Annotated in this window: 54 protein-coding genes, 1 tRNA gene and 2 pseudogenes (1 of these 57 running past the window's edge); 22 read left to right on the top strand and 35 right to left on the bottom strand. The window is 35.2% G+C overall.

Translation table 11 applies throughout. The annotated features are described in order from the left end of the window. The 3 genes in view from A9G25_RS08045 to A9G25_RS08035 are tightly spaced (at most 53 nt apart) and all read left to right on the top strand, a layout consistent with a single transcriptional unit that may run on beyond the window. Positions 1–20, top strand: partial view of an APC family permease gene (locus tag A9G25_RS08045; RefSeq protein WP_065626494.1) — the 3' portion only. 1,387 nt of this gene lie to the left of the window's left edge; only the last 20 of its 1,407 coding nucleotides appear in the window; its start codon lies off the left edge, out of view; its stop codon occupies positions 18–20. A gap of 25 nt (positions 21–45) precedes the next feature. Then, positions 46–1,152: an alanine/ornithine racemase family PLP-dependent enzyme gene (locus A9G25_RS08040; protein ID WP_065626493.1), complete on the top strand. Its 1,107-nt coding sequence runs from the start codon at positions 46–48 to the stop codon at positions 1,150–1,152. Positions 1,153–1,205: 53 nt separating this feature from the next. Continuing rightward, complete coding sequence (locus tag A9G25_RS08035) at positions 1,206–2,612, top strand: amino acid permease (RefSeq protein ID WP_065626492.1); 1,407 nt, start codon at positions 1,206–1,208, stop codon at positions 2,610–2,612. Between the two features lie 177 nt (positions 2,613–2,789). On the opposite strand, the gene A9G25_RS08030 is transcribed toward A9G25_RS08035, so the two are convergent. From A9G25_RS08030 to aas, 13 genes and pseudogenes are all read right to left on the bottom strand, one after another. Then, entirely contained in the window at positions 2,790–3,392 is a 603-nt protein-coding gene (locus A9G25_RS08030; protein WP_065626491.1) for a MarC family protein, read from the bottom strand. Between the two features lie 146 nt (positions 3,393–3,538). Continuing rightward, positions 3,539–3,889 carry a 50S ribosomal protein L19 gene (gene rplS / locus A9G25_RS08025; RefSeq protein WP_065626490.1) on the bottom strand — a complete coding sequence of 117 codons (351 nt, stop codon included), beginning with the start codon at positions 3,887–3,889 and terminating at the stop codon, positions 3,539–3,541. Positions 3,890–3,920: 31 nt separating this feature from the next. Beyond that, positions 3,921–4,673 (bottom strand): tRNA (guanosine(37)-N1)-methyltransferase TrmD, encoded by a 753-nt coding sequence (gene trmD, locus A9G25_RS08020; RefSeq protein ID WP_065626489.1) that lies wholly within the window; start codon positions 4,671–4,673, stop codon positions 3,921–3,923. A gap of 16 nt (positions 4,674–4,689) precedes the next feature. Further along, positions 4,690–5,217, bottom strand: coding sequence for a ribosome maturation factor RimM (rimM, locus tag A9G25_RS08015; protein WP_065626488.1), 528 nt, complete (start codon positions 5,215–5,217; stop codon positions 4,690–4,692). A 27-nt stretch (positions 5,218–5,244) separates the two neighbouring features. After that, positions 5,245–5,493: a 30S ribosomal protein S16 gene (rpsP, locus tag A9G25_RS08010; protein ID WP_065626487.1), complete on the bottom strand. Its 249-nt coding sequence runs from the start codon at positions 5,491–5,493 to the stop codon at positions 5,245–5,247. Positions 5,494–5,738: 245 nt separating this feature from the next. Beyond that, positions 5,739–6,113: a DUF956 family protein gene (locus tag A9G25_RS08005; protein WP_065626486.1), complete on the bottom strand. Its 375-nt coding sequence runs from the start codon at positions 6,111–6,113 to the stop codon at positions 5,739–5,741. Between the two features lie 171 nt (positions 6,114–6,284). Beyond that, positions 6,285–7,196: a PTS system mannose/fructose/sorbose family transporter subunit IID gene (locus A9G25_RS08000; RefSeq protein ID WP_065626485.1), complete on the bottom strand. Its 912-nt coding sequence runs from the start codon at positions 7,194–7,196 to the stop codon at positions 6,285–6,287. A gap of 16 nt (positions 7,197–7,212) precedes the next feature. Continuing rightward, the gene (locus tag A9G25_RS07995) at positions 7,213–8,013 is read right to left on the bottom strand and encodes a PTS mannose/fructose/sorbose transporter subunit IIC (protein ID WP_065626484.1); all 801 of its coding nucleotides are present in this window, start codon (positions 8,011–8,013) and stop codon (positions 7,213–7,215) included. A gap of 11 nt (positions 8,014–8,024) precedes the next feature. Continuing rightward, positions 8,025–8,576, bottom strand: a pseudogene (locus tag A9G25_RS13400) (PTS system mannose/fructose/N-acetylgalactosamine-transporter subunit IIB); the annotation flags it as partial. Positions 8,577–8,632: 56 nt separating this feature from the next. Next, positions 8,633–9,008: pseudogene (locus A9G25_RS13395) on the bottom strand (PTS sugar transporter subunit IIA); the annotation flags it as partial. A gap of 131 nt (positions 9,009–9,139) precedes the next feature. Further along, positions 9,140–10,042: an N-acetylmuramic acid 6-phosphate etherase gene (gene murQ / locus A9G25_RS07985; RefSeq protein ID WP_065626482.1), complete on the bottom strand. Its 903-nt coding sequence runs from the start codon at positions 10,040–10,042 to the stop codon at positions 9,140–9,142. Then, positions 10,029–11,216 (bottom strand): lysophospholipid transporter LplT, encoded by a 1,188-nt coding sequence (gene lplT / locus A9G25_RS07980; RefSeq protein WP_065626481.1) that lies wholly within the window; start codon positions 11,214–11,216, stop codon positions 10,029–10,031. Before lplT ends, murQ begins: the two co-directional genes overlap by 14 nt. A 15-nt stretch (positions 11,217–11,231) precedes the next feature. Then, the gene (gene aas, locus A9G25_RS07975) at positions 11,232–13,373 is read right to left on the bottom strand and encodes a bifunctional acyl-ACP--phospholipid O-acyltransferase/long-chain-fatty-acid--ACP ligase (RefSeq protein ID WP_065626480.1); all 2,142 of its coding nucleotides are present in this window, start codon (positions 13,371–13,373) and stop codon (positions 11,232–11,234) included. A 181-nt stretch (positions 13,374–13,554) separates the two neighbouring features. On the opposite strand from aas, the gene A9G25_RS07970 reads away from it, so the two are divergent. Next, positions 13,555–14,529: an ornithine cyclodeaminase family protein gene (locus A9G25_RS07970; RefSeq protein ID WP_065626479.1), complete on the top strand. Its 975-nt coding sequence runs from the start codon at positions 13,555–13,557 to the stop codon at positions 14,527–14,529. A 70-nt stretch (positions 14,530–14,599) separates the two neighbouring features. Here A9G25_RS07970 and gpsA read toward each other — a convergent pair whose 3' ends face one another. Genes gpsA through A9G25_RS07955 form a run of 3 tightly spaced genes read right to left on the bottom strand, consistent with a single transcriptional unit; the run spans position 14,600 to position 16,598 of the window. Further along, positions 14,600–15,616, bottom strand: coding sequence for an NAD(P)H-dependent glycerol-3-phosphate dehydrogenase (gpsA, locus tag A9G25_RS07965; RefSeq protein ID WP_141675059.1), 1,017 nt, complete (start codon positions 15,614–15,616; stop codon positions 14,600–14,602). A gap of 40 nt (positions 15,617–15,656) precedes the next feature. Then, on the bottom strand, positions 15,657–16,133 hold the full coding sequence (gene secB / locus A9G25_RS07960) for a protein-export chaperone SecB (protein WP_065626478.1): 477 nt from the start codon (positions 16,131–16,133) through the stop codon (positions 15,657–15,659). 24 nt (positions 16,134–16,157) lie between these two features. Continuing rightward, positions 16,158–16,598 carry a rhodanese-like domain-containing protein gene (locus tag A9G25_RS07955; protein WP_065626477.1) on the bottom strand — a complete coding sequence of 147 codons (441 nt, stop codon included), beginning with the start codon at positions 16,596–16,598 and terminating at the stop codon, positions 16,158–16,160. A 130-nt stretch (positions 16,599–16,728) separates the two neighbouring features. Between A9G25_RS07955 and A9G25_RS07950 the strand changes: the two genes are divergently transcribed. The 12 genes from A9G25_RS07950 to A9G25_RS07895 all read left to right on the top strand — a co-directional run bounded on the left by A9G25_RS07950 (position 16,729) and on the right by A9G25_RS07895 (position 30,484). Next, positions 16,729–16,974 carry a hypothetical protein gene (locus tag A9G25_RS07950; protein WP_065626476.1) on the top strand — a complete coding sequence of 82 codons (246 nt, stop codon included), beginning with the start codon at positions 16,729–16,731 and terminating at the stop codon, positions 16,972–16,974. A 417-nt stretch (positions 16,975–17,391) separates the two neighbouring features. Next, positions 17,392–18,801 carry a glutamate--ammonia ligase gene (glnA, locus tag A9G25_RS07945; RefSeq protein ID WP_065626475.1) on the top strand — a complete coding sequence of 470 codons (1,410 nt, stop codon included), beginning with the start codon at positions 17,392–17,394 and terminating at the stop codon, positions 18,799–18,801. A gap of 72 nt (positions 18,802–18,873) precedes the next feature. Then, positions 18,874–19,923: a nitrogen regulation protein NR(II) gene (glnL, locus tag A9G25_RS07940; RefSeq protein WP_065626474.1), complete on the top strand. Its 1,050-nt coding sequence runs from the start codon at positions 18,874–18,876 to the stop codon at positions 19,921–19,923. Between the two features lie 5 nt (positions 19,924–19,928). After that, positions 19,929–21,389 carry a nitrogen regulation protein NR(I) gene (glnG, locus tag A9G25_RS07935; protein ID WP_065626473.1) on the top strand — a complete coding sequence of 487 codons (1,461 nt, stop codon included), beginning with the start codon at positions 19,929–19,931 and terminating at the stop codon, positions 21,387–21,389. A gap of 212 nt (positions 21,390–21,601) precedes the next feature. Beyond that, positions 21,602–22,555, top strand: a complete 954-nt coding sequence (locus A9G25_RS07930; protein ID WP_141675056.1) for a siderophore ABC transporter substrate-binding protein — start codon at positions 21,602–21,604, stop codon at positions 22,553–22,555. Between the two features lie 11 nt (positions 22,556–22,566). Beyond that, entirely contained in the window at positions 22,567–23,523 is a 957-nt protein-coding gene (locus tag A9G25_RS07925) for an ABC transporter permease (protein ID WP_065626533.1), read from the top strand. Further along, entirely contained in the window at positions 23,513–24,484 is a 972-nt protein-coding gene (locus A9G25_RS07920; protein WP_065626472.1) for an iron chelate uptake ABC transporter family permease subunit, read from the top strand. The genes A9G25_RS07925 and A9G25_RS07920 overlap by 11 nt, the downstream gene beginning before the upstream one ends. After that, the gene (locus A9G25_RS07915; protein WP_065561465.1) at positions 24,481–25,236 is read left to right on the top strand and encodes an iron ABC transporter ATP-binding protein; all 756 of its coding nucleotides are present in this window, start codon (positions 24,481–24,483) and stop codon (positions 25,234–25,236) included. Before A9G25_RS07920 ends, A9G25_RS07915 begins: the two co-directional genes overlap by 4 nt. Positions 25,237–25,370: 134 nt before the next feature. After that, a complete protein-coding gene (gene cra, locus A9G25_RS07910) occupies positions 25,371–26,375 on the top strand; it encodes a catabolite repressor/activator (RefSeq protein WP_065626471.1) in 1,005 nt (334 codons plus the stop codon). 211 nt (positions 26,376–26,586) lie between these two features. After that, positions 26,587–27,792: a fused PTS fructose transporter subunit IIA/HPr protein gene (fruB, locus tag A9G25_RS07905; RefSeq protein ID WP_065626470.1), complete on the top strand. Its 1,206-nt coding sequence runs from the start codon at positions 26,587–26,589 to the stop codon at positions 27,790–27,792. Next, positions 27,792–28,727 (top strand): 1-phosphofructokinase, encoded by a 936-nt coding sequence (fruK, locus tag A9G25_RS07900; protein ID WP_065626469.1) that lies wholly within the window; start codon positions 27,792–27,794, stop codon positions 28,725–28,727. The genes fruB and fruK overlap by 1 nt, the downstream gene beginning before the upstream one ends. A gap of 8 nt (positions 28,728–28,735) precedes the next feature. Continuing rightward, positions 28,736–30,484 carry a fructose-specific PTS transporter subunit EIIC gene (locus A9G25_RS07895; protein WP_065626468.1) on the top strand — a complete coding sequence of 583 codons (1,749 nt, stop codon included), beginning with the start codon at positions 28,736–28,738 and terminating at the stop codon, positions 30,482–30,484. 67 nt (positions 30,485–30,551) lie between these two features. Here the strand turns inward: A9G25_RS07895 and A9G25_RS07890 are convergent, their stop codons facing one another. Continuing rightward, positions 30,552–31,127 carry a TIGR00730 family Rossman fold protein gene (locus tag A9G25_RS07890; protein WP_065626467.1) on the bottom strand — a complete coding sequence of 192 codons (576 nt, stop codon included), beginning with the start codon at positions 31,125–31,127 and terminating at the stop codon, positions 30,552–30,554. Positions 31,128–31,275: 148 nt separating this feature from the next. On the opposite strand from A9G25_RS07890, the gene A9G25_RS07885 reads away from it, so the two are divergent. Both A9G25_RS07885 and A9G25_RS07880 read left to right on the top strand, forming a co-directional pair. Then, positions 31,276–31,351, top strand: a tRNA-Asn gene (locus tag A9G25_RS07885). Between the two features lie 905 nt (positions 31,352–32,256). After that, positions 32,257–33,660, top strand: coding sequence for a hypothetical protein (locus tag A9G25_RS07880; RefSeq protein ID WP_141675055.1), 1,404 nt, complete (start codon positions 32,257–32,259; stop codon positions 33,658–33,660). 498 nt (positions 33,661–34,158) lie between these two features. Here the strand turns inward: A9G25_RS07880 and mutT are convergent, their stop codons facing one another. The 6 genes from mutT to A9G25_RS07860 all read right to left on the bottom strand — a co-directional run bounded on the left by mutT (position 34,159) and on the right by A9G25_RS07860 (position 39,558). Continuing rightward, a complete protein-coding gene (gene mutT / locus A9G25_RS07875) occupies positions 34,159–34,563 on the bottom strand; it encodes an 8-oxo-dGTP diphosphatase MutT (protein ID WP_065626465.1) in 405 nt (134 codons plus the stop codon). A 117-nt stretch (positions 34,564–34,680) separates the two neighbouring features. Further along, positions 34,681–37,413: a preprotein translocase subunit SecA gene (secA, locus tag A9G25_RS07870; RefSeq protein WP_065626464.1), complete on the bottom strand. Its 2,733-nt coding sequence runs from the start codon at positions 37,411–37,413 to the stop codon at positions 34,681–34,683. 77 nt (positions 37,414–37,490) lie between these two features. Next, on the bottom strand, positions 37,491–37,835 hold the full coding sequence (locus A9G25_RS07865; protein ID WP_065626463.1) for a hypothetical protein: 345 nt from the start codon (positions 37,833–37,835) through the stop codon (positions 37,491–37,493). A gap of 203 nt (positions 37,836–38,038) precedes the next feature. Further along, positions 38,039–38,161, bottom strand: coding sequence for a multicopper oxidase domain-containing protein (locus A9G25_RS13390; protein WP_176701101.1), 123 nt, complete (start codon positions 38,159–38,161; stop codon positions 38,039–38,041). A gap of 14 nt (positions 38,162–38,175) precedes the next feature. Then, positions 38,176–38,268, bottom strand: coding sequence for a hypothetical protein (locus A9G25_RS13385; protein ID WP_442903091.1), 93 nt, complete (start codon positions 38,266–38,268; stop codon positions 38,176–38,178). 66 nt (positions 38,269–38,334) lie between these two features. Further along, on the bottom strand, positions 38,335–39,558 hold the full coding sequence (locus A9G25_RS07860; protein ID WP_081297194.1) for a multicopper oxidase family protein: 1,224 nt from the start codon (positions 39,556–39,558) through the stop codon (positions 38,335–38,337). Positions 39,559–40,256: 698 nt separating this feature from the next. Here A9G25_RS07860 and A9G25_RS07855 point away from each other — a divergent pair. Together A9G25_RS07855 and folA are read left to right on the top strand one after the other, a co-directional pair. Continuing rightward, positions 40,257–41,339, top strand: a complete 1,083-nt coding sequence (locus tag A9G25_RS07855; RefSeq protein ID WP_218057572.1) for an MJ1255/VC2487 family glycosyltransferase — start codon at positions 40,257–40,259, stop codon at positions 41,337–41,339. A 10-nt stretch (positions 41,340–41,349) separates the two neighbouring features. Continuing rightward, entirely contained in the window at positions 41,350–41,859 is a 510-nt protein-coding gene (folA, locus tag A9G25_RS07850) for a type 3 dihydrofolate reductase (RefSeq protein ID WP_065626461.1), read from the top strand. A gap of 40 nt (positions 41,860–41,899) precedes the next feature. Here the strand turns inward: folA and relA are convergent, their stop codons facing one another. The 11 genes from relA to trmB form a co-directional block, all read right to left on the bottom strand. Beyond that, complete coding sequence (gene relA, locus A9G25_RS07845; RefSeq protein ID WP_065626460.1) at positions 41,900–44,158, bottom strand: GTP diphosphokinase; 2,259 nt, start codon at positions 44,156–44,158, stop codon at positions 41,900–41,902. Positions 44,159–44,161: 3 nt separating this feature from the next. After that, a complete protein-coding gene (gene rlmD / locus A9G25_RS07840) occupies positions 44,162–45,499 on the bottom strand; it encodes a 23S rRNA (uracil(1939)-C(5))-methyltransferase RlmD (RefSeq protein WP_065626459.1) in 1,338 nt (445 codons plus the stop codon). A 12-nt stretch (positions 45,500–45,511) separates the two neighbouring features. Next, positions 45,512–46,000: a pantetheine-phosphate adenylyltransferase gene (gene coaD, locus A9G25_RS07835; protein WP_065626458.1), complete on the bottom strand. Its 489-nt coding sequence runs from the start codon at positions 45,998–46,000 to the stop codon at positions 45,512–45,514. A 169-nt stretch (positions 46,001–46,169) separates the two neighbouring features. Next, positions 46,170–47,168 (bottom strand): galactose-1-epimerase, encoded by a 999-nt coding sequence (gene galM / locus A9G25_RS07830; protein WP_065626457.1) that lies wholly within the window; start codon positions 47,166–47,168, stop codon positions 46,170–46,172. Further along, a complete protein-coding gene (gene galK, locus A9G25_RS07825; RefSeq protein ID WP_065626456.1) occupies positions 47,159–48,316 on the bottom strand; it encodes a galactokinase in 1,158 nt (385 codons plus the stop codon). The genes galM and galK overlap by 10 nt, the downstream gene beginning before the upstream one ends. 4 nt (positions 48,317–48,320) lie before the next feature. Beyond that, positions 48,321–49,364 (bottom strand): galactose-1-phosphate uridylyltransferase, encoded by a 1,044-nt coding sequence (gene galT / locus A9G25_RS07820; RefSeq protein WP_065626455.1) that lies wholly within the window; start codon positions 49,362–49,364, stop codon positions 48,321–48,323. A 44-nt stretch (positions 49,365–49,408) separates the two neighbouring features. Further along, a complete protein-coding gene (gene galE, locus A9G25_RS07815; protein ID WP_065626454.1) occupies positions 49,409–50,425 on the bottom strand; it encodes a UDP-glucose 4-epimerase GalE in 1,017 nt (338 codons plus the stop codon). Between the two features lie 44 nt (positions 50,426–50,469). Then, a complete protein-coding gene (locus tag A9G25_RS07810) occupies positions 50,470–51,744 on the bottom strand; it encodes an MFS transporter (protein WP_065626453.1) in 1,275 nt (424 codons plus the stop codon). A gap of 546 nt (positions 51,745–52,290) precedes the next feature. Further along, complete coding sequence (locus A9G25_RS07805; RefSeq protein ID WP_176701100.1) at positions 52,291–53,454, bottom strand: histidine-type phosphatase; 1,164 nt, start codon at positions 53,452–53,454, stop codon at positions 52,291–52,293. Beyond that, the gene (gene nfsA, locus A9G25_RS07800; RefSeq protein WP_065626451.1) at positions 53,451–54,176 is read right to left on the bottom strand and encodes an oxygen-insensitive NADPH nitroreductase; all 726 of its coding nucleotides are present in this window, start codon (positions 54,174–54,176) and stop codon (positions 53,451–53,453) included. Before nfsA ends, A9G25_RS07805 begins: the two co-directional genes overlap by 4 nt. 18 nt (positions 54,177–54,194) lie before the next feature. Next, the gene (gene trmB / locus A9G25_RS07795) at positions 54,195–54,899 is read right to left on the bottom strand and encodes a tRNA (guanosine(46)-N7)-methyltransferase TrmB (RefSeq protein WP_065626450.1); all 705 of its coding nucleotides are present in this window, start codon (positions 54,897–54,899) and stop codon (positions 54,195–54,197) included. A 252-nt stretch (positions 54,900–55,151) separates the two neighbouring features. Here trmB and A9G25_RS07790 point away from each other — a divergent pair, with 252 nt between their 5' ends. Continuing rightward, positions 55,152–56,099, top strand: coding sequence for a ribose-phosphate pyrophosphokinase (locus A9G25_RS07790; RefSeq protein ID WP_034915766.1), 948 nt, complete (start codon positions 55,152–55,154; stop codon positions 56,097–56,099). A 72-nt stretch (positions 56,100–56,171) separates the two neighbouring features. Continuing rightward, the gene (pth, locus tag A9G25_RS07785) at positions 56,172–56,756 is read left to right on the top strand and encodes an aminoacyl-tRNA hydrolase (protein WP_065626449.1); all 585 of its coding nucleotides are present in this window, start codon (positions 56,172–56,174) and stop codon (positions 56,754–56,756) included. A gap of 105 nt (positions 56,757–56,861) precedes the next feature. On the opposite strand, the gene A9G25_RS07780 is transcribed toward pth, so the two are convergent. Next, positions 56,862–57,293: a DUF3597 domain-containing protein gene (locus A9G25_RS07780; protein WP_065626448.1), complete on the bottom strand. Its 432-nt coding sequence runs from the start codon at positions 57,291–57,293 to the stop codon at positions 56,862–56,864. Positions 57,294–57,671: the final 378 nt, after the last annotated feature.

The following is a 57,671-nucleotide window of genomic DNA, read 5'->3' as shown; positions in this document are numbered from 1 at the left end:
AACGTAACCGTTTGCATTAGTAATAATATATAGAGGAGTAAAGTTATGTACAAACCTATATTAGAAATTGATTTACGCAAATTAAGAAATAATGCTCGTGTTGAAAAAGATCTATTAGCTAAACACGGCATTGAGGTTATGGCGGTTAATAAAGTTTTTGATGGTTGTGTTGAAACGGCCAAAGCAGTACTTGAAGGCGGTATTGATGTGATTGCTGAATCAAGAACATACAATTTAAAGAAATTAAAAGATGTTTTAGGTTGTAAAACCTGCTTATTACGTAGTCCTTGTTTAAGTGAAATTAGTGATGTTGTTAGATATGCTGATATTAGCTTAAACAGCGAAAAAGCAGTAATTCAGGCACTTTCTGATGAGGCCGTTAAACAACAAAAAGTTCATCAAGTTTTATTAATGGTTGATATGGGGGATTTACGAGAAGGTATTTGGTTTGAACATATTGATGAAATTATTGATACGGTCAAATTAATTCTTTCTTTACCGGGTGTTGAGCTCTATGGGCTTGGCACCAATTTCAACTGCTATGGTACTGTTTTACCAACAGTAAAAAATGGAGTGGACTTTTTACATATTGCGCGTAAAGTAGAAGAGTCTTGTAATATTAAAATTAAATATTTATCGGCAGGTAATTGTACAAGCTACCACCTATTAGATAAAGGTATTTGGCCTGAAGAGTTGAATCACTTAAGAATAGGTGGATTGCATGAGTTTGGTATTGAGTATGTAGATATGAAATATCTGGATGAATTTCATCATTCAAGCAAGCCTGTTGATAAAGCGTGCAGTGATTTGTATAAATTATACGCACAAGTTATTGAGCTCAATAGCAAGCCAACGGTTCCTGTCGGTGAGTTAGGTGTGGATGCATTTTTAAACAGTAAAACGTTTGTTGATAACGGTATACGCAAACGAGCACTTCTTGCCTTTGGACGGCAAGATGTACCAGCAGAAAGCTGCGTGCCTATCAATGATAAGATTACTGTTTTAGGGCAAACAAGTGATCATACTATTGTTGATATTGAAGATGTTACTCAAACACTTCGTGTTGGCGATGTTATTGGTTTTGAACTTGATTACACTGCCTTACTTATGGCTTGCCAAACAAATGGTGTAGAAAAACGGTTTATTTATTAATTGTGTTAGCTGCTGGGAAACCAGCAGTTTTTATTGATTATTAGGCGGTTTATATGACAACATCTGAATCACAAGAAAACCCTTATCCCAGTAGTAATTTAAAGAAAAACCTAAAAAATCGTCATTTATTGATGATTTCATTAGGTGGATCAATTGGTACTGGATTATTTATTGGTATTGCAGCTCCACTTAGCACAGTTGGTCCATTAGGAACAATTATTGCTTATTTAATGGCAGGAAGCATAATGCTTTCAACAATGTTATGTTTAGGTGAACTTTCTTGTGCATTTCCTCATGCAGGTTCATTTCAACACTATGCGTTGATGTTTATACCCAATCCGATTTGGAGTTATACCATCGGTTGGTTGTATTGGCTTAGTTGGGTATTATCCATGGCGGCAGATTTAACCGCTGCTTCAATGATTGCTCACCAAACCTTCCCTTCGATTCCTATTTATCTTTTTAGTCTGTTAATTCTAATTATTCTTACCTCAGTGCATTTAACCTCTGTTCGTGCATTTGGAGAAAGTGAGTATTGGTTTTCAACTATTAAGGTTCTTGCGATTATTGCATTTATTGGGGTGGGAATTTATTTACTTAATCACCAATATAATGAAATGCATATCTTACCAACATTTAAAACTGAAAAAGGGTGGTTTCCTAATGGTTTCTTAGCCATATTGGTTTGTATGACTATCGTGACCTATTCCTTTCAGGGCGTCGAATTAATTGGTAGTGCAGCTGGTGAGGCGCAATCTCCACAGTCTGTGTTACCCAAAATTATTACAGGTGTTGCTTTTCGCATTATTCTATTTTATGTTCTGGCTATTGCTGTTTTAGCCCTTGTTTATCCATATGGAACGGTTCATTCTGAAATTAGCCCATTTGTATGGGTGTTTAATAAAGCAGGAATTTCAATAGCTTCGTATTTAATGCTTTTTGTTATTTTTTGTGCGGCAATATCGGCTGCTAATTCTGCAATTTATGCCAGTTCAAGAATGCTGTGGTCTATGGCTCAAGATCAGCTTGCTCCTCAATATTTTTCAGATGTAAATAGGCGAGGTGTGCCTACAAAAGGTATTTTATTTATTGCAATTATTGCGCTAGTTTCACTATTTTCGAAATATATTGCCGCTGAAAAATTGTATATTTATTTAGTAGCGGGAACAGGGCAAGTGGGATGTTTTGCATGGATTATTATTGCTTGGTGTCAATATCAGTTCCGTAAGGGAGTAAATAGCGGAAAATATCCCCAAGAGATGATAAAGTTTAAATCACCATTATTTCCTTGGCTTGCAGGGGTTTCCATTATTGTTAATATTGTTATTATTATTGGTGTTTGGTTTGGAGAGTCAGGGTATTTTATTTTATTATCAGAAGTTGTTTTAGTAATAATTATTTTAGTTTCTTACTTTTTCTATAAGAAACGAAATTCTTTAATAATAAATACGTTAGATTAATTTTATTGTTTTATTAATTTGTTTGTAATCACCTAATCAATCGGTTTAGGTGATTACATTTAATTTTTTAAATCAGATTATTAATGTTTTTACTATTTGTGATTTATATTTATTTTAAGGCACTAAGTTAAGTGAGTTTGTTTGGTATAATCTTGATGAAATCCTTTCTGATACAAGTCATTTTAGAAAAGCTGATACACCCGTAAAAACGACTTGTGCAGCAATTGCTGATATGAGCAGTCCTGTTAGTTTTGATAAAATTGCAATCCCTGTATTTTTTAATACCTTGGCAATTCTTTTTGCACATAAAAGCATTGCATAAATTCCAGAAGAAGCAATAAATAAAGAGACAGCACCGATCATATTGGCTGCAAATCCTACTGAGCTTGTCCCCATCACAATAATAGTACCAATGGATGCAGGTCCCATACATAGTGGGATTGCAAGGGGCACTACACTGATATCGTCATCACTGTTAATTTTGTTTTTTTCAGGCGAATCATTCATGAGTGAAACAGCAGTAATAAATAGTAAGGCCCCTGAGCCAATTCGAAATGCATCAAGCGTAAAGCCAAAAACACTAAACATGGTATTACCAAAAAAGAATAGTACAATGCCAATGATGAAAACCGCACAAGATGTTTTGAGTGCGGTCTTACGTTTAAGTTCTTCATCATATTGTTTTGTACCACTTAAAAATGCGCTTAAGACAGCAGGTGGTGTCATTAATGCAAATAATTTTACTGTTGTGGATAAAATTGCAAAAATATAGTCAATCATAGCCCACCTTTTATATTCATTATTTTAAAAACTACGTTAATTTACCAACGATAATTGTTAGGTTGAAATTTTTTGTTATATATAAAAACGGTCACCACGAAGGTGACCATCCTAATCTGATATTTTTATTGATAAACAATAAAAAATTAATTAAGTCGCTCTTTAATACGAGCAGCTTTACCACGAAGTTCGCGTAAGTAGTATAGTTTAGCCTGACGTACTTGACCACGACGTTTCACAGTAATTGAATCAACAATTGGTGAGTGAGTTTGGAATACTCGTTCAACACCTTCACCATTCGAAATCTTACGTACTGTAAATGCAGAGTGCAAACCACGATTACGAATACCAATAACAACACCTTCATAAGCTTGAAGACGTTTTTTGTTACCTTCAACAACCCATACTTTTACTTCAACCGTGTCACCAGGGCGAAAAGCCGGGATGTCTTTTTTCATTTGTTCTTGTTCTAATTGCTGAATAATTGCATTTTTCATAATATTATCTCTTACTAGTTATACTGAAATATTAATTGCTTAGTTTGTTACTGTATTCTTGTTTGAATTCAGCGAGTAAACATTGCTCTTCATCAGTCAGAGCTAGATTTGCAAGAAGATCTTCTCTTCTTAACCAAGTTCGTCCTAGTGATTGTTTTAATCGCCAACGACGAATCGCTTCATGGTGACCAGACATTAACACATCAGGCACCGCCATTCCATCTAACACCTCAGGTCGAGTATAGTGTGGACAATCAAGTAAACCGTTAGCAAAAGAGTCTTCTTTTGCCGATGATTGGTGATTTAGCACGCCGGGAATAAACCTTGCTAATGCGTCAATCACGGTCATTGCCGGTATTTCACCACCACTTAACACGTAGTCACCGATTGACCATTCTTCGTCAATTTCGGTTTGAATAACGCGTTCATCTATGCCTTCGTATCGTCCACAAATCAAAATTAAATTTTGATTTTGTGACAATTCGCAAACTCCTTGTTGGTCTAATTTGCGCCCTTGTGGGGAAAGATAGATTACTTTTGTATTGTTACCTGCCACTGTTTTTGCTGCATGAATTGCATCTTTAAGTGGTTGTACCATCATTAACATGCCTGGACCACCACCATAAGGCCTATCATCGATAGTCTTATGCTTATCATGCGCAAAATCGCGAGGGTTCCAATATTCTACTGTTAACAGCCCGTTTTTAACGGCTCGACCAGTTACGCCATAACAGGTAATGGCTTGAAACATTTCGGGAAAAAGGCTAATTACGCCAATCCACATAGTTTTACCTTACCAATTAAAAAGCAGGATCCCAATCGACTAAAACCATTTTTGTTTTTAAATCAACTTGTTTAATAAATTGATCTTCAACAAAAGGGATTAAACGTTCTGTTGCGCCAAATGCATCTTTTAGATTTGCTTTAACCACTAATACATCATTAGATCCGGTTTCCATTAAATCAGTCACTAGTCCTAAGTCATAACCATTAACTGTTTTAACTCGGCAACCAATGAGATCCTTCCAATAAAAGTCACCATTGCTAAGTGCGGGTAATTTTTCTGCATCAACAAATACTTCAGCATTAGTTAGTGCATTAGCTTGATCTCGATCATCAATGCCTTTGAGTTTCACAATCATGTCTTGATTATGAGGTTTAAAGCTTTCTACGATTATTTCTTGCCATTGTCCAGCATGCTGGATATACCAAGGAGTATAATCAAAAATACTATCTGGAAATTCTGTAAATGAAAAAATCCTGAGCCAACCACGAATACCGTAGCTTGAGCCAAGTTTTCCAACAACGATTAGATTCTCAGTATTCATCTATTACAGTCAATGTTTACGACTTAATTAAGCCGCTTTTTTTGCTTGTTTGATCAGTGAATTAACACGATCAGAAACAGTTGCACCTAAACCAACCCAGTGATTTACGCGATCAAGATCTAAACGTAATTCTTCTGCTTTACCTTGTGCAATTGGATTAAAAAAGCCAATGCGCTCAATAAAACGACCATCACGTGGATTACGGCTATCAGTGACAACTACTTGATAAAAAGGGCGCTTTTTAGAGCCACCGCGAGCTAAACGAATAGTTACCATAACATCCTCTTAAGTTAAAAAATAATCTTTTTTTGCCCAACATGGACAAAATCTAAGCCCCAGAATTATACTCTTTCTAGTAAAAAGTGCAATGGCTGATTGTTGTTGATGTGATTCTACGTTGTTTGTTTAAGCTAACTTGCAAAAAAGAATAGAAAAAGTAATACCGTTATGGTTTATTTAATTTTAGTGTCACAAAAAGCACTAAAAATAGTCCATTTTATTTATGGAGGGTTATTATAATGCTATTTCTTTTTATTTTTTCGAAAAAAAAAACGTTTTAAAACATCAAAAAAGCCCAGTGAGCGAACCATTTTTTGTCCGTCAACATAAACTTGAATGGCTTTTAATACCTTTTTGGGGTCTTTAGATGCAAAGGTGAAAGTTCCATTTTTTTTGGTTTGAATTGAATAGCGAGGAATCCATCTACCGCCCCATAACACAGATGCGACAACGTAGTCTACTTCGTCCCAAGGTATTTGTATATATTTACGAGGGTCATGTTTGTGGTAGAACTCAAAGGCTTTGTCGCCTATCATAATATTGCCATATTCTGTAAAACCAACAAAAGCCGTTGCTTGAATGGTTAAGTCTAATTTAGTATTTAATGATTGAACCATTATTATCCATAAATAAATTGGTAGTTTTATAAATTAAACCATTATTTTTAAAGGTCAAATAAAGTTAAAAACAATAGTTTTATCGAAAGATATAATAAAATAGTGATACATAAAAAGTACTATATATTAAAATATAGTACTTTTTTTAGAAATGTCATAATACATTATATTTTATAACAGGCCGATTACATGTCCAACTATACCAACAATAAATAATCCAAGGATAATTAAAATTGGTGATACTTTTTTACGAAGTAACCACATACAGAAGAAAGTTAATAGTAAAGGAACTAGCCCAGGTATTAATTGATCTAAGTTATTTTGTAAGGTAGTTACCTTTTCTTGGGTAAGTGATAACCCATTTTGCATTTGCATCAATGCTTTTTGAATACCTTTTGCATCAGTAGGTAATGAGTTCCAGTCAATGAATGCACCGTTATCTAATTTTACTTTTGCAACAACCGGTTGGAATTTTATTGATACCCATCTTTGTACCAAAGCAGCTACAACCAACATTCCTAAAATAGAGGCACCTTTAGTTATTTTGGGTAGTAAACCACCTGATAAATTATCAATAATTTTTGAACCAGTATGGTAACCAAATTCTTGGGTATACCACATAAAACAGCAACGAATAATATTCCAGAGTAAAAAGAATAAAATTGGTCCCATAATATTGCCGCTAAGCGCGAGTGATGCGCCAAGTCCTCCAAGCATCATTCTCAATGTAAACCAGAATACGGGATCTCCCACACCAGCAAGTGGCCCCATCATACCGACTTTTACACCTTGAATAGTAACGTCATCAATAGCCGCTCCATTTGCGCGTTCTTCTTCAAATGCAAGAGTTACTCCAAGTATTGGGGATGCTAAATAAGGGTGTGTATTAAAAAATTCTAAGTGGCGTTTAAGGGCTGCTGATCGTTCTTCTTTAGTCGTATATAATTTTTTAATCGCAGGAATCATTGAATAAACCCAACCACCATTTTGCATACGTTCATAGTTCCAAGAACCTTGAAGGAAAGTTGAACGCCAAACAACAGCTAAACGATCTTTTTTGCTTAATTGAATTCTATCAGTCATTTTTTTCTCCAAGTCCCTAGTAGTCATTTAAAATATCATCAAGTGGATCACCTTTACAGCTACCATTTGATGAATTGCCACGTTCCGAAAGACTGAGGTAAATTAGTGCTAATGCGACGCCTAAAGCGCCAATTGCAATTAATGTCAATTGCGATATAGCCGCAATCACAAAACCAATAATAAAAAATGGCCATACTTCACGGTTTGCCATCATATTAATTACCATTGCATAACCCACAGCAACCACCATACCACCTCCAATAGACATTCCTATTTCTAACCATTTAGGCATTGCAGCTAAAGCGCTTTTAACCGTTTCAGCAGGAATAAATAGTAAAGCAGCTGCAGGAATAGCTATACGTAAGCCTTGCAGGCAGATACCGAAAATTTGTAATAATTCAATTTTTCTAATATTGGCATTTTCAGCAGCAGCGTCCATCATATGAACTAACGGAACAGCAATAGTTCGCACGATAATGGTTAAGAATAAACCGGCTACTGCAAGTGGAATGGCAACAGCAATGGCAGTGGATACACCAGCAACGCCTTGTCCACCTAGCACTAAAATAATTGACGAAGCAACCGATGCTAGTGCTGCATCGGGCGCAACGGCTGCACCAATGTTAGCCCAACCAAGTGCAATCATTTGCAACGAACCACCCAATACAACACCAGCTTCTAAATTACCTGTTACAAGTCCAATTAATGAACAAGCAACTAAAGGTTGATGGAATTGGAATTGATCTAAAATACCTTCCATCCCTGCTAAAAAGGCAATAAATATCACCAAAATGATAGCAATAATTGATAATGTCATAATATAACCCTTTAAATAAAATAATTATTTTTCTGTGCTAATTCTTCTTTGGCTTTTTTTAATAATTCGTCCATATTGCTATTAGAATCGTTAGGAACTTTGCGAACATCAAATTTTATATTTCTGGTTTTTAATTTTTCAAATGTTTCGACATCTTTAGCATCCATTGACAAAACTTTATTAACCATGACTTTTCCTATGGAATGAGCCATTGAACCAATATTAAGTTCATTGATATCAACACCGCCCTCTATGGTTCGGAGTACATCTTGTGGATTTTCAAATAGAAGTAGTGCTTTGGTATTACCGAAACGAGGATCACGTGAAACTTCAATAATTTTTTTAATTGGAACAACATTGGCTTTTACGCCAGGAGGCGCTGCTTCTTGGATGAGTTTTTTTCTTAATTCATCTTTTGCAACCGAATCCGAAACAACAATAATGCGGTTAGGGTTGGTTGATTTTGTCCATGCTGTCGCCACCTGTCCATGTAATAGGCGTGAGTCAACACGAGCTAACACAATTTTCATTTTACCATCTCCAAGTACTGTTCCTTCAGGGATAGTATTTGCGTTTTTAGTAGAAGCAGAAGATTGTGTTGGTATTTCGACTGTTGTTCGAACACCTTCTTTACCGGGTTCAATAATTGCGGCAGCAATTTCTTTCGCTGTTTCCATTGAAAAACGAGAGGAATAGGCTTCAATTAACATAGGTAGATTTAAACCGGCAACAATAGCCCAGTTACTATGCTCTCCACATAAATTATTGGCCTGATTAAATGGTGTGCCTCCCCATAAATCAACTAAAAAAAGTATTTCATCTTGATTATCAAATGTAGCTATTGCTTCAAGAATTCGCTCTTTTAAACTTTCAGGACTATCACTTGGATGTAAGGTAACAGCTTTAACATTTTCTTGTTCTCCAAATATCATCGAACCTGATTGTAAAATACCTTTGGCAAACTCACCATGAGTTGCTAGGATAATTCCAACCATACAACGACCGCCTAATTTGTATTAATTTGTAGGCAATGCTTGTTTATTTTACATCATAAAAAAACATAAAAAATATACACTCATCACATTACGATAAAAAAACGCTTTTGTTTTTATCAAAAAATGATTTGTTAGGGCTGTAGTACTTTACGAATAAAACCGTTATTTTTGTTAAGAGCTTGCCTAGCTTGTGTTGCATTTAGGCCTGAAAGAATCATTAAAATAGCAGTTTTGCAATGCTTTTGACATTGGTTTAATGTTTGAATAGCCATTTCCCGATTGCAATCAGTTGCCTGCATGACGATTGATATTTGTCGCTCAATAAGTTTGGCATTGGTTGCTTGGACATCAACCATGAGATTGCCGTACACTTTGCCTATTTTAATCATGCTAGCTGTAGTTAACATATTTAGTACCAATTTTTGTGCCGTGCCTGCTTTCATTCTTGACGACCCAGTAACTACCTCAGGACCAACAGTAGGGATGATTGCTATATCTGCTATGTTGATCATTGCGGCTTTAGGGTTGCAGCATAAGCTGATGACAGTTGCTCCCATTGATTTAGCATATTGCATAGCACCTATTACATAAGGTGTGCGCCCACTAGCGGCAATACCAACTAAAATATCATTTGAGCTAAAATTAATGTTTTTTAAGTCAGTAATTGCCAATTCAGGATTGTCTTCGGCATTTTCAACCGCTTTAAAAATAGCTGTTTTGCCTCCAGCAATTAAGCCAATAACTTGTTCCGGTGGTGTGCCATAAGTTGGTGGGCATTCACTTGCATCTAAAATACCTAGTCGTCCTGAAGTGCCAGCACCTATATATATTAGTCTACCTTGATTTGAAAATGCTAAACTAATCGCATCAACGGCTTTTGCGATATTGGGTAACTCTTTTTCAATAGCTAATGCGACTTTTTTATCTTCATTATTGATGATTTGTAGCATTTCTAATGTTGAACAGTTATCTATTTTTTCGCTATTAGGATTACGACTTTCTGTTATCATTGCTGATAGATTAATGTGATTCATTATTTTTTAACCCTAACCATAATAAAAATATAACTAAAGCAAATAAGCTCCCAAAACCAACACCGATAGCAGTAACCGATAAATTTAAAGCAACGGCTAACGTATAAAGCCCTAACATTATCATCATCGCTGAGTATTCACTTAGGTTTTGTACTGAAATAACACTGCCGGCACCGACCAAATCTTTCCCCATTTTTTGAATAAAAGCATTTAATGGTACCAAAAAGAAGCCACCTAATGCTCCGATAACAATGAGTAAAATATAAGACAAAATTATGTCACTTTGCAAAGTGAAGGCAATTACGGCTATGCCCATCATTATACCAGCAGGAACGCAGCGTAAGGTTTTGTTAATAGCAATAAATGTACTAGCTAGACCTGCGCCAATAACAATACCGATAGCAACGATTGCATTAAGGTTTGTTGGTGTTGCGTTGTCATGAATATTTAAGATAGCAGGAACCCAACTAATTAATAGAAAACGTAAAGTAATACCAGCTCCCCAAAATAAACTGGTACCCAACAGTGTAAATAAAACACGTTTATTGTTACATATGATTTCTAATGTATTAGTAAAATCGTTTACCATATTGATAAATTGCCATGAAATATTTTGTCGTGCAGCAGGTAATTTAGGAATAAAAAAGTTAGCAATAACAGCCAGTCCGTAAACTAACACGCACACAAGTAAGGAAGCGCTCACATTAAGATCGGCAATATGACCACCAGCTAGCGAACCAAGTAAAATGGCGGCAATGGTTGATGCTTCTATTAACCCATTTGCTTTAACTAAATTATCACCTGTAGTTAGTTCGCCTAAAATTCCATATTTAGCGGGAGAGTAGGCTGCAGCACCTATGCCGACTAGGAAATAGCCAGCAAAAGGGCTGATGTTTAAACAGATGCAACCAGCACCCAGTAATTTTATACTATTTGAAATCATCATTGCCTTACCTTTTGATATGCTGTCAGCAAATTGACCAACAAAAGGAGAGAGGATAATAAATGGCAGTACAAAACTAATCTGTAATACCGATTGACTCCATGCTGGATAATGTAAATTTTTGATGAAAGCTAAGATCGCAAAAAAAATTGCATTATCAGCAAATGCTGAAAAAAACTGCGCCAGCATGGTTGCAACCATGCCTTTGCTTAATAGAGAATGTTGTTTCATGTGACATCCTTTAGTTTATTCGTCAGCCATTTTCCGTAAAGTAATAAAATCAATTTTACCTGTACCTAGTAGTGGTAACTCTTTTACTATACGAATATCACGAGGAACGGCTAATGCCGGAATGCCCAATTCTTGAGATGCCTGATTAAGTTGCTCTCGATTTAATTTTGTTGAGGTGGTAAATAAGACAATTGCTTCACCTTTAGCTGCATCAGCTTTGACTGTTGCACCGTGCATTGCATCAGAGTCAACTTTTTTTGCTAAGGATTCAACACCTTCTAATGAAACCATTTCACCGGCAATTTTGGCAAATCGTTTCAAGCGCCCTCTAATTGTCACAAACCCCTCACTATCAATATCAACGATATCGCCGGTATCATACCAACCTTTTTCGGCTTGTCCATTTTCATCAACTGCTACTGGTTCTTCAAGTTTGCCCGGGTTTTCCACCCGTAAATAGCCTTTCATCACATTAGGCCCTTTGACTTGCAATTGGCCTCCATCACTAATGCCTGGAATGTGAATTAATCTTGATACCATGCCAGGCAGTAATCGCCCTACAGTACCAGCTTTAAATGCCATAGGAACATTAAGCGCTACAACAGGTGCACATTCGGTAACGCCATAGCCTTCTAAAATACGAATACCATATTTATTTTTCCATTGTTCTCGTACTGCATCTGATAATTTTTCAGCACCTGCAACAACATAGCGTAAACGCATAAAATCATATGGGTGCGCATAACGGGCATAGTTTGCCAAGAAAGTTGGCGTACCAAATAAAACTGTACAGTTTTGATCATAAATAATTTCAGGGACCATACGGTAATGTAATGGATTTGGATATAAAAATGTACGGCTACCTGAAAATAGTGGCAGGAATAATCCTGCTGTAATACCAAAAGCGTGGAATAATGGCAGTGCTGACATAAATCGATCGGCTGGAGTTGGATCAATAACCGTTCGAATTTGCTCAACATTAGCAAGTAAGCTGGCATGACTATGAGCAACACCTTTAGGGTTCCCCTCTGAACCAGAGGTAAACAGTACTAGTGCTTCGTCATCGCTTGATTGTTGGTATTTAATTAAGCGTGGAATATATTGATGCACTGCAACATAAAGCTTATCTTTTAAAGTTAAGTTTTTACGCAAATCTTCAAGAAAACACCATTTAACGTTTTTGATTTCTTCAAGTAGATAATCAAGTTTACCTTTTCTAATAAATGTGCGTGAAGTAATAATCGTTTTGATTTCAGCAGCAGTAATGGCACAGTTTAAGCCTTTTGTTCCCGCAGTATAGTTAAGCATTGCTGGAATTCGATTTTTTACTGACAAACCAAAAATAGTTGCAACAGTAATGGTTGCATTGGGTAATAAAACACCTACTCGCTCTTTATTTTTAGTAATTTTGGCAATAATACAACTAACACCTATAATTTGTTTTAATAAATTGCGATAAGATGCTTCGTTAGTTGTAGGATCTTGTACCATTCTTGATTTCACGCCATAGCGAACTTGTGCTTCTAATAATGCTTCAAACAGCGTTAATTTGGGACGACTTGCCATGCGTGCATTCATCATAATTTGATGAAGTTTTTCGCCTGCAATATAACGCCTTTCACTAGCTTTAGGCGCATCGGGCATTGGAATAGATGTAGGGTTAAGTACATGAATGGTTATTTTAGGGAATAAACGACGTTTAAATAAACCTTTTAAACGACTAGTTAAAGTAAATTCAGCGCCTTCGATCCACACTGGTACAATGGTGGCTTGAGAGCGAGCAGCAACAAAAGCAGCGCCATCATAAATTTTCATTAATGAGCCAGTTATAGTAATTCTTCCTTCAGGGAATATGACTATCGGGCGGCCTTTTTCAACTTCACGAACTAATCGCTTTATTGCCATTGGACTAAGCGGATCCATTGGCACAAAATCAACATAACGCTTTGCTAAGCGAACTAACCAATGATTAATATAACCTGAATAAATAGCAAAGACAGGTCTTACGGGTAAAAATACGCCGATTAGAATACCATCAAGGAAAGATACATGATTAGGGGTAATAAGAAGTCTATCTTGTTTTAAGTTTTCAAAATTACCATGGATTCTTACATGGAACAGGATCTTTAAGAAAAATTTTAATATTTTAAATAACATCTGATTTCTCAAATATCGTGCAATATTACACGCTGTAATAATAGTGAAAATATAGAAGATATACAAGAACTGCGATTTTTGTTATATAAAACAGTTTTTTATGGTTTAATTAACAATAAATCTTGATCTAAAAAATAGATACTAAACTTCAAAAAATATAGAAAATCAATAAGGAATAAAAATGCTTATTTTAACGGCCAATGATATTGAAAGATTTTATACAATGAAAGATGCGATAGTTGCAGATAAACAAGCTTTGAAAATCTATAGCCAAGGAAACAGTGATGTGCCGTTACGAATAAATTTTGATATGCAAAAGGGACAATGCTTGTTTATGCCTGCACATATTAAAGGTAGCGATACTGTGGGTATAAAAATTGTTTCGGTATTTCCTGACAATCCTAAATTGGGTAAACCATCAGTACCTGCTCAAGTTTTAATATTAGACCCACAAACAGGTGAAGTCTGTGCTATGCTAGATGGCACTTTTATCACTCAGCTTCGTACAGGAGCCGTTCAAGGTGCTGCAACCGATTTGTTGGCGCGTAAAAATGCTAGTCGAGCAGTGTTGATAGGTACTGGTGGGCAAGCAGTATCTCAATTAGAGGCAATGTTAACTGTTCGTTCACTTACTGATGTCGCTATTTTTGATATTGATACACAAAAAGCGAAACAATTTACAGAAGAGATGAAACATCGTTTTTCTCATTTTTCTACTAATCTTTATTTTTCAAAAAATTTGGATGATGACATTAGCCAAGCTGATATTATTACTTCGGTTACAACCTCAAAAGTTGTGACATTTAATGGCGAAAAAGTAAAACCTGGCACACACGTTAATGGAGTGGGTGCTTATACGCCAGAAATGCATGAAATTCCGGAATGTATTATTGAAAAGGCTAATATTCGGGTAGTTGATACTAAAGAAGGCGTATTTGCTGAAGCAGGCGATATTATTGATCCAATTAAACAACAATTGGTATCAGAAGATGATTTTTTAGAGTTAGGGTATTTAGTGATAGATCCAACTCAATGTCGTTTAAATGATCAGCAAATTACGATGTTTAAAACTGTTGGTACAGCAGTATTAGACGTGTATATTGGCTACGATATCTATCTTAAAGCAAAAGAAAAAGGAATTGGTATGTTTTTATAATACTTAAATATCAAGTTCGTATGATTTTTTGTCAAAAAGTTTCAGGTAACTAGGTGTTTGAGTATAAAAATTAGCTTTTTAGTTCTTCTTTCTGTGAACGCCTAAGTAATGCCACCGCTGCTTGTTTTGGATCTTTATTTTCATAAATAACTTGATAAATTTGTTCAGTGATTGGCATATCTACATGATATTTTTGAGCTAATAACCAGACTTCTTTTGTATTATTGCGACCTTCAACAACTTGGCCAATAGCATCTTGAGCTTCTTGAATGGATTTATTTTGGCCAAGTAACATTCCAAAACGACGATTACGGGATTGATTATCGGTACAAGTTAAAACCAAATCCCCTAATCCTGCCATTCCCATAAAGGTTGCTGGATCTGCACCTAATACTGCACCTAAACGCATCATTTCGGCAAGTCCACGTGTAATTAGCGCAGTTCTAGCATTGGCGCCGAAGCCAAGACCATCAGATAATCCAGCACCAATAGCGATAACATTTTTGATTGCACCACCAAGTTGCACTCCAATAAAATCTTTGCTGCTATAGACTCGGAAGCTTTTGCTACAATGAAACAAAGTTTGCAGTTGATTTAAAAAATGCTCATTAGTTGATGCTACCGTTACCGCTGTTGGTAATCCAGATGCGACTTCTTTAGCAAAAGTTGGGCCAGAAATGACCGCTAATGGAATTTTATCGCCCAAAATCTCTTTCGCAACATCTTGTAATAATCGACCAGTATCAACTTCAAGCCCTTTTGTAGCCCAGACAATTTTTGTATCTTGGCATAAAAAAGGTTTGATTTGAGTCAAAATACTTGCAAAAGCGTGACTTGGCACCACAATAAGTAAAATTGGTGCTGCTGAAACTGCCGTTTTTAAATCGGTTTCAATTTGTAACAGATCTGGGAAAGGAATATTCGGTAAAAACTGTTTATTTTGCCTATCATGCTGCAAAATAATCATTTTATTAGGATTGTGTCCCCATAATAAAGTTGAGTGACCATTTCGAGCCAGTAAAATAGCTAAAGAGGTTCCATAAGATCCAGCGCCAATTACTGTTACTGCAACATCTTTTTTCATAATCATCTAATAAATTTATTATCAGTTAATTGCAATACAATGATTATTGTAGTGTTTCTTTTGATTCAGCCTCAGCTTGTTGTTGCTGAATATAGTTTATAAATAGTGCTTCAAAATTTACTGGCTCTAAATTCACTTGTGGGAATGTACCTTTATTCACTAAACTTGAAATTACTTCACGAGCATAAGGGAACAAAATATTTGGACAATAAGCACCAACACAATGTTGAATTTGGCCTTCGTCAAATCCGACAAGTGAGAAAATACCGGCTTGAGTAACTTCACAGATATACACAACTTCGTTTTGTTGTTTTACTGTTACAGTGACACGAAGTGCAACTTCATATACATTTTCACTTAAAACTTGCGAAGATGAATTTAATTCAAGATTCAGCTCAGGTTGCCATTGTTTAGTAAAAATTTCTGGAACATTGTTAGTTTCAAATGAAACATCTTTAGTATAAATACGTTGAATAGCAAACTGAGTTTCTGGTTGTTGTGTATTGTTTTGTTCTGTCATGATAAAACCTTATTTTTTATAATATTATTTTCTAACTAATGGTAAATTTTCGCTGTTCCATCCAGCAATACCGTCTTTTAATACAAAGACATTTGAAAAACCTTGTTTGGCAAGTATTTCCCCTATACTTGTTGATGATAAACCATTCTCATCAATTAGAATAACAATGTTTTCTTTAAACTTTTCAATTGTTTTTGCACTAGCATTTTTAATGTCGATAGGCAAAATGTTATGAGAATCTGTTATATGCCCTTTTTTAAAGCTATCAGCAGAGCGAATATCAATAATAACTGCATCCTGTTTATTTACCATATGGATTGCTTGAGCATTATTGATAACTTTAACGTTAGATAGTTTTCCTTTAATGGTTAGTACAATGATTGCAATAAATAGCACAATCCAACCTAGGGACAGTAAAAAATGATTTTTTACAAAAGGTAGAATTTCGAGTGTTATAAAGTCCATATTTGTATGATTACCTAGTCATTTCAATATAAGGTAAGATTATAACGATATTGAGCACTGAAATACAGCACCAATAAGAAAATCTTGCTATTTTATAAATAATATTTATTTAATTTTAAGCGATTGACTAATGAAATTGAAACGATTTATTTTTTTGGTATGTATTGTATTTGCCATTATTTATCCCTCTTTTGCTGATGATTCTTATGCATCTAATAAATTTGATACTCAAACTATTGAAACCGAATCTTTATTAGCTAATTATTATTTGGGAAATGGTGATTATCATCAAACTTATGCTGAACATACAAAATTGATGAAAAGAGATCTTAGTTTTACAAAAAGGTTTCACATACAAAATGCTCTTGCTGGTTAATAATAAATGGATATAGCACTAAGCAATATCCATTTAAGGCCATTGATATTTATTATGATTCTTATCGTGATTTTAATCAATTTAATCATGATTTGTTGATTAGTGAGGTGAATGCAGCACAGTATATTAATCAACAGGAAAAATTGTGGAATTTAATGTTTGTTGATATTGTTTCAAATAGCCATTATGAGATATAAAAATTGGTTTTAATTTTTTATATGACCATTTTTTCGCATTATTTTGGTGCTAATTGCTTTATTTTGGTGCAATTGTAATATTTATGTTACTATAACTACTTATAAAGCCACTAAAAAATAGAGTTGAAAAATTGGCATTATATTTGCATGCGTTATAGCAATTTGGTAAGAATACCTTAAAAACTGAACAATTATTATTTGTCCTCAATGGAGAAGATACATGTCTATACTAAAAGTTTTAACACAAATTAAAGAAAATGATGTTAAGTTTATTGATTTACGCTTTACTGATACAAAAGGTAAAGAGCAACACGTTACAATTCCTGTTAATCAAATTGATGATAACTTTTTTGAAGATGGTAAGATGTTTGACGGTTCATCAATTGCAGGTTGGAAAGGTATTAATGAATCAGACATGGTGTTAATGCCAGATACATCAAGTGCTGTTATCGATCCTTTTTTTGAAGATGTGACATTAAATCTCCGCTGTGATGTTTTAGAGCCTGCAACATTACAAGGATATGATCGTGATCCACGTTCAATTGCTAAGCGTGCCGAAGAATTTTTAAAATCATCAGGTATTGCTGATACTGTTATTTTCGGTCCTGAACCAGAATTTTTCTTATTTGATGATGTTCGTTTTGGTTCGCCAATGTCAGGTAGCTTTGTACATATTGATGATATTGAAGCGGCTTGGAACTCAGGTACTAAATATGAAGAAGGTAATAAAGGCCATCGTCCAGGTGTAAAAGGTGGTTATTTCCCACTTCCTCCGGTTGATTCATCACAAGATATCCGTTCTGAAATGTGCTTAATTATGGAGCAACTTGGCTTAGTGGTTGAAGCTCACCACCATGAAGTTGCAACAGCCGGTCAAAATGAAATTGCCTGTCGTTTTAATACGTTAACTAAAAAAGCAGATGAAGTACAAATTTATAAATATGTTGTCCAAAATGTGGCGCACGCATATGGTAAAACCGCGACATTTATGCCAAAACCAATATTTGGTGATAATGGTTCTGGTATGCACTGTCACCAATCATTGGCAAAAGATGGCGTAAATTTATTTGCTGGTGATAAATATGCTGGTCTTTCTGAAATGGCATTATTCTATATTGGCGGTATTATTAAACATGCGAAAGCAATTAATGCATTTACAAACCCTGCAACTAACTCTTATAAACGTCTAGTTCCGGGATATGAAGCACCAGTTATGCTTGCTTATTCGGCACGTAACCGTTCAGCATCAATCCGTATTCCAGTTGTGACTAGCCCTAAAGCTCGCCGTATTGAAGTTCGCTTCCCAGATCCAGCAGGCAATCCATACTTATCTTTTGCCGCGCAGTTAATGGCTGGTTTAGATGGTATTATCAATAAAATTCACCCAGGTGATGCAATGGATAAAAACTTATATGACTTACCACCAGAAGAGTCTAAATTAATTCCTCAGGTTGCTGGTTCACTTGAAGAAGCACTTAATGCATTAGATGCAGATCGTGAATTCTTAACACGTGGTAACGTATTTACTAACGATACTATTGATGCATACATTGATTTAAAACGTCAAGACGTTGATCGTGTACGTATGACACCACACCCAGTTGAGTTTGAAATGTACTATAGTCTATAAGCTATATAGTAATTTAACCTATCAAACCACCGTTAATTTGCGGTGGTTTCTAATCAGGACGGAAAACCAACGATGACATTTAATAATGAATCTGATGCTAATCTTGTTCTCGATTCTATGATTACAAGTATTTTATTACTTGATACTAAACTTAATATTCTGTATGCCAATATTGCTGCGCAGCAATTGTTAGCACAAAGTTCAAAAAAATTATTAGAAAGTTATCTCCCTGATTTGTTGGGATACTTTTCTTTGGATATAGATTTAATGCTAAGTACATTAGAGCAAAATCAGGGTTTTACAGATAATGAAGTCAATTTAGTTATTAATAATGAATTACATATTTTAACGTTGACGGCTCAACTATTAGATAATGAACAGATTTTAATTGAAATGACCCCATTAAATAGCCATAAACGTCTTAGCCAAGAACAATTGCAACAAGCTCAACAGAGTGCAGCTCGTGAATTAGTTCGTGGACTCGCTCATGAAATTAAAAATCCACTAGGTGGGCTTCGAGGCGCCGCTCAATTATTATCTCGTGAACTACCTAAAAATGAATTGCAAGATTACACAAAAATTATTATTGAACAAGCAGATAGGTTAAGAAATCTGGTGGATAGGTTATTAGGCCCACAGCAACGATTACAGCAAAAAGAACAAAGTATTCATCAAGCTATAGAACGTATCTATGCTTTGCTGTGTTTGGAAAAAACAACCAATATTAAAATTCTGCGTGATTATGATCCAAGCTTACCTGATTTTATTCATGACTCCGAACAAATAGAGCAGGTAATTTTAAATATTGTTCGTAATGCTTTACAGGCTATCGGATCCAATTCAGGTACAATTATTATCAGGACAAGAACTGCTTTTCAGATTACTTTACATGGGCAGCGCTATCGTTTGTGTGCTCGTATTGATATTGAAGATACTGGACCAGGTGTGCCTGTTCATATACAAGATACTTTGTTTTATCCTATGGTGAGCGGCCATGAAGGAGGTACAGGTATTGGACTTTCGATTGCAAATAATATTGTTGATCAACATCACGGTAAAATTGAATTTAATAGTTGGCCTGGGCATACTCAATTTTCTGTCTATTTGCCAATTAGGCAGTGAGGTAAATGAAAATGAATGTTTGGATTGTTGATGATGATAGCTCTATTCGATGGGTATTAGAAAAAGCATTAACTAATGCTCATTTTAACTGTGTTAGCTTTGAGAGTGGTCAACAAGTTATTGATGCATTAGATACATATGTACAAAAACCAGCTGTACTAATTTCTGATATTAAAATGCCAGGACTTGATGGTTTGACATTGCTTCATCATATTAAAGAGCAAATGCCGAATTTGCCAGTTATTATTATGACTGCTCATTCCGATCTAGATGCAGCAGTAAATGCCTATCAAAAAGGTGCTTATGATTATATTCCTAAACCTTTTGATGTGGATGAAGTTATTCAATTGGTTGAACGTGCAATTTCACAAACCCAAAGTAATAAAACCAATAATAATACATCAAGTAAAGCCTCGACAGGCATTATTGGTGAAGCACCTTCAATGCAGGAAGTTTTTCGTATTATTGGTAGGCTTTCCAAATCATCAATTAGTGTATTAATTAATGGTGAATCAGGAACGGGGAAAGAATTAGTTGCAAAAGCATTACATATCCATAGCCCTCGCTCACAATCCCCTTTTATTGCGCTAAATATGGCAGCCATACCTAAAGATCTTATTGAGTCAGAACTTTTTGGACATGAAAAAGGGGCGTTTACTGGAGCGGCTCAAATTAGGCACGGGAGGTTTGAACAAGCGAATGGTGGAACATTATTTCTAGATGAAATTGGTGATATGCCACTTGATGTTCAAACCAGATTATTAAGGGTGCTTGCTGATGGGCAATTTTATCGTATCGGCGGTTATTCACCTGTCAAAGTAGATGTCCGTATTATTGCAGCTACTCATCAAGATTTACAAACTAGGGTTCGTGAGGGTAAATTTAGAGAAGATCTTTTTCATCGTCTAAATGTAATTCGTATCTTATTGCCACCGCTACGCGATCGAATTGAAGATATACCAAAACTATCAGAACATTTTTTACATACAACCGCCAAAGAATTGAGGGTAGAAAGTAAAGTATTCAGTTCGGAAGCTTTAAATGTTTTATGTCGCTTTAATTGGCCAGGTAATGTTCGTCAACTTGAAAATATTTGTCGCTGGGTTACGGTGATGTCTTCAAATAAAGAAGTTTTAGTTCAGGACTTGCCTCCAGAATTGTTGCAATTATCGACAGCTAAAACAGTGGTTACAAATGAAAATACCGCATTGCCTACAAGCCACTTTTCTCAACAAGAAGTTGATTGGAAAGTATTGTTGGAACAATGGGCAAAACAAGCTCTAATAGATGGTAAAACAGGAATTTTGACTGAAGCAATAAATGATGTTGAACGAATCTTACTAAGAAGTGCACTTAATTTTACTCGAGGTCACAAACAAGATGCTTCTCATCTGTTAGGCTGGGGGCGAAATACCTTAACTAGAAAACTTAAAGATTTATCGCTTGATCCCACTAAACACCCTTAATCACCAATATTAATTATGCTATCGAATAAATCGATAGCTTTTTAATCCATTCATTTGAGCGCTATTTAATCTGTCTTTTGTCACATATTAAATTTTTAAATATTTAAAGTGCATTGAATAGAGCAAAGTTTTTAGTTACAATCTTAATGTAAATGATAATTATTATAATTATCGTTTTTTGTTTTTTATTTGGTTGATAATTAGGAGTTACAATGTATTCATATATCAAAGTGAAATTTTTAGTTTTACTTGCTATTTTGCTTGTTTTAGTTGGATGTGACAATAAAAAAGAACAGCAAACCTCTGCAAATACGCTTACCATTGAACATGCTCAAGGTAAAACCGATGTGCCTGAAAATCCTAAAAAAGTTGTTGTTTTTAATACTGCAACACTTGATATCATGGACGCATTAAATATTCCTGTGACAGCAGTGCCTCAATCAGATGTACATTATCCAACTTTCTTATCTAAATATGGACGCAAAGACTACACTAATGTGGGCACTTTATTTGAACCAAATTATGAAGTTTTAAGTTCAATTCAACCAGATGTTATTGTTGCTGGAGGTCGCGCTACTGATGCTTATAAAAAATTGAATGATATTGCTCCGACGATTTCTTTAGATATTGACCCAAATAATTTTTTAAGTAGTTTAACTCAAAGAACAGAACAATTAGGTTCAATCTTCAATAAACAAAATGAAGCTAAGAAACTTATTGCCGATTTTAATCGAAAAATCGAACAATTGAAAACCAAGACAACTACTGCTGGCACAGCACTAGTGATTATGGTTAATGGCGGTAAAATGTCGGCTTATGGCTCAAAATCTCGTTTTGGTTTTGTGTTTGATGTGCTCGGTTTTCAGCCAGCAACTACTTTCCAAGAAGCTGGTCGTCATGGTAATGCTGTTACCTCTGAATTTATTTTGAGTGTTAATCCGCAGTGGATATTTGTGTTAGATAGAGATAATGCAATTGGTAATAAAGAAGCTCAGTCTGCACAACAAGTACTTGACAACGAATTGATCCGAAAAACTGCTGCATGGCAACAAAACCATATTGTTTATTTAGATTCTTCTTCCATGTATATTGCTGGCGGTATTCAAACCTATAGCCGTTTGATGGATCAAATAGGTGTCGCTTTGCAAAGTGAACCTGCGCATTAATGTAAAGCATGATTAAATCATTTTATTTTATTGCAGGTATGTTCATTTTATTGATCATGACTGCAATAAGTTTATTTATTGGTGTAGGGCATGTGACACTATTTGATTTATGGTCAGATAGCAATATGCGTGAGATTTTTTTTGTAAGCCGTATTCCTCGAACTGTTGCCTTATTGTTAGCAGGTAGCGCCATGAGTGTTGCAGGTTTGATTATGCAATTATTAACACAAAATCGATTTGTTGAACCTTCTTTAGTTGGCACTACTCAATCGGCTAGTCTTGGCTTATTAGTTATGATGGTTTTAGCTCCTGGCGCTAGTGTCATGACTAAAATGGTTGTTGCTAGCCTATTTGCTATGATTGGCACAATGATATTTATGGCGATTTCTCGAAAGATTATTTTAAAGTCAGCAATAATGGTACCTCTTATTGGCATTATGTTAGGTGCAGTTATTAGCGCTATTACTACATTTTTTGCCATGTATTTTGATTTATTACAATCACTTGGTGGTTGGGAATCAGGTGATTTTTCAGCTATTTTAAAAGGCCGTTACGAATTATTATGGTTGGTGGGTGGTTTGACATTACTTGCTTGTTGGTGTGCGGATCAGTTTACTGTAGTTGGCTTGGGGCGTGATTTTTCTATTAATGTAGGGCTTAACTATCGCCGTGTTATGTTAACAGGACTTATTGTTATTGCATTAATTGGTGGTATTGTCGTTGTAGTTGTTGGAGTTTTACCATTTTTAGGATTGATTGTACCAAATATTGTTAGTTTATTATTTGGAGACAATGTTCGTAAAACCATGCCATGGATCTGTTTGTTTGGTAGTGGATTAGTTTTAATTTGCGATATTATTGGGCGCGTAATTCGCTATCCTTTTGAGATCCCCGTGAGTGTTATTCTTGGCGTAGTTGGCGCTATTATTTTTTTAATATTGTTGAGTCGAAAACGTCATGTTAGTTAATCAAAAACGCCATATTTTGTGTCAAAAAAGAGTTCTTTTATTGTTAATTATTGCTCTAGTTTGCATAATATGTTTTATAACTTTCAACCTTAAAGGCAATATTAGCTATATTTTGAAGCATCGAACGTGGGTAATGCTAACTATGATTTTAGTCGCTTTTTCGGCTGCGACATCAACACTGCTTTTTCAAACAGTTACCAACAATCGAATATTAACACCTTCTATTATGGGATTCGAATCACTATTTGTACTTATTCAAACTGTTGTAATCTTTTGTATTGATTCACAAGGTATTCCTTATATTGGTATTATTGGTAAATTTGTATTCGAATCACTTTTATTAATTTTATTCTCTTTATTTTTATATCGAGGTTTGTTTACTAGACTCAAGAAAAATTTACATTTGGTATTATTAATAGGAATTATTTTAGGTACATTATTCCGTAGTTTTTCTAATCTATTGCAACGCTTGATGACCCCGTCTGAATTCGCTGTGCTTCAAAGTCGTATTTTTGCTACATTTACACGTGCAGAACCTGTATTGATTATCTTTTCGTTAGTAATAGTAGCTATTGTTGGTCTATTTTTATGGCAAATGCGATTTAAATTTGATGTACTTGCGTTGGGTCGGGATAATGCAATCAATTTGGGTATCGATTATCAAAAAAGTGTCACTATTATATTATTGCTAGTTTCAGTTTTAGTGTCAGTGTCAACGGCATTAGTCGGTCCATTCACTTTTTTGGGGCTTTTAATTACTAATTTAGCTTATAGTATTAGTGGATCAAGCCAACATCGTTTTTTACTGCCTACTGCTTTTTTGTTAGGTGTTATTTTTCTGGTCGGTGGACAAATGTTCTTAGAGCGAGTATTAAATATGGTTGGTGCATTATCCATTGTCATTGAATTCATTGGTGGTTCTTTGTTTATCTTCTTATTATTAAAAAAGGTTCCAAAGTGATAAAAATTGATAATGTTAGTAAAAACTATCAAACAGTATCTGTATTAAAAAATGTCAATGCGACGATTTCACAAGGTGGAATTACTGCTATTATTGGTCCAAATGGGGCGGGGAAATCGACGCTATTATCAATTATAAGTCGTCTTCTATTAGCTGATGAAGGACAAGTTAAAATTCAAAATATGGATGTTGTTAATACGCCAAGTGATAAACTTGCCACTTATTTATCAGTATTGAGACAAGAAAACCGTTTTACCAGTAGATTGTCTGTTTTTGAACTAGTTGGATTTGGGCGTTATCCTTATACCAAAGGGCGTTTAAATGCTGATGATTATAACCATATTTATCGAGCGCTCGATTTTTTAGATCTTACTGAATATAAAGACCGCTTTTTAGATGAATTATCTGGTGGTCAACGGCAACGAGCTTATGTTGCTATGGTGTTATGTCAAGATACTGAATATGTATTACTTGATGAACCACTCAATAATCTTGATATGAAACATGCTGTTGCCATGATGAAACAATTGCGCCGCGCAGCCGATGAGTTGGGTAAAACCATTGTGATTGTTATTCATGATATCAACTTTGCGTCTGTATACTCAGACTATATTTTAGCCATGAAAAATGGTGAACTGATATACCAAGGTACGCCACAAAAGATCATGAATGAGGCTATTTTGGAAGAAATATTTGATACACCTGTCAAAATCGAAAAAATTAATGATCAAAATATTGCTATTTACTATTAACAAATACAATGGAAATTAATTAATCTTAATAGTAAAAAGTTACAATTGTTTAATTAAGTAAATAAAAATTATTGTTTACTATTTATTTCTAACCATGTTAAATAATTGGCAATATTTTTGTTGAGATAATTATAATGAAATTACAGGAAATAGCACTTTTAGCAGGTGTATCAAGGACGACGGCCAGTTATGTGATCAATGGAAAAGCCAAAAGGTACCGCGTTAGTGATAAAACAGTCGAAAAAGTTATGTCGGTGGTGAAAAAACATAATTACCAACCCAATGCGGTAGCAGCGGGGCTTAGAGCAGGTAAAACCCGGACTATAGGCATTATTATTCCTGATTTAGAAAACAACAGTTACACTCGCATAGCTAATTATTTAGAACAATTGGTAAGAAAGGAAGGATATCAATTACTAATTGCATGTTCTGAAGATAATCCACAAGTCGAAAGAGAGTGTGTCAAACACCTTCAGCAGCGTCGCGTAGATGCCTTAATTGTTTCTTCTTCGTTTGTTTCTGCTCAAGATTATTTTTTTTATGATGACTGGCAAAATGAAAAGATTCCATTATTTGCACTTGATCGAATATTATCCATCTCTAAATTTAGAAATATTGTAGGTGCAGATAAACAAGATTCTAAATCACTTGCTCAAGCATTTAATAACTTTGTAAAAGATTCTGTGGTTTATATAGGAGCCTTACCAAACTTATCTGTTAGTCAACTTCGTTTAGATGGTTTTAAAAATATCAAACTTGATAATTGTAATAAAGTTGATTTTTTATATGCAAATAACTATAGTCGTCAAGATGCTGATTTAGCCTTTAGTCAATGGCTAGAAATTCATGAAATGCCTAATGGTATATTTACTACTTCTTTTTCGTTATTACAAGGAAGTATTGATGCAATTTTAAGAAAATTTGGGCACTTACCCGAGAGTTTAACTATTGCTACCTTTGGAGATAATGAATTGTTAGATTTTTTACCATGTAAAGTCATATCACTTTCACAAGATCATAAAGAAGTTGCCGATGTAACAATAAAACTGTTTTTAAACTATCTGCATAACAATAATTATCAATCGGGTACTACAATAATTCCAAGACGATTGATCTATCGAGGTAGCTTAAGCCGTTAACGCACTGATAGACATGAAAATATATCAATTCTAAAACTGTTTAAATTAAAAATAAGATCCAGATCACAAATTACTTATTAATAGACATAATTTATTTGATAATTAATGTTTATTTATTCATTATTGCTGAAACGATTCAATTGATTAAAAGATTTGTATTTTCTAAGTCATTTTAGTCGCCCAATATTATTAACCCAGAGGTATTTATTATATGTTTCATTTAGTTAAAGAAAACATTCATTTAAATGAACAAGCTACCAATAAGACTGAAGCGATAAAAAAAATTGCTACGGCATTAACCAATGCAGGATTTGTTGAAGATGGTTATGTCGATGGAATGTTAGAACGAGAAGCACAAGCAGCCACATATCTGGGTATAGGTCTTGCTATTCCCCATGGAACTACTAAAACTCGCCATTTAGTCAAAAAAACAGGGGTACAAGTATTTTGTTTTCCTAATGGTGTTCAATGGGGGGATGATGGTGAAAAGGCCTATCTTGCAATTGGTATTGCAGCAAGCTCTGATGAGCATTTAGAATTACTCCGTCAACTAACTCACGTACTTGGAGCTGAAGGGGTAGAAGAGCGAATTAAAAAAATTCAGTCTGCCGACGAAGTAATTGCTATTTTAACTGGTAAAACAAGTTCTGAAGATAGCCAATTTTCTATAAATGAATCTGCATTATTATTGGATATTCCTGCTGATAGTTTAGCAACTTTACAAGCATTAAATGCATCACGTTTAAAACAGCAAAATGCTGTAAATTCAAGCTTTATTGCCGATGTGTTGGACAATAAACCTACATATTTAGGTGATGGGGTTTGGTTAAATGATAGCAAACAAGGTAATTTAAAAAATGCTATGGCGATTAGTCGCACTATCAGTAATATTAATGAAGATGGTAAGCCTGTTAAGTTACTCATCACTATATCAGCCGTTGATGATTCTATTTCTGATATAGTAAATAATATTGCAACTTTAGTTTTTAACCAAAAATTACAATTACTATTATCAGCCAATACTGATGATCTCAGCAGCCTTCTTTTATCTGGTTCTGCGACAATAGAATCTAATAAATCAGAAATGCAATCGACATCTTCAAATGAGTCGACTGTGGCTGAATCGAATAATGAATCATTAAGTCGTGAATTTATTATTCCAAACGAAAATGGCTTACATACACGCCCATCATCAGTACTAGTAAAATTAGTTAAAGAGTTTAATTGTAAGGTTACTGTCGCTAATTTAAATGGTAAAGGTGAGCCAGTAAGTGCAACGAGTTTAATGAAAATTGTTGCACTAGGCGCTAAAAAAGGTAGTCGATTACGATTTACTGCAGTAGGTGAAGAGGCTACTCAAGCGCTTGATGCAATTGGTAAAGCAATTGGGGATGGTTTAGGTGAGGGGACTGAATAATGACTTATCGTGTCGCAACAATAACTTTAAACCCAGCTTATGATCTTTTGGGTTTTTGTCCCAAAGTTGAGCTTGGTGATGTTAATTTAGTCCAAACCAATGCGTTACTTGCTGCAGGCAAAGGTATCAACGTTGCTAAAGTTTTGTCGGATTTAGATGTCCAATTAACTATTGGCGGTTTTTTAGGTAAAGAAAATCGTGATGGTTTTAACTTATTATTCAAATCATTAAATGTGATTGATAAATTTGAAACAATTGAAGGTCGTACTCGCATTAATGTTAAATTAACCGAGGAAAATAGTGAAGTGACTGACCTTAATTTTTCAGGCTTCACGATTAGCGAGCAAGATTGGCAACATTTTGTTACAAATTCTCTTGAATGGCTAAAAGATATTGACATGGTGGCTATCAGCGGTAGTTTACCAGCTGGAGTATCACTTGATAAATTTACTAAGTGGATGGAACAAGTTAAAGTGATTTGTCCAAAGATCGTATTTGATAGTAGCCGAGATGCATTAGTTGCAGGATTAAAAGCAAAACCATGGTTAATTAAACCCAATGATAAAGAGCTAGAAATGTGGGTAGGTCGCAAATTACCAACATTAGAAGATGTTAAAGCAGCTGCTGTGGAGTTAGTTAACGACGGCATTGAAAATGTAGTGATCTCGCTAGGAAGTAAAGGCGCTTTGTGGGTAACTAAAAATGAAGCATGGCTAGCAAAACCACCAAAATGCCATGTAGTTAGTACTGTTGGTGCCGGTGATTCAATGGTCGCTGGGTTGATGTATGGCTTAATGACTAATCGTTCAATTAAAGATACTTTAGTCTTTGCATCAAGTGTTGCAGCTTTATCAGTTGGGCAAGCTGGTGTTGGTATATCTGATTGCCAAGCTGTAAATAATATGCTAGAAAAAATTGAAATAATTTCTGAATAGGAGTATTCATGAATATATATATTATTGAAGGTAGTAATACAGGCCCAGTAAATGGACGTTTGGCTAAAGTGGAATTAGCTTTAGCCGCAAACGAATTAAATCTAAATCTGGTTGATAATGCAACATCGGCTGATGTTATAGTTGCAGTAGGCTCTGGAACTATCAGTGATAAAGCAGTTGTTGGTAAAAAGGTTTATGCCGTTGATGATTTAAATCAAATTTTTGCTAACCCAAAACAGATTTTAACAGATGCGCAAAGTAAAGCGAGTGTTTATCAACAAACAGCCGAAGCTATGCCTGCCTCAAGCAATAATACCAGTGTAAAACGTATTGTTGCGGTAACCGCATGTCCAACAGGTGTTGCTCACACCTTTATGGCGGCAGAAGCGATTGAAGAGGAAGCCAAAAAACGTGGATGGTGGTGTAAGGTTGAAACACGTGGCTCAGTTGGTGTTGGTAATGAATTAACACCAGAAGAAGTGGCTTCAGCCGATGTTGTAATTGCAGCTTGTGATATTGATGTTGATTTGAGTAAATTTGCAGGTAAAAAACTTTATCGCACCAAAACAGGTCCAGCTCTGAAAAAAACAGCGCAAGAATTTGATAAGGCATTTGAAGAAGCAACCGTGTATCAAACAAGTGTTAATGCTTCGGTAGCTAAATCTAATAAACAGAAAAAAGGATTTTATCAACACCTTTTAACGGGTATTTCGTACATGTTACCAATGGTTGTAGCTGGCGGTTTGATTATTGCTCTATCTCTTGCATTAGGTGAGTTTCAAGACGTATTAAAAACGGTGAAAGTCTTAGAAAATGGCGTAGAAGTAGTAAAAGAAGTATTAGTAAACGAACTTGTTGGAGAGCCGCACTTAAATCTGATTGGCGAGAAGGCTTTCTCTCTCATGGTACCGTTGTTAGCAGGATATATTGCCTATTCGATTGCCGATAGACCAGGTTTAGTACCAGGGCTTGTCGGTGGCTTACTTGCGGTATCGACTAACGCAGGCTTCTTAGGCGGGATTTTTATTGGTTATTTTGCTGGTTATTTAGCAATGTGTATTTCCAAATATTTACCATTACCAAAAACGCTTGAGGGGTTAAAACCAATCCTAATTGTACCACTATTTGCGACATTAATAACCGGTTTAGTGATGCTGTTTATTTTTGGTGCACCTATCGCATGGTTAATGTCTTCCTTGGATTCATGGCTAAATTCGTTGAATTCAAATCCAAATACTGCTGTGATTTTGGGGGTAATTCTAGGGGGGATGATGTGTACTGATATGGGGGGACCTATCAATAAAGCAGCGTATTTATTCGGAACCACATTAATTTCATTACATCAATATATGCCAATGGCTGCGGTTATGGCCGGTGGTATGGTTCCACCGTTAGCTATGGGCTTAGCAACACTTATTGCACGCAAAAAATTTGCTAAACCTGAACAAGAAAGCGGTAAAGCTTCATTGGTATTAGGCTTATGCTTTATTTCGGAAGGCGCAATTCCATTTGCTGCGCGCGACCCATTACGTGTTATCCCATGTTGTATTGTTGGTGGTGCTATTACTGGAGGTATGGCGTTAGCTTTCGGTTCAACATTAATGACGCCGCATGGTGGTTTATTTGCTTTAGCAATTCCGGGCGTTGTTAAACCAGTAGTTGGCTACTTATTATCTATTGTTGTTGGTACCGTTGTTGCTGGTGTTGCTTATGCATTAATTAAACAACCAGAATCGGAAGCTACAGCTGTCGCTTAATGTTTGTTAATAATATAAGAAAAAGCGCCATCAAGTGATGGCGTTTTTATATAATATGGCATTTAAGCTATTTTTTTACCCAGCGCTGTAAATCTTTAGGGATAAAATGATCCATTTGTTGTAGTATAGTTCGATGATCTTCCGAAACAATTAATGTTTTATAAAAACTATCTCGAACAAAACCTTCATTCACTGCATGTTGCAAAAAATTAAGCATTGGTTGCCAAAATTCTAACACATTAAATAATGCAACGGGCTTTTCATGATAACCTATTTGCATTGCTGTCCAAACTTCAAAAAATTCTTCTAAAGTTCCAGTTCCTCCTGGCATTGCAATAAAACCATCAGCTAATTCCGAAAGTCTTGCTTTGCGTTGATGCATATTATTTACTACTTCTAAACGAGTGATACCGTGGTGTGCTGTTTCGGCTTTGACTAAACGTTCAGGAATAATACCAATCACCTCACCGCCGTGCGCAAGTACTGTATTAGCAATAATCCCCATTAAACCTTTATTACCACCACCATAAATTAGCCGTCGATTTTGTTCTGCTAAAGTTTTGCCTAATTGTTCTGCTTGTGTACGATATTCTAATTGGCTTCCTTCGTTTGCTCCGCAAAAAATACAAATATTTTTTTTCATAAATGCTATTTTACCTGTTAATAATATATTTAATTATCTTAGCATATCTGCAGATTAATTTGATTACAAGCTGAGCAGTTAATTCTATTTGCTGTTTTAGAGATTGACATTAGCGTTATATATAGTTAATATTCATCCCATTAAGTGTTCCTCCATAGTTCAGTCGGTAGAACGGCGGACTGTTAATCCGTATGTCACAGGTTCAAGTCCTGTTGGAGGAGCCAATTTCCGAATTTATAAAACCTGCTTATGGCAGGTTTTTTTATATGCAAAAATTTCTGACTATTCGTTTCGTTGTTATAGCAAATAGACCTAAATCCGAGTTTATCGGGTATGTATTTAGTATTCTTGTCAAATGCATTGATTGCTAAAAGGGATTTAAATGGTCACAGTTGGGTTGAATGTTATTACCGTAGTATTTTAAATCTCAAAATCTAAATAAAACTAACACAGATCATATCCTGTGTCAGGATGCATCGATATTTAAGCTAGGTTAGCATGTCAAACAAAGATTTTTGTTGAGTTTGTGTTTTGTTAGTAATAAATTCCAAATGTTGTGTCAAAACCGAACGTGCGCGAAGGGGAGTTGAAGACTACATTTTGTAGCCAAAGCACAGATGGCATCGAATAGGCTAGTATCATGAGTGTATTAGTAATGTTAAACAAATCTCTCTTAACTAGGTTTCTTATTAATATTATTTGTTCCATAAAATGTTAGGCGTAAAGACATCACTCAATATTTCAATAAGGAAATTCTTTAAAAACCTCAAATGCAACCGTTTTTTACTTTTTTACAAAAGATATAAAAAAGTACTAGCTAAAATCTCTGCAAGCGACTATAATTTCACCGCTTTAGATAGAAAGCTTATTTAATAAGCAAACAAGCAGGAAAGTGCGAAATAAAACAGAAAAATAATTGAAAGGTGAAGAAAAATGCATTATCATTGTAGGCACCAGGCACCAGCACTGGAAAACCTATGTCTTAAATCTTTTTAAACACTTTAATCTTCAAAAAAACTTACAAATCTTAATTTTATCGAGAAAATCTGCGAACAATTTCGTACTTGTGTTTCGATTAAAATCTATATCAAAATTCCTAATTTCTTTGTTGCTGACACCGTTTTTATTATTGTCTTATCCACTGAAATTACAGGCATTAACAACTTATACAACCAATATCATTCATGGTAGTGCACCATATTTAACATTTGATAATGGTCAAACTAAAGCTACAACAACGGATATGTTATTGGCTATCACGTTGCCCGATGGGACAAGAGTCATGCCGTCAACTAATATATCAAGTTCAACAAATCCAATAAAAATTATAAATGGAAGTTCTTTTAGTAGTGTAGGGATGTTTATTCCACCGTCAACCAACTCAATAGGATTAGATGATCTCATTCGGGATCCTTATAATTATTGGGGAGATGATGATGGTGATGGTCAAGGTACCAATGGTGTTAGTGCATCAGGAACTTTATCAGTGGTGTTTACTGATAAAAATAATCATTCTATAAATCGAAATGATGTTTTAGATATTTGTAATGCTCCTTATAAGATAACGTTAAGTACTACCGATGGTCATTTAACTACACGGTACGGTGTTCCAAGTAGCACTACTTTTAATGGTGCATCAGCGACGTATTTCATCAGCCCCGACTCATCTACCAGTTGTTACTTTGTAGGATACGCAAGACCCAATTTAAAACATGGAGAAAATAATGTTAAGATTGAGGGGAATAATTACAATTTTGCTGGTCCAAGTGAGATCTGGAACTCAGCTAAAGGTTTTCTAGTTCAATCAAACAATCCATCATCTTATGGTCTTAATTTCCCAACTACTGGTGCTGATGGCTTATATTTTGATTTAGACATAGAAGGAGTAGATGTAAGTCAACTGACTTGGTCACCTATTACGTTGGGTGGAATAACTGCAACAGTGACGAGAACAATGCCGAACGCAAATCCATCATATGATGGCTGGATTTCAGATAAATCACAATACGTAACACGAGTAACCTTAACAGGCCCTAGAGCAAGTGATAGTCAAATAAAAGCCAGAAATCCTAGTCCACTTGGCTTGCCAACTTTACCTCAGACATTTGAGTTAGTGGGTAGGAATAGTAGTGGTAATGTAGTCGTCAAATACGGTTTTGAGTTGAAGCAGTGGTTTGTTAACCGAGGGGATAAAACTTCAGGTACTGGTAGTCATAGAACATGGTGTGATAGCTTAGGTTGGCGTCTTGTGGAGGTAAGCGATTTAACTAATGCAGTGCGCAAAAGCTCTCCTTCTATTTCTGGAGCGACACCATCGTCAGATGGTAATAATTACCAGCGTCGAATTGGAGCAGGTTTTTTCACTGAATGGGGATATATGAATGATTATGCCAATGCAGACTTCCGTTTCGACTACTATGTGACGGATACTCCTAAAGGTAGCAGTAAGTTTAATGTCGGAGCTGGTCGCGGTTACGTGCACAGCGTTAGCCCTGGTGGTTCCGCCAGAGGAGGGCTTTGTGTCACTCCTTAGTTCTTACGCTCTGAGACGAGGGAAATTATGTAATTTTAGTTAGACAATTTATCAAAGAACAGAGCCCCGTTCAGAAGGGCTCACTACTGGGTTCCGCTTTTGCTATTAAACAGCAAAAGCGTTTTTTACAAAATTAGAACTTACTGCAACAAAAAACTAATCTGTAGTCATTTAATTTTGATTGAAAATATCTATGAATCTTCAATAATGTTAATACTCTATATGAGATACTTTTGATAAAACTGTCTGGGGGCACTAAAGATAAAATAGCTAGAAACTCAACCAAAATTATAAAAACAACAAAATTCCCATTATTAGCTAAAATAGGGTCAAAGCTTTGCGATATCAAATTTTTGCTTTAGCATTGTGTTATTCTAGGTGCGGGGAAACAGCGTCAGTTGTTTTATGAACTAAATATAACAGCTCTAAAATTATACAAAAAACTAATTTAAATTAAACAAACTAGACTAGCGAACAGGCTAAATTGTAATAACTAAGTTATATTTGTTTATCTAAGTTTTTAAGCATTTCGATGATCGGTCGATTGGCGTCAGGGAATTCGTCGGCATTCAGATCTTCTTGGTCAACCCAACGACTTGGTTGGCCTTCTTTAGCAAAAGGGACTCCATCCCATTCTTCAACTAAATAGGCATGAATTGTGATATCTCGATCATCATAACTGTGTTTAAAGATATCTAAAAATTGAGCTTGGTGGATATGGATGTCAACTTCTTCAGCAATTTCGCGTTGTAAGGTTTGATATGGAGTTTCTCCGACCTCGATTTTTCCACCAGGAAACTCCCAAAAACCAGCAAGATGAGAGTCTTCACCGCGTTGGGTTATAAATATTTGACAATTTTGTGAACGAATAATACCTACAGCAATTTCAATATGTTTATTCATAATTTTATTTGCCTATGAGTAAAATTAGGGAAAGTTGTAACTTTCCCTTTCAACCTATTGTCGATCCTAATCGACGATTTTAGTATCAACTTTGCTTGATGATACTAAATTTTTTCTTTACTGAACAGCACCATGGCAATGTTTATATTTTTTACCTGAACCACAAGGGCATGGATCATTACGACCAACTTTGGCTTGAGTTCGTACTATTGGTTGCGAAGAAGCGCCTGCTGATAGTTCTTCATTTTCGCCATTTATACTCGCTACCGACTCATGGTTAGCTTGTTGTTTGGCCATTAGTTTTTCCATTTCTGCTAGGCGTTGGCGTTCAGCTTCGTCAACTTCTTCTTGTGAGCGAATTTGTACGCGACTCAAAATACCAATAACATCATATTTTAATGATTCTAGCATGTTAGCAAACATATTAAACGATTCACGTTTATATTCCTGTTTTGGATCTTTTTGTGCATAGCCACGCAAATGAATACCTTGGCGTAAATAATCCATAGCTGCTAAATGTTCTTTCCAAAGCGTATCAAGTGTTTGTAACATAACACTTTTCTCGAAATGTCTAAATGCTTCAGCTCCAGCCATGTTTTCTTTTTCTAAATATTTATCTTGAGCAATTTGTAAGATTCGTTCACGCAATGTTTCTTCGTGCAGATTTTGCTCTTCATCTAGCCATTTTGCGACCGGTAAATCCAAATCAAAGTCTGTTTTTAGTGCAGTTTCAAGACCTGGTATATTCCACATATCTTCAATTGATTGTGGAGGAATGTATTGGTCAATTAGAGTGTTAAATACATCACCTCGAATTGAATCAATGGTATCTTTTATATCGGTATTATCAAGTAAGCCGTTTCGTTCTCGGTAAATTACTTTACGTTGATCGTTGGCGACATCATCATATTCAAGAAGTTGTTTACGAATATCAAAGTTGCGACTTTCAACTTTCTTTTGGGCATTGGCAATGGCTTTTGTAACCCATGGGTGTTCAATGGCTTCACCTTCTTTCATACCCAATTTACGCATCATATTACCCACACGATCAGAGGCAAAGATTCTCATCAATGGATCTTCAAGTGATAGATAAAAGCGTGAAGCTCCAGGGTCACCTTGACGTCCTGCACGACCTCGTAATTGATTGTCGATACGGCGTGACTCGTGACGCTCAGTACCTAAAATGTAAAGTCCACCTAACTCAATCACTTCTTCATGTTTTGTTTGCCAAGCTTGTTTCGCTTTTTCGATATCTTCTTGTGTTGGATTTTCAATTTTTGCTATATCACTTTGCCAGTTACCACCAAGCATAATATCAGTACCACGGCCAGCCATGTTAGTTGCAATAGTAACTGCACCTTTACTCCCTGCATTAGCAATAATTTCTGCTTCTTGGGCATGGAATTTAGCATTTAGGACATTATGTTTGATACCTGCTTTTTTAAACGCTTGTGAAACTAGTTCTGATTTTTCGATTGATGCTGTTCCGACTAAAACAGGTTGACCACGTTTTACACATTCTTGTACATCAGATACAATCGCATTTATTTTTTCCTTTTCGGTCATATAGACAAGGTCTGATTGATCTTTTCGTTGCATTGGACGATTAGTTGGAATAACAATCGTATCTAAATCATAAATTTGGTTAAACTCAAATGCTTCAGTGTCAGCAGTACCTGTCATGCCCGCTAGTTTTTCATATAAACGGAAATAGTTTTGGAAAGTAATTGAAGCCAGTGTTTGGTTCTCATTTTGGATTTTAACGTGCTCTTTTGCTTCAACAGCTTGGTGTAAACCATCAGACCAGCGTCGACCATCCATTGTTCGTCCAGTATGTTCGTCAACAATGATAATTTCATTATCTCTAACAATATAATCAACGTCGCGATGGAATAGGTGGTGAGCGCGTAGGGCTGCATTAACGTGATGCATTAATACGATATTGCTTGGCGCATAAAGTGATTCATCACCTTTCATGATGCCTTGTTTTATCAGTAATTCTTCAACTTTAACTAAGCCTCGTTCTGTTAAGTTAACTTGGCGTGATTTTTCATCAATTGAGAAGTCTCCATCACCTTGGAACTGCTCAGAGTCTTCTTTTTCTTGACGAGTTAAGTAAGGAATGATCTTATCAACGCTAATATATCTGTCGGAACTATCTTCCGCTTGACCTGAAATAATCAGAGGTGTTCTTGCTTCATCAATTAAAATTGAGTCAACTTCATCGACTAAGGCGTAATGCAATGGACGTTGTACTCGAGCATCTTTGGTAAATACCATATTATCACGTAGGTAATCGAAGCCATATTCATTATTGGTACCATAGGTGATATCTGCGTTGTAAGCCTCACGTTTTATGTGTGCGGGCATATTTGGCAGGTTAATCCCTACAGTTAAGCCCAAAAATTCGAATAAAGGACGATTATTTTCAGCATCTCGCTGTGCTAAGTAATCATTAACCGTAACAACGTGTACACCTTTACCGGTTAATGCGTTTAAATAGGCAGGTAATGTCGCTGTTAAAGTTTTACCTTCACCAGTACGCATTTCAGCAATGCAGCGTTCATTTAATACCATACCGCCGATTAACTGCACATCAAAATGACGCATGCCAAATACACGTTTACTTGCTTCACGTACCACTGCAAAAGCTTCTTCCAAAATATCATCTAATTGGGTTCCAGAGGCAATCCTGTCTTTAAATTCTGTAGTTTTTGCTTTTAGTTCATCATCAGTTAATGCTTCCATGGCTGGTTCAAGTGCATTAATTTTTTCAACTCGTTTACGCATACTTTTTAATACGCGCTCATTGCGGCTACCAAATACTTTTGTTAATAATCTTAATAACATAACTCTTCTCTTGTTTTTCAATACGGATTTTAAGGCTTTTGCCTTGTATAAAAATTAGTTTTATTTGTGCGTAAATTCTAAGAGGTAGTTTTTGGTCCAGCTCGTATGCCGTTGTAAGGGGATAGTCGAATTGCCTTGCTAGGGGAAAGATCATCATAACTAGGCGTTATTAAAAGTACTATAGTATGCTGTTTTTGGGAATATGCTAGTGTTTGCGACTTTCTTTGTGTTGTTTCTCTGTGATCTTGTACAATGGATGTAATAGCAATAATTCCACAGTGCGAAACATCAGATTCCGATGGAAGTGCTTCGTTTTGACATAATCCAAACCCAGTAGCAATCACACCTAATAATAAGTGCGATAAAGCGGTTTTGATAATCAATCTTTTACTGAGTTTTTGCCAATAGTTAATGATGATCATAATCAGGGTATTTTAGCATTTTTTAGCAAAATAAAAAACCCTTATTACAAGGGAAATAATTTAATAAAAGGAATTTTAATAAGATGAAAGGTTTACAAAAACTCGCTTTTTTAGGTAATAATGCGCGAGTTTTTGTCAATTTAACTTCCCTCAATCCAACCATACTAAAAATTGAATCAAGGAAAGGGATAAAGGAAGAAATATTATTCCACCATTAATTGCCCCATCATGCCAGTTGTTTCATGTTCAATTATGTGACAGTGATACATGCGAAGCCCAGGAAGATTTTGCTGTATTTTGATGGTAAGTTTTTCGTGTGGTCGCAAATTAATTGTATCTTTTAAGGCAATATAGTCAGGCTGAGTTTTTTACCATTTAACTCGTGCGATTGTACAATAAATTGTGCGCCATGGATGTGGAAGTTGTGATCCATATGGGAGTTATTGAATATTGTCCATTCTTCAATATCGTGAATTTTGCTTTTTACGTTTACCATTAATTAAAAATAACACACCACACGTGGCTCTGTCATGTCCATTACTTCGGTATATTCCAGTAATTTATGGACGACAGCTGACCCCATATTAGGTAGTTGGTTTAATGTGTTTGGTAAGGTGATTGGATCGGATTTAGTCAGTGTTAACTCGCCCAGTATTATATCTTGTTCTGGTGGTACATTGCCCATTTTATTACGATCATATCCGATTGATTGTAAATATACAGTACCAGTTTGTTTTGGCATTATGACTAATTCAGCACGTTCAGCTGGAGTTAATAATAAGGGTTTGGTAAGCTGGTAGGGTTTAGCTAATAGTCCACCATCAGTGCCAACTAAAAAGATATCGCAGTTAGGAATAGAAAGATTGGGATATCGACCTGAACACGAATTCCATACCCGGATATGTGTGGCTGAATCTATTTTGATTTTTGGGCGATAACTACCATTTATCAATACAAATTGGTCTTCACGTCCATTCATCCAATCGACCATTGAGTTATCAGCAATTTGGCCTTTGTCGGTTAATTTTAAGTCAGAAAAGAACCAATTTTGTTCAGGGAATGATGCAAGTGGATCGTGTTTGCTACGAACAATAAATGTACCAGCTAAACCTCGATAAACTTGTTCGGCTACTGTATCGTGTCCGTGAGGATGATACCAATAAGTGCCAGCAGTACCTTTAGGAATGCTAAATTCATAAGTTCGACTGCCTCCTGTAGGAATTTCGTTTTGTGGGTTACCGTCTTGATCATATGGAATGAGCAGGCCGTGCCAATGAACTGTCGTTGATAGAGTAAGTTCATTTTTTACGGTGATTTTAACATGGTCTTCTTCAAATACTTCGATTTTCGGACCCGGTATCATTCCATTATAGGTCCAAAATTCCGTGGTTAAATCTGGTGTTAACCCAATTTTGGTTGGTTTTAGATGTAATGTTGCTTCAAAAACACCTTCTTGCTTGCTTTCATTTTTTAAGTTGGTCAAAATTGGTAGATCCATTCCTTGTGGTAGTGCTGAAGTCGATAAAAGTTTTTGTGTCATTTGATTGTGATTCATGTCCATATTCATGTGTTGGTGCATATTATCCCTCTTTTGACATTCATCAGAATTAGTATCACACATTGTGTCATGCATATTGTTGTTCCCCATTTGGGCTATAGCTTTAGTTGCGACCAATCCACCGATAGCTGTGGTAATATTTATCAAAAAATTTCGACGTTTCATGATGTTACTCAAAAATAGTTAAGTTTAACAATAATCTGATGGTTATACTGATAAAACAAATATCAATATAATTCAGTTATTGCGTGTTGTGTTACTTACTGCTTTTATTTACATAAACCAATTAAACAGCTTGCGGTGGTCTTAACTCTGGAATAAATTCGTTATATTGTAGAATAGGCTTAATAGGCAGATATCGTTCACTGCTAGACGAAATATAAAGTTTTGTAGGAAAATTAGAATCTAAAATATTGCAGGTTGAACACTGATGAAATAAAGCATAAGCAGATATGACTGTTTTTTTGCAAAACCAAAACTTGCTCTTTAGAAATAGATTCGTGCTTAGAGGTTAATTCGGATGAGGAATGAGCAGAATGACAAGTTAAAACCGGTGATAATAGTAAGTTGGATAAATGCCATGAAGAATAGCTAAACCAATATAGTATTGATGCTAATACAATTATTAGGCAAATTGGATTATTTTGGGGAGTTATAGGCATCTTGAGATCTCACTATTTTTTATAAAATAAATAATAGCCCTACTTAAAGTTTAATATAACCCTGACATAACTAGTTTAATTTAATTGTATTGATTTGTCGACTTGTCTATTAATATATTAAAAAATACTGAAATTTTAAGTTAATGTGCAAAAAAATAAGATAATTATGACGTGTTCTGATATGATATTTATCAATAATAATTGGCAAATAATATTGATATGAAGATTCTTTTTGGTGTTCAAGGAACAGGAAATGGCCATGTCAGTCGTTGTAGAACTTTAGCTAAAGCGTTAAAAAAAGCTGGAGCTGATGTTGATTATATTTTTAGTGGACGTGATCCTAAAGACTATTTTGATATGCAAGATTTTGGTGATTATAAGACTTATCGAGGAGTCACCTTTGCAACACTAAATGGTAAAATTAATTTTCGTAAAACCATACAACGAATTCGTGCTTTTCGACTTATTAAAGACGTGCGTGAGCTCAATTTATCAAAGTATGATTGTATTATTAGTGATTTTGAGCCAGTCAGTGCTTGGGCCGCACATCATCAGCAACGTGACTGTTTAGGTATAAGCAATCAGGCTGTATGCCAATATCTTAAACCTAAAGAATATGGGCTAGTTGCCAATGTAATTATGAAATATTATGCACCAGTTACTAAGCCTATTGGTTTACATTGGTTTCATTTTGGGCATAAGTTATTGCCACCTATGATTGATTCATTTCATTCCACTCCAACAGAAGATGGCAGTATTGTGGTTTATTTGCCGTTTGAAGGCATAGATGAGATCATTGGTATGTTAAAACAATTTCAAGATCATCAATTTATCTGTTTTCACCCAGATATAAAGCAAGAATTACAACAAAATAATATCATTTTTCAATCTCTTAGCCGTGATGGTTTTACGCAAGCTTTAGTCAATTGCTCTGGCATTATTTCAAATACGGGCTTTGCATTGATTTCTGAAGCATTAACGCTTGGTAAAAAGATTCTTACTAAGCCTGTTGCAGGTCAATTTGAACAAATTTATAATGCTCACTGTTTACGATCTCTTGATATGGCAACGGTTATGGAAAGTTTAAACTGTATCAAACTTAAGTATTGGCTAGATTTACCCTCACCAAAACCAATAATATACCCTGATGTTGCTACAGCATTGTCTAATTGGATCGTCGCTGGACAAAAGGAGTCGTTACTTTCTTTAAGTGAACGACTTTGGAGTCAAACTATCTTTCCTGAGCATGTCAATCAGCGAATAAAATCTTTAGGGTATGTGTAAAGGAACGAATATGATAGTAAGTATTATTGTAGCCATGGCCGATAATCGTGTAATTGGCTTAAATAATCAAATGCCTTGGCATTTACCTGCAGATTTGGCATGGTTTAGAAAAAATACACTTAATAAACCTGTTATTATGGGAAGAAAGACATTTGAGTCTATTGGTCATCCACTACCAAGCCGTCATAATATTATTATTTCAAAGCAAGCACCAAGTGAATCTAATTCAATTCAAAATGTAAGTTGGGTTCAATCAATTGATTCCGCCATAGTTTTAGCCCAAAAACAGAATGTTGATGAAGCATTTATTATTGGTGGTGGTAATATTTATAAGCAAACGTTACCGTTAGCAAATCGACTTTATCTAACACATATAGATGCGAAACTACAGGGGGATACCCATTTCCCTGATTACTCACCTGAGAAATGGCAAGTTATTTATCAAGAAGGACATCAACCCGACGATAAAAATGGCTATTCATATCAGTTTGAAATTTTAGAAAAAAGTAATGAATTTTAAACTAAATTGCCACTAAAAAGGTGGCAATTTAACATGTTAATTAACCTTGAAAACGTTTAGCTTCAATAACATCGGGTAGTTGTCTTATTTTATTGAGTACTCGGTTTAATGAATCCTGATCAAAAATTACCATATCTACGTCGATAGTGGCTAATTGTTGTTTCATATCTGAGCGGCTCATTAGACCAAGTACATTAACCTTTTCATTAGCTAAAATCGTGGTAATATCTCGCAATAAACCACTTCGATCGTTGGCAACAATTTTTACCACCATGGTGTAACTTGATTGGGTATTGTTGTTCCAAACAGCATGAGTAATACGTTCAGGAGCATGATTTTTAAGTTCTTGCAATTGTTCACAATCAGCTCGGTGAATTGAAATACCTCGTCCTTGAGTTACAAACCCTACAATTAGATCACCAGGAATAGGTCGGCAACAGTTTGCAATGGTATACATTAAGTTACCCACACCCTCAATAATAATTTCACTACCTTTTTTGTTGCTGAACTTATTAGTATTTTTAGTTTGTATATTCGTTTTTTGGGCAATTTGTTTTAACGCAGCTTCATCTTCCTCTTCAGCGGTTGGTTTGTTAAATTGTGCATTGATAAAGTTAACTAATTGATTAATCCTTACATCACCACTACCAATACCGGCTAGTACCTCGTCAAATGAATGGGCATTATATTTATTAATTAAGATTTTTTCGACGCTTTTTATACTAATGTTTAAAGGTTCAAGTTCGCTTTGCAAAATTTGTTCACCTGCGGCGATATTTTTATCGCGATCTTGCTTTTTAAACCAAGCTTGAATTTTAGCTCTGGCACGACTACTGTTAACAAACCCTGTGTTAGGATTTAGCCAATCACGACTAGGGTTCGGTTGTTTTTGGGTAATGACTTCAACTTGATCGCCCATTTTTAAATTGTAGGTAAATGGTACAATTCGCCCACCCACTTTGGCTCCAATACAACGGTGCCCCACATCGCTATGTATATGATAAGCAAAATCAAGTGGCGTTGACCTAGCAGGCAAGTCAACAACATCACCTTTAGGCGTAAAAACATAAACTCGGTCATCAAAAATTTGGCTACGAACGGCTTCTTGTATTTCACCACTTTCCGACATTTCTTGTTGCCATGTTAATAATTTACGCAACCAAGAAATTCGTTGATCATAAGCTGTCATTTTGTCGGTACTACCTTCCTTATATTTCCAATGTGCGGCAATACCTAGTTCAGCTTCATTGTGCATTTGTTCAGTACGAATTTGAATTTCGATTACTTTATCTTGTGGACCATAAACAACAGTATGGATAGATTGATAACCATTTGGTTTGGGATTTGCTACATAATCATCAAATTCTTTTGCGATATGTTTATAATGGCTGTGGACAATACCTAATGCATTATAACAATCTTCAATACGATCGCAGATAATACGCACTGCACGAATGTCATATAAATCTTCGAATTGAAGGTGTTTACGTTCCATTTTTCGCCATATACTATAAATATGTTTAGGACGACCGTATACCTCAGCTCGAATATGATCTTGATTCATCAAATTTTGTAAATGGTTAACGAATTGTTTGATGTACAATTCACGATCCAATCGTTTTTCTTGCAATTTTTTTGCAATTAATCGATATTCATCTGGATGTAAATAGCGGAAGCAGAAGTCTTCTAGCTCCCATTTTAATTGACCTATACCTAAACGGTTGGCTAAAGGAGCATAAATGTTAAAACACTCTTTAGCGGCGAGGACTTGTTCTTCTTGAGGTGCATTGATTAAATTGCGTAAGTAGGTAATGCGTTCTGCCAATTTAATCACTACACTTCTGAAGTCATTTACCATCGCTAGTAGCATTCGGCGAATACTATCAATTTGTTCGGAAGTAGCACTGCCGTTACGAATTGCTCGTAATTGGCGAATTTCTTTCATCCTAACAATGCTAGAAATGATATGAGAAATTTCACGATCAAAATCTTCTGGAATATCTTCTCGGCGAATAATTTTGCTATCAACAAAAGGAAGTAATAAAGCAGCACATAAACTATTAATATCCATATTAAGTGTCGACAGAATTTCGACCATTTCTATCGCATTTTGGAAACAGAAAGTTTGTTCTGATGCACCTGCGCTATTTTCAAAACAAAAATCCCAAACTTCTCTAAATTTTTTATAAGACGTAGGATTGGTTAATAACAATTCTTGTTTCACCCATTGTTCTACATCAAATTGAGCAAGAGAATAATGTTCTTCACTATGTTGGTGTGCGCCTCTAATAGATACCATAACTTATGTTCCTGATTTTATTAGCAACAACATTGATTCAATGTGTTTGGTTTGCGGAAACATATCTAAAATAGCAACTTGAGCAATTTGATATCCTGCATCGATAAGTTGTTTGCTATCTCGTGCTAGTGTAGCAGGATTACACGATATATAAACAATTTTTGAAGGGGCTAATTTTGCAATTTCTATTGCCGCATTAAATGCACCAGATCTTGCTGGATCTAATAATACTTTATTATATTGTGATTGACTCCATATCGAAAATTGTTGAGTATCATCTAAGTTGCTGGTTAAAAAATTGGTTTCTGCACAAATCTCAGTATTATTTAATATAGTGTTGAATTTTGCTTTTTCAACCAAGGCATCAATACCTTCAACACCCGTTACAGTTTTACTTAATTTGGCTATAGGTAACGAAAAATTACCCATTCCGCAAAACAGATCTAGAACTTGATCTGTTGGTTGTAACGTTAGCCAATTAAGCGCCTGTTCAATCATCTTTTGATTAATTTTACAATTTACTTGAATAAAATCTAGGGGGCTGAATGTTAATTTTAAATGATTGATTAAATAAAAATGGTCAGTATTACCTGTAATATGTATTAAATCGTTGCCGTGAAAATAAAGCGAGATATTGTTATTTTCGGCGAATTCTTTTAATAGGGTAACATCATGATTGCTTAGAGGCATAGTGTGCCTTAAAACAAGAATAATACCGCTATCGACCGAAATTAGTTCAACGTGACCCAGTGCTTTTTTCTGTTTTATGTTATTGAGCGTGCTTTGTAATGGCGCTAGCAATGAATCTAATTCGTTAACTAATATCGGACAATGTTTGACATTGATTATTTGATTGGATTCAGCTTGGCGAAATCCAATTGTTAATTGGCCTTTAACAATATTAATTGAAAGTCTTGCACGTCGACGATAATGGTAAGGTTGGTCGGCAATGATTTGCGGTGAGTTTTTAACGATATTTGTTAAAGGTTGTCCTGTTTCTTTTTGTAATAGATTTATCAACGCATCATATTTTGCTTGTTGTTGCATCTGTGGTGCAATATGTTGTAGCTCACAACCACCACATTGTTGATAATATTCACATAGAGGTTTAACGCGGTATTTGCTTTGATTATGATATCTAATGACTTTGGCTTTAGCGTAATTTTTTTTATTTTCAGTTAACTCAATATCAACGGTTTCATCAGGCAAGACTGATTTTACAAAAATTGTTTTACCTTTATGATTAGCCACACCTTGCCCAAAGGCATCTAAAGATGAGATAGTTACTGTCAATTTTTGAGGTGTGAGCTTTTTTCTTTGTGGAGTATAAAAATTAACCATAGACGTTTTTATTTATGTTAAGCGCTTTAATAATTCTGTTTTGACATGCCGTGGTACTAAATTTGTTATATCACCGCCATGGTAGGCAACATCTTTTACTATTGTCGATGAAATAAATCCCATTGCAATTGATGGCATTAAAAAGATAGTGTCTAAATCAGATTTTAATGCACGGTTCATTTCGGCAAGTTGCCTTTCGTATTCGAAATCGTGTGTTGTACGAACGCCTCGAACGATAACTGTGGCATTATGCGTTTGCGCAAAATTAGCCATCAAATTGTCAAAGCCAATAACTTCGACATTGAGTAAATGTTCGACTGCGGTTGACGCTAAATTTACGCGTTCTTCTAGAGTAAAGAGTGTTTTTTTATTAGGATTTTCGGCAATAGCAACAATTAATCGAGGAAATAGTAACGAAGCTCGTGTAACAAGATCAATATGACCATTAGTAATGGGATCAAAAGTACCCGGGAAAATAGCAGTTAAACTTTTGCTTTTCATATTTAATATTATCCATTAGGTATGATGACTGTATCATACCTAATTTTATTTAGGATTGTTAGTTTAACCGTGCAAAATTCTTTTGCTCAATTTACTGGATTTTTAGTAATGTAAATATGAAAAAGCTAGATGTTATTAATATACAGCAATAATTAAGTCAAATAACTTATTAATTTATAAAAAATTGGTAAGCAGTGTGATGTTCATATATTTGTCCTGATTGTAAAAAGCAGCTTGGTTGTGGCCAGTCAGGATGATTAGGGCTGTCTGGTAAAAATTGGGCTTCTAATGCTATGCCAGCAAAATTTCCATATTCACTATTATGCCGATTTGGCGTATATTGTAAAAAGTTACCTGTATAAATCTGTAATGACGGTTTGGTTGTAGTAACATTCATTGTTACTTTTTTATCAGATGAAATGAGCTGAGCGGCTATCGCTTTGGTTTTATCTAATAAATAAGCGTGATCATAACCACCAGTTATTTGCCTTTCTGCGCTTTCAAGTAGTTTTTCCGATAAAAGTTTTGGTTGACGTAAATCCATATTGTGCATGGCAACACTAACTAGATCCTTATTAGGGATACCATCGGCATTAACTGGCAAATAACAGTTAGCATTTACTTTTAATCTGTGATTAAGTACATCTTTGCTTATTTCGCCATCTAGATTAAAGTAAGCATGATTAGTCAAATTTACTGGCGTAGTTTTTGTAGTAGTTGCATTAAACAATATAATTACTTGATTGTCATCGGTTAGTTTATACGTTACTGTTACATTCAGCTCACCAGGAAAACCTTGATCACCATCAGGTGAAATCAAAAGGAAGGTCACTTGCTGATCGGAGCAAGATTGAATTAACCATAATTTTTTATCGAAGCCTAATTTTCCGCCGTGTAACTGATTTACACCTTGATTCGCAGTGAGATAATATTGTTTATTGTCAATATTAATAGTAGCATTGGCAATACGGTTAGCATATCGGCCTATCGTAGCACCTAAATAGGCATCTTGTTGTTGGTATTGTTCAATTGAGCGACAGCCGAGTAGCACTTCACGATTCTGTCCATTAACGGGCAATTCACAGGAGAGCCATGTAGCTCCCCAGTTTGAAAGTTTTATTCGCATTCCTTGTTTATTGGACAGTTCAATAATTTGCGTTATAGGCATATCGCGTGTGCTCCTTCACTTGGTTTACAGATATAAAAATCTTCTTTAATACCGAATTTTTTAGCATAACTATCGCTAACAACGGTTTTAACAGCATTAACTTTATCTTTTGGTACTATTGCCACAACACAACCACCAAAGCCACCGCCTGTCATGCGAACACCGCCTTGTTCACCAATTACACCGTGAATTATTTCAACTAGATAATCAATAGCGGGGACTGTAATTTCAAAATCATCACGCATTGAATTGTGACTCTGTGCCATGAGTTTTGATAATAATTTATAATCACCATCTGTAAGAGCTTGTGCTGCTTTTAGTGTGCGCTCATTTTCAGTGATTACATGATGAGCTCGTTTAAAGACAATTGGATCGAGCGTGTTTTCAATATGTTGTAATTCAGTTAAGGACGCGTCTCTTAAGGCTTTTACCCCAAGAGCTTGTGCAGCTGCTTCACACTGTTTACGTCGAGTATTATATTCACTATCAACTAATCCTCGTTTGATATTTGAATTGATGATAACCACAGCAAAATCTTTAGGAATTGAGACTGGTTTAACTTCTAATGAACGACAGTCAATTAATAATGCATGTTGTCTTTGTCCAAGGGCAGATATTAGTTGATCCATGATGCCACAATTGCAACCAACAAATTGGTTTTCGGCCTCTTGACCAATTAATGCTAACTTGGTGCCATCTAAAGCCAAATTATAAAGAACTTGGAACATTTTAGCTACGGCAACTTCTAGAGATGCTGATGAACTTAGTCCTGCCTCTTGAGGAACATTTCCACTAATAGCAAAATCGACGCCATGGATATTATTTGCATATTTTTTTAAGTGTTTTACTACCCCACGTATGTAGTTAACCCACATATAATCTGGATGTTTTTCAATAGGAGAATCTAAAGAAAATTCATCTTGTTGATTATCATAATCAACCGCAATAACTCGAACAAGATTATCTGAACGTTTGTGACAACTTATTATCGTTTGATAATCAATAGCACAAGGTAAAACAAAACCATCATTATAATCGGTATGCTCGCCAATCAAATTTACACGACCGGGGGCTTGTATAAGTGTATCGGGTTTATAATCAAATTTAGATTCAAATGCTTGTGTAGTTGCTTTGATTAATGCGTTCATTTATTTATCCTTTTTCTTTATAATGCACATCACTAACGTTACGTAACCTTTCAGCTGCTTGCTCTGGGGTTAAATCACGTTGTACTTCGGCTAACATTTCGTAACCTACCATAAATTTTTTTACTGTGGCGGAACGTAATAAAGGGGGATAAAAATGTGCATGTACTTGCCAATAATCATTTTTATCTTGCATAAATGGCGCACCATGCCAGCCCATAGAGTATGGGAAAGAGCAATGAAATAAATTATCGTAACGACTCGTTAATTTTTTGAGCGCAATAGCTAAATCACTTTGTTGTTCGTCATTTAATTGGGTTAATTGTGGAATGTGAATTTTTGGTAATAATAATGTTTCAAATGGCCATATTGCCCAAAAAGGAACAACGGCAAGCCAATACTTAGTTTCTACAACGATTCGCTCACGATTAATAAGTTCCTTTTCAGCATAATCAACCAATAAATTGCGATGATACTTTTCAAAGTAATTACGCATATTTAGATCTTCGCGTGCAATTTCATTCGGTAAAAAGCTATTAGCCCAAACTTGTCCATGTGGATGAGGGTTAGAGCATCCCATTGCTGACCCTTTGTTTTCAAACACTTGTACCCAAGGGTAGTTTTCACCCAACTCTTGCTGCTGTTCTATCCAAGTTTTAATTACTCCTTCAATTGTAGGTAAATCAAGTTCAGGTAATGTTTTACTGTGATCGGGTGAAAAACAGATAACTCGACTAGTACCTTTTGCGCTTTTCATTTGGAATAATGGATCGGCGTTTTTTGGTGATTCTGGAGTATTTTCCATTAGTGCTGCAAAATCATTAGTAAAAACAAATGTTCCCTTATATTGAAGGTTGATATCTCCTGTTACCCGTTTATTTCCTGGGCACAAAAAGCAAGTCGGATCATAACTTGGTTTTTGCACTTCGTTTAATACTTCTTGTTGCCCTTGCCATGGGCGTTTTGCCCTATGTGGTGAAACAAGTACCCATTGATTGGTCAATGGGTTGTAACGACGATGAGGATGTTCAACTGGGTTAAAAATATCCATTTTTGCCTCTTCTGTTAATTTTGTATGTTTTATAAAATGTATTGTTAATCAGGATAGCCTTGAGGGTTATTTGATTGCCAATTCCAAGAATCTTTTACCATGTCATCAAGCGTGAGTTTGGTTTTCCAACCTAATATTTGCTCAGCTTTATTAGCATCAGCCCAGAATGCTGGTAAATCACCTGCTCGTCTTGGGGCAAAGTGCCAATTAAGAGATTTTCCTGATGCTTTTTCAAAAGCTTTAATGACTTGTAATACGCTATAACCAACACCTGAGCCTAAATTGTAAATATGCACACCAGCTTTATTTTGATCGGTTTTGAGTGCAGCGATATGCCCATCCGCCAAATCAATAACATGTATAAAATCACGAACGCAAGTTCCATCTATTGTTGGATAATTATTACCAAAAACAGCTAATGACTCTCTTTTGCCTACAGCAACTTGGGTAATATAAGGCATAAGATTATTAGGAACACCAAGTGGATCTTCGCCCATTAATCCACTTGGATGGGCTCCAACAGGATTAAAATAACGTAGTAAAGTTAGTGACCAATCGGGCTCAGCAACGGCTAAGTCCATAATACATTGCTCAACCATTAATTTACTTTTTCCATACGGACTGGTAGGTAAACCTTGTGGTAATGTTTCAAGATAAGGAACAGGGGCTAATTCGCCATAGACCGTGGCCGACGAACTAAATACTAACTGTTTAACGCCAGCAGCTCGCATTGCTTTCATCAGTACGATACTGCCGTAGACATTGTTTTCATAATATTCTAGCGGTTTGTGGACTGATTCACCGACAGCTTTTAGGCCAGCAAAATGGATTACTGCTTTAATGTCATGTTCTGAAAAAATCTTAGTTAATAGTTTTTCATCGCATACATCACCTTGATAAAAAATGACGGATTGCCCAGTAATTTTTTGTATCCTATCTAGTACTGATGCTTTACTGTTAAACAAATTATCAATAATAATTGGTGTGTAGCCAGATTTAATTAGTTGAACACATGTGTGACTTCCTATATATCCACAACCACCAGTTACTAATATTTTCATAATAAAACCTTCATCTAGTCAATAATAGTTATAGTGAGTGTCTGCTAATCTTCAGATCCTTCACTGTTGTTATGTTTCCACAGATCCCATGGTCCACGCCCTGATAATGTAAAGGATGAAATAAGCGTAAAACTAAATGCGATCAAGCCAAGGATTAAATATGCTCCTTCGAAACCTATTTTAACATACATTAACCCTGCAAAAGTGGACATAAACATGATAGATAATTGTTTTGCAAAACAAAATGCGATTAAGTAAACGGTTGCTGATAAGTGAATAGGGAAGTGTTTGGTAATATATTTAAATGCACCGACAAGTAATAAAGGTGCTTCGAACATATGTAGCGTTTTTAATATCACCACTTCAACTGCTGTACTGGCAAATGCTGAACCTGTAATACGGATAGACATGATAGCACCAGCAATGAGTAATGTATTTTTACTACCTATTTTCATTACAATCAGAGGAGCAAAAAACATCACAGTGGCATTTAAAAATTCACCAAGCGTAGTTACATAGCCGAAAGCTTCACGACCCACTTGTTCGTTAGTAAAAAATGAGGTGAAAAAGTTTGCAAATTGTTGATCAAATACATCATAAGTACAAGCAACCCCAATTATGTAAAGCATGAAGAACCATGTTTTACGCATACTAAGTAAGTCAAAGGCAAGTTTTAGATTGAATGGCTTTGGTTTATTTAATCCCATTTGCTCAACGACTTCAGTCGTTGTGGTTTTTGCTGGATCGGCGATTTTAACTAAAACTAAAAGAATCAATGCAAATCCAGAACATAACCAAAAAACGGCATTGACATCTTTAGAAATCATAATTCCAACAAACGAAGCACATACAGCCCAACCAAAGCAGCCAAACATACGACAACGACCAAATTCAAATCCACTACGTCGACTTATTTTTTCGACAAGAGCTTCAATAGCTGGTGCACCACCACTAAATACCATACCAAGATAAAATCCACCAACAATTCCGCCCAAGGTGACATTTAATTTAAGTAATGGTCCTAAAATGAAAATAAAAAATGGACCAAATAGTACAAGAAGAAGTGTGATAACCCAAAGAAGGTGTTTCTTTAACCCTAGTTTATCAGAAATTAACCCAAACAAGGGTTGAAAAAAAAGCGCAAATAGTGAAATAAATGAAAAAACGTACCCAGTATTAGCCTCATCAAGCCCATTCATTTTTAGCCAAACGGGAAAAAAAGGGCAGTATGCTCCCATAATAAAAAAGTACAAAAAGAAGTAGAGACTGAATATCCAATAATTCTTATTACTTAGTGATGACTTTATTTTTTGATTCATAATGAACTTCCTTTGTTAGGCCTTAAATGATCGCTCAATCATTTAAAAAACTTCTGCATGTATATGAACAGGTAAGTTATTTGTTAAGGCGATAATAGCACTAAAATAATTTTGAAAAAGTGATCTAGATAACATTTCATGGAATCGATTACATTTAATGTTAAATTAATTTTTGTTAAAAAGTTTCAGGTAGATATGTGTTTGAGTATAATTTTTGTGTTTTATGATAGCAATAGTGCAAATTAAAGATCGGTAATTTACTAGATAGGAGGTTTAAAATAATTAATTGGAATAAAAATAAAATAAAACAAATAAAATGCAATTAATTATTGAAAACGGTTACATATTATTTATCTACACTCTATTTAGCTTATTGTAATTGGCTATGATTTAAGTAAGCTAAACAATTAACATTTATACTGAAACGTATATTTACCTGAAACTTTTTGACAAGGAATTTGTTATTAATTAGTATTAGCTTAACTTTTTATTATTAATTTGTTTAATCTTAATTAGATTGGAAAAATTAGATAACCTAATGGTTAATTACCTAGTTTTAATTGATTTTATTCGTTCCTCAAAATCTGACCAATAATAATAACCCTCATTATTAACAGAAGCATTTTCCAAATGAAGTTGATAATGTTGTGGTAAATTATTGTCATCAAGTGCTAGCCCGTTATGGAGTTGTTCAAAACTTTGATAAATATATTCGGCTTTAAAAAAGTATTCGCCTGTAGATAGGTGACGAAAACGCTGTAAAGCTACTTTTCCACCAATTGGAGTTATTTCAAATTGATTTGGTAGTTGGTAGTCTTTAAAGTCTAATGCACCCAGTAATGAAGCGATGGTACTATCGTGTCCAACAAGTAAATTGACTTTACTATCTCTTAGCATAAGATCGTTTATCATGTTGATAATAAGTGCAGCTGAGTGTTTAGCAAGTGTCTTAGAATGGCAAACTAAATTTATATATTGATTACGAATTGCGCTAATTTGTTGCCACTGCTCTTGGCTAGTTAGTCTACCCCATGCAATTTGTTCTTTTGGAAAGGCTGAATAGTATTGCAATAAGAATGCATCAACGGCTGAGATACCTATCGCAAGTGGTCCGAGGAGTGCTGGTTCTTCATGTTTTTTAAAATAAAGTTCGGATGGAATATCGGCTAAATCGCATTTATATTCAGCATATAATTTTGAATGCTTATAATCCAAAATATCGGAAAGGGTTTCATAAGCTGGTGCTAGGCTTTTAAAAATATTGGCTGCTTTGTCAGCTTCTTCAATATCACGCAATACCGCATTTTTAAACTCAGTTGAATCGTCTTGCAAACTAGGATCGAAAATCGGATCCATTTTTTCAATGGCATATTTATGATGAATAGGAATATCATACCCAGCAAAGGCACCAGCTGTCATAAATTGAGCGGTCGCTACGGTTCTTTGCAAACTATTAGAATACACGAATAATTCAGTATTATGTTTTGATAATTTTATATTGTGTTTTTCAAGCCAAGTCGATAAATAGCGGCCAAAATAAACTTCTAATATTCCACCACGTGTGGTCAAATAACCATATGGATGATCCCATTTAGGCCATTTAAAGGGAGTCACTTTTTCTAAAAACTGCAAAGTATTTTGTAATGGCGTACGAATACCATGACGGCTAAGTATAACGATTTTATCTAATTGGTAATGGTTATTTTTCATTTTGTGATCCATCCTTGTTTATGTAAATAATCTAAAATAAAATCACGTTGTTCATTATTTATTGTATTTGCAATTTTATCACTCCAACCACCGGTTTTTTGATTAGTACTACGGTTTTGATAGTAATCACCTATTTGGGTATCATATTTTGCTAAAGTTGCATGATCAAGTGGTTGATATTGGTTTTCAAAAAAGAGAAGCTCTTTAGGTAACCTCGGTTTTATTTCTGGATTATGATTGGGGTAACCAAGGCAAAGCCCAAAAAGAGGAAGAACATATTTTGGTAACTCAAGTAATTGGGTTACTTTATCAAGATCATTTCGCAGTCCACCAATATACACAGCACCAAGCCCTAAGGATTCAGCCGCTATTACTGCATTTTGAGCCATAATTGCTGTATCAACACAGCCCAATAATAACTGCTCTGCTTTGCCAAGATTAAGTGTTGGATCAATTTGAAAATGACGATTAAAATCGGCGCAAAATACCCAAAATTCAGGGGCTTGGTTAACATATTTTTGATCACCAGCATAATGAGCTAGTTTTTCGCGTTTTTTAGGATCTGTAATACGAATAATTGTCGAACATTGAATAAAGTTAGAACTAGAAGCTGACTGTGCTGATCGAACTATAGACGTTATTTGTTCTTGAGTTAAACTAGTTGTTTTATAAGCACGAATAGAGCGGTGTCGACAAAGTAGATCGATGGTTTGATTTTGCATAGTGGCTCCTTAGCATAATTATTTGTTTACAAATTGAAGATCCCAAACGCCATGGCCTAAATTTTGACCTCGTTTTTCAAATTTAGTACTTGGTCTATCATCAGGTCTCGGAATATAGTCACCGCTTGGTGATAAATTTTCAAAACCTTCAGCTTGGGTTAAAACCTCTAACATATGTTCTGCATAATGTTGCCAATCGGTAGCTAGGTGCAAAATTCCACCTAATTTTAATTTTTGTCGAATTAACTGTACAAATTGGGGTTGAATAATGCGGCGCTTATTATGTCTTGCTTTATGCCAAGGATCAGGGAAAAAAATTTGTACTTTGTCTAATGTATGATTAGGGATCATATTTTCTAATACTTCAACAGCATCGTGACACATCACTTTTAAGTTTGATAATTGATTTTCTTCAATTGCCATCAAACAAGCTCCAACACCGGGTTTGTGTACTTCGATTCCTAAAAAATTCTTATCAGGTGCATTTTTAGCCATTTCAATTAACGAAGCACCCATACCAAATCCAATTTCAAGAACAGTCGGTTTGTTAGAGTTAAAAACTATTGGTGAATTTGCATCATATTCAATACCAAAGACCGGCCATAAATTTATTAATGCTTGTTCTTGGCCTTTTGTTAAACGACCTTGCCGTAAAACAAAACTACGAATGGTTCTTTTAGATTTGATATTTTCGTTATCTGAGTTTAATTGTTCGTTCATCACGTTATCTACTTTTGTTGTGGAATTTATAAAGCCAAAAAATAGTTTGTTTGTTAGTTTACTCGATTTTGAGTTCACAGCAAAAGCATCTTACGGACAAATTGTTTTATTTAACGATTTATAAAAATATATCAAATATTTTCAATATATTTTTATATTGTAGTTGAGCATAATCGATAAATGATTATATAATTATAGCCCCAATTTAACCGATTACGAATAAAGTAATCATGAATACATGCTTGAGGATTTCTCGTGCCTGATATGAAGCTTTTTGCTGGTAATGCTACACCAGAACTAGCAAAGCGTATAGCTAATCGTCTTTATACTTCTCTTGGTGACATTGTGGTAAGCCGTTTTAGTGATGGTGAAGTTAATGTCCAAATCAATGAAAATGTCCGTGGTGAAGATGTTTTTATTATTCAATCAACTTGTGCCCCTACCAATGACAATTTAATGGAATTATTAGTTATGATCGATGCAATGCGCCGAGCATCTGCTGGTCGTATTACAGCTGTTATTCCTTATTTTGGTTATGCAAGGCAAGATCGTCGAGTTCGTTCGGCTCGTGTACCTATTACAGCTAAAGTTGTTGCTGATTTTCTATCAACTGTTGGTGTCGATAGGGTATTAACCGTTGATCTTCATGCCGAACAAATTCAAGGCTTCTTTGATGTGCCGGTTGATAATGTATTTGGTAGCCCTGTTATTTTAGAAGATATGCTACAACGTGAGTTTGATCGCCCAATTGTTGTTTCCCCTGATATTGGCGGAGTGGTGCGTGCTCGTGCGATAGCTAAACTACTTAATGATACTGATATGGCAATTATTGATAAACGTCGTCAACGTGCCAATGAAGCAGAAGTGATGAATATTATTGGCGATGTTGCTGATAGAGATTGTATCTTAGTTGATGATATGATTGATACTGCAGGAACACTTTGTAAAGCAGCTGATGCTTTAAAAGCGCGAGGTGCAAAAAGAGTATTTGCTTATGCTACCCACCCGATATTTTCAGGTAAAGCAGTAAGTAACATTAAAAACTGTGCTATTGATGAAATTGTTGTTTGTGACACAATTCCATTAACGGCTGAAGTAAAAGCATTGAAAAATGTTCGCCAATTAACATTATCAGGTATGCTTGCTGAAGCAATTCGTCGAATTAGTAACGAAGAATCAATTTCAGCAATGTTCCATCAATAACCTATTTTATCATTGCTATAATGCCCCTTTTGGGGCATTTTTCTCGATAAAATCAGTGACAATAAAAATATTATGACAACGATAAAACTGATTGTAGGACTCGCCAATCCCGGAAATGAATATGCAGCAACAAGGCACAATGCAGGTGCGTGGTTTGTTGAGCAATTGGCTGAACGTTATAATCAATCATTAAAAAATGAACAAAAATTTTTTGGTTACACATCACGAATCAACATTTCAGGTCATGATGTACGTTTATTAGTTCCAACTACTTTCATGAATTTAAGTGGTAAAGCTGTTCAAGCTATGGCGACATTTTACCAAATAAAGCCAGAAGAGATCTTAGTTGCACATGATGAACTCGACTTAAATCCCGGAATAGCTAAACTTAAGTTTGGTGGTAGTCATGGTGGGCATAATGGGCTAAAAGATATTGCTAATAAATTAGGTAATAATTTAAATTTTTATCGGTTAAGAATTGGTATTGGACATCCTGGCGATAAAAATAAAGTTGTTGGTTATGTTTTAAATAAGCCATCTAAACCTGAACAGGAATTAATTGATAAAGCTATTGACGAATCTTTGCGTTGTACAGATATCTTATTGTCTGATGGAATAGACGTTGCAATGAACAAGTTACATGCTTTTAAAGCTTAGTTAATTTGTTGAATTTTTCAATAACGTAAAAATCGATAAATATCCACTTTAATAAAAAAATCCACCTAAAATATTAGGTGGATTTAATTGTCTTAACGTTTTCTTTTAAGAAAAAAGATGAGTTACATTACCACCTTTTTCAGCAATTTTTTTCATCACTTCTTTGATTAACCATGTATTCATTGCTGCGGTATCATCAGTATTGCCTGGATAATTCAGTTCTTTTGCTAAATTTCTCCGTGCATCTAAACTGCTATCTATACCTAATAATTTCAATAGGTCAACAATAGATGTTTTCCAGTTAAGTGTTTCAGGATGTTTTTTAGCTAAATTATCAAGAATAGAGGAAACATCAACATTAGTTGCGGATGCGCTTTGCTCTACTTTTTCTTGGACTTTCTCTGAACCACTCGATACTGTATTTTTAACAGATGTGGTGATATTTTCAACTTTATCCTTCACTGCATCAACAGCATTATCTACTTTTGTTTGAGCATTTGGAAATACTTTAGAAAAAATGTTATTTAAGATATTCATATTACATCTCCTTTAAATTTAAACTGCTTTAAAAAAACTGCTTAACGATATAGATGTAGAAAAGACCACATTCAATATAGCGCTTAAAAGAATGTAATGTCAAAATCCTTATGTATTAATAGCATTTTATGTATTACGATAAACTGTTTACCAAGATGCAAAACAATTATTTTAAATATTTTTCTAATATTAACTGAATTGATTGAGATTTCAGAAAAGAATTACCTAGATTACACCATGAAGTGCAATTCTTCTTAACTCCTTCGAATAAAAGGAGGCAGGGCTTTTAAACTTATGCCGTTTTCTTGGGCGTGTGTTCAATAGATATTGTATTTTCTTTATCTGTTCGTCGTCAACTAATGAAATGGCCGCTGACTT

The organism is Gilliamella sp. Bif1-4 (genome assembly GCF_001690535.1).
GTDB lineage: Bacteria > Pseudomonadota > Gammaproteobacteria > Enterobacterales > Orbaceae > Gilliamella > Gilliamella bombi.
This window is presented reverse-complemented; position numbering and strand designations above follow the sequence as displayed.

Excerpts from the sequence above, each read along its gene's own strand:
- A9G25_RS08040 (WP_065626493.1), top strand. The coding sequence starts at position 46 with ATGTACAAACCTATATTAGAAATTGATTTACGCAAATTAAGAAATAAT.
- A9G25_RS08035 (WP_065626492.1), top strand. The coding sequence starts at position 1,206 with ATGACAACATCTGAATCACAAGAAAACCCTTATCCCAGTAGTAATTTA.
- A9G25_RS08030 (WP_065626491.1), bottom strand. The coding sequence starts at position 3,392 with ATGATTGACTATATTTTTGCAATTTTATCCACAACAGTAAAATTATTT.
- rplS (WP_065626490.1), bottom strand. The coding sequence starts at position 3,889 with ATGAAAAATGCAATTATTCAGCAATTAGAACAAGAACAAATGAAAAAA.
- trmD (WP_065626489.1), bottom strand. The coding sequence starts at position 4,673 with ATGTGGATTGGCGTAATTAGCCTTTTTCCCGAAATGTTTCAAGCCATT.
- rimM (WP_065626488.1), bottom strand. The coding sequence starts at position 5,217 with ATGAATACTGAGAATCTAATCGTTGTTGGAAAACTTGGCTCAAGCTAC.
- rpsP (WP_065626487.1), bottom strand. The coding sequence starts at position 5,493 with ATGGTAACTATTCGTTTAGCTCGCGGTGGCTCTAAAAAGCGCCCTTTT.
- A9G25_RS08005 (WP_065626486.1), bottom strand. The coding sequence starts at position 6,113 with ATGGTTCAATCATTAAATACTAAATTAGACTTAACCATTCAAGCAACG.
- A9G25_RS08000 (WP_065626485.1), bottom strand. The coding sequence starts at position 7,196 with ATGACTGATAGAATTCAATTAAGCAAAAAAGATCGTTTAGCTGTTGTT.
- A9G25_RS07995 (WP_065626484.1), bottom strand. The coding sequence starts at position 8,013 with ATGACATTATCAATTATTGCTATCATTTTGGTGATATTTATTGCCTTT.
- murQ (WP_065626482.1), bottom strand. The coding sequence starts at position 10,042 with ATGAATCACATTAATCTATCAGCAATGATAACAGAAAGTCGTAATCCT.
- lplT (WP_065626481.1), bottom strand. The coding sequence starts at position 11,216 with ATGAAACAACATTCTCTATTAAGCAAAGGCATGGTTGCAACCATGCTG.
- aas (WP_065626480.1), bottom strand. The coding sequence starts at position 13,373 with ATGTTATTTAAAATATTAAAATTTTTCTTAAAGATCCTGTTCCATGTA.
- A9G25_RS07970 (WP_065626479.1), top strand. The coding sequence starts at position 13,555 with ATGCTTATTTTAACGGCCAATGATATTGAAAGATTTTATACAATGAAA.
- secB (WP_065626478.1), bottom strand. The coding sequence starts at position 16,133 with ATGACAGAACAAAACAATACACAACAACCAGAAACTCAGTTTGCTATT.
- A9G25_RS07955 (WP_065626477.1), bottom strand. The coding sequence starts at position 16,598 with ATGGACTTTATAACACTCGAAATTCTACCTTTTGTAAAAAATCATTTT.
- A9G25_RS07950 (WP_065626476.1), top strand. The coding sequence starts at position 16,729 with ATGAAATTGAAACGATTTATTTTTTTGGTATGTATTGTATTTGCCATT.
- glnA (WP_065626475.1), top strand. The coding sequence starts at position 17,392 with ATGTCTATACTAAAAGTTTTAACACAAATTAAAGAAAATGATGTTAAG.
- glnL (WP_065626474.1), top strand. The coding sequence starts at position 18,874 with ATGACATTTAATAATGAATCTGATGCTAATCTTGTTCTCGATTCTATG.
- glnG (WP_065626473.1), top strand. The coding sequence starts at position 19,929 with ATGAAAATGAATGTTTGGATTGTTGATGATGATAGCTCTATTCGATGG.
- A9G25_RS07930 (WP_141675056.1), top strand. The coding sequence starts at position 21,602 with ATGTATTCATATATCAAAGTGAAATTTTTAGTTTTACTTGCTATTTTG.
- A9G25_RS07920 (WP_065626472.1), top strand. The coding sequence starts at position 23,513 with ATGTTAGTTAATCAAAAACGCCATATTTTGTGTCAAAAAAGAGTTCTT.
- cra (WP_065626471.1), top strand. The coding sequence starts at position 25,371 with ATGAAATTACAGGAAATAGCACTTTTAGCAGGTGTATCAAGGACGACG.
- fruB (WP_065626470.1), top strand. The coding sequence starts at position 26,587 with ATGTTTCATTTAGTTAAAGAAAACATTCATTTAAATGAACAAGCTACC.
- fruK (WP_065626469.1), top strand. The coding sequence starts at position 27,792 with ATGACTTATCGTGTCGCAACAATAACTTTAAACCCAGCTTATGATCTT.
- A9G25_RS07895 (WP_065626468.1), top strand. The coding sequence starts at position 28,736 with ATGAATATATATATTATTGAAGGTAGTAATACAGGCCCAGTAAATGGA.
- A9G25_RS07890 (WP_065626467.1), bottom strand. The coding sequence starts at position 31,127 with ATGAAAAAAAATATTTGTATTTTTTGCGGAGCAAACGAAGGAAGCCAA.
- mutT (WP_065626465.1), bottom strand. The coding sequence starts at position 34,563 with ATGAATAAACATATTGAAATTGCTGTAGGTATTATTCGTTCACAAAAT.
- secA (WP_065626464.1), bottom strand. The coding sequence starts at position 37,413 with ATGTTATTAAGATTATTAACAAAAGTATTTGGTAGCCGCAATGAGCGC.
- A9G25_RS07865 (WP_065626463.1), bottom strand. The coding sequence starts at position 37,835 with ATGATCATCATTAACTATTGGCAAAAACTCAGTAAAAGATTGATTATC.
- A9G25_RS13385 (WP_442903091.1), bottom strand. The coding sequence starts at position 38,268 with ATGGATCACAACTTCCACATCCATGGCGCACAATTTATTGTACAATCG.
- A9G25_RS07860 (WP_081297194.1), bottom strand. The coding sequence starts at position 39,558 with ATGAAACGTCGAAATTTTTTGATAAATATTACCACAGCTATCGGTGGA.
- folA (WP_065626461.1), top strand. The coding sequence starts at position 41,350 with ATGATAGTAAGTATTATTGTAGCCATGGCCGATAATCGTGTAATTGGC.
- relA (WP_065626460.1), bottom strand. The coding sequence starts at position 44,158 with ATGGTATCTATTAGAGGCGCACACCAACATAGTGAAGAACATTATTCT.
- rlmD (WP_065626459.1), bottom strand. The coding sequence starts at position 45,499 with ATGGTTAATTTTTATACTCCACAAAGAAAAAAGCTCACACCTCAAAAA.
- coaD (WP_065626458.1), bottom strand. The coding sequence starts at position 46,000 with ATGAAAAGCAAAAGTTTAACTGCTATTTTCCCGGGTACTTTTGATCCC.
- galM (WP_065626457.1), bottom strand. The coding sequence starts at position 47,168 with ATGCCTATAACGCAAATTATTGAACTGTCCAATAAACAAGGAATGCGA.
- galK (WP_065626456.1), bottom strand. The coding sequence starts at position 48,316 with ATGAACGCATTAATCAAAGCAACTACACAAGCATTTGAATCTAAATTT.
- galT (WP_065626455.1), bottom strand. The coding sequence starts at position 49,364 with ATGGATATTTTTAACCCAGTTGAACATCCTCATCGTCGTTACAACCCA.
- galE (WP_065626454.1), bottom strand. The coding sequence starts at position 50,425 with ATGAAAATATTAGTAACTGGTGGTTGTGGATATATAGGAAGTCACACA.
- A9G25_RS07810 (WP_065626453.1), bottom strand. The coding sequence starts at position 51,744 with ATGAATCAAAAAATAAAGTCATCACTAAGTAATAAGAATTATTGGATA.
- A9G25_RS07805 (WP_176701100.1), bottom strand. The coding sequence starts at position 53,454 with ATGAAAAATAACCATTACCAATTAGATAAAATCGTTATACTTAGCCGT.
- nfsA (WP_065626451.1), bottom strand. The coding sequence starts at position 54,176 with ATGCAAAATCAAACCATCGATCTACTTTGTCGACACCGCTCTATTCGT.
- pth (WP_065626449.1), top strand. The coding sequence starts at position 56,172 with ATGACAACGATAAAACTGATTGTAGGACTCGCCAATCCCGGAAATGAA.
- A9G25_RS07780 (WP_065626448.1), bottom strand. The coding sequence starts at position 57,293 with ATGAATATCTTAAATAACATTTTTTCTAAAGTATTTCCAAATGCTCAA.